The organism is Salegentibacter sp. UBA1130 (assembly GCF_002311535.1).
In the GTDB taxonomy this organism is placed as follows: Bacteria; Bacteroidota; Bacteroidia; order Flavobacteriales; family Flavobacteriaceae; genus Salegentibacter; species Salegentibacter agarivorans.
In genome coordinates this window covers 173,015-230,685 of sequence record NZ_DCAP01000038.1, presented here as the reverse complement: position 1 = coordinate 230,685, position 57,671 = coordinate 173,015, and the positions used below count along the sequence as shown (strand labels likewise).

The following is a 57,671-nucleotide window of genomic DNA, read 5'->3' as shown; positions in this document are numbered from 1 at the left end:
AAAATATGCGGTATAAAATCCGTAAGCAAAGGTTTTCACATTCCCCTCACTAGACCAGTAAGTCTCGTCTACAAGGACATCCTGTGGAGGAGTATCCAGAAAATCTTTTTCACAACTTGCAACACCTACCGCAAGAAAGAAAAGAATGAATATTTTATTTGTTATTTTCATTTCAACTAAGTTTTTAAAATTAAAGCGTTACCTGAACTCCAATAGAAAATGATCTTCTAAAAGGATATACACGGCCAAAAGTTGATGTATCATTTAAACCTGCTGTAGTATAATCTACTTCTGGATCTACAGGTATCTGAGCTCCTGTAAATTCAAACAGGTTTTCACCACTTACATAAAGTCTAAATCTTTCTACCTCAAATTTTTCGGTTAGAGAAGTTGGAATGGTATACCCAAGGGTAATGTTCTTCATTCTCAAATAAGACATATCCAACAAATATTTAGATTGTGGTAAAAAGTTCATAGCGTTATTAGACTGTCCCTGGTCATTAGGTCTTGGATAATATGCATTTGGATTTTCTGGTGTCCAATAGTCTAACTGATGCTCATACCAGGCTTCTCCATAACGATATCCCGGAATGAAAACTGGTCCATTAGCCCAGAAATCACGTTTTCCAACACCTTGCATAAACATATTAAAATCAAAACCTTTCCAGTTTGCTCCTAATTGTAATCCATATTGGTATCGAGGTGTAGAATTACCAATTCTTTTCATATCCCCGCTATCACCTACTGTTCTAGAACCAAAATCTACAACGCCATCACCATTTAAATCCTTGTATTTTATGTCACCGGGTCCATACTCAAACCAACCGTTTGTTTCAAAAATTTCCTGAGAAGGAATTCCATCAACTAAATTTCCATCTGAATCAAAATCGTCTTCGGTAAAAAATCTATCGGTTTCGTAACCCCAAATTTCTCCAAGCTCTTTACCTTCATAATAAGAATTAATTCCTTCGGTAGTATTGGCAAATTTGGTTACTTTTTCAGTGAAATCGGTTAAATTTCCTTTTGCATTAATGCTAAGTCCGTTATCAAAAGTATGATTAAAATCAACTTCCAATTCCCAACCGCGGGTTTGGATTTCACCAAAATTCCTTATTGGAGCCGAAGTTCCAAATGAACTTGGTAAAGTTACACCGGCACTATGCATATCACTTATGGTACGCTCATACCAGCTAAAACTTGCTCCTAATTTATCTTTAAAGAATCTGGCATCAAAACCAAGGTCTAAAGTAGTAACAGTTTCCCAAGTTAAATCTGCCGGTAATGCACCCGGTGTACCGGTAGCTAACTGGTTTTCACCATCTATTAACCATCCAGAATTATACGAAGACATTGTTCTGTAAATATTAGAAATTAATGCATTTTGATTACCTACAGAACCATAAGAACCTCTTATTTTAAAGAACGATAAAGTAGGCTTTAAAGAATCCATAAAGTCTTCCTGGGTTACAATCCAACCGGCAGACATTGATGGGAAAAAAGCCCATTTTTCATCTGCAGAAAGCCTGGAAGAACCATCATATCTACCATTAAGATTTAAAAGATATTTATCTTTATATGAATAGTTTATACGAGCAAAAGCACCTAAAGTGGTCCAGTGTTCTCTGTCTCCACCTACAAACTGATCACCTGTAGCTAAGTCTAACTCTCCCTGTTCAGGATTTAAAAGGTCTCTTCTTTGAGAAGTTTGAGCCCATAATTCAAATTCTTCAGCATCACCACCCACTGTAACTTCAAAATCGTGATCATCAGCTATATTAAGATCATATGTGGCAAAAGCTTTTGCCGTATTCCTTCTACTCCAGGAAGAATTATAAACTACCCTGTCATAAGCAGGACTGGTGTAAGGTTCATAAACCAAATTTGGACCAGTAGCCCAGAAGTTATAAGCCGAAACAGAGCCTCCAACCTGGTGTTCATGTCTATCTACACCATCATGAGTATAATCAAAATTAATTGCCAGATTTTCTATTGGATTAATAGTAGTTCCTAAATTAATTCTGGTTAGTGCCCTGTTATTCTCGTTCATATTAGCTTGGGTAACTTCATTAATATGGCTTCTAAAAGGATTACCTTCATATGTTCCATATGGATAGTATGCCGGCCATCTGGTAGTATAATACCAGGCATCATAAGTTGCAGAGCCAAAAGCAAAAGGCTCTGTAGTTCTGGTATTTGTGTAAAGGACCTTAGCCCTTACATCCATCCAGTCAGTAATAGAAGTGTTAACACTTAAGTTAAGGTTATATCTTTCAAATTCATCAGGGTTTGTTTTATAAACACCTCCCTGTTCTAAATAACCCAAACCTACGTAGTAATTTGTTTTTTCACTACCTCCGGAAACTGACACATCATGTTTTTGTTGTGGAGCCCATTCTTTAACAAACATTTCCTCCGGGTTCCATGGTCGATAGAAAAATAATCTACCATCCCTAATTTCAAAATCACGTCCTTCTACCATTTCTGGTCCAAGATCCTGACCTCCATAATTAGTTTCCCAATCCCTCATTCTTTCAATAGCGGTATCATCTAAAAACATATTAACCAGTCCAAATGCATCCAAGGAAGGGATTCTTCTTCTCACCGCAGCAAAAGCCATTTCAGCTCCCTCAGCCGCAGGTGCTACCGTGGGTGTATTAGTTGGTGTAGACCAGGAAATGTTATTTGAGTAATTTACAGTTGGTGCCTGGCTTCTTCTACCATTTTTAGTAGTAATCAAAATAACCCCCCAGGCAGCTCGCGCTCCATAAATAGAAGTGGATGCCGCATCCTTTAAGACAGAAATATCTTCTATATCCTGTGGGTTAATAGATTGAAGGCTCGAAACCTCTACGTTATCTACTAAAATTAGAGGTTGAGCTCCACCACCACCGGGACTTAAGGTTCCTACATTACCACGTAGTCTAATGGTTGGGTTCTGACCTATTTGACCCGTTGGAGCAGTAATTGTAACCCCGGGGCTTGCACCCTGCAATCCTCGTGCAACATCTGTAATTGGTCTTGAATCTAAAACCTCTGCATCTACAGTAGAGATTGCGCTTGTTACATTACTTCGTTTTTGACTACCATAACCAACTACTACAACCTCATCGAGGCCTTCGGTATCGGTTTGCATAGTAATGCTAAAGTTAGTTTGATCTTCTACGGTAATTTTTTGTTCTTGAAATCCCAAAGACGAAAAAACCAGTACTATACTGTTATCATCTGGAATACTCAAAGAAAATTGTCCGTCAAAATTTGTAACAGTTCCTGTTGAAGTGTTCTCTACAAATACATTTACCCCTGGAAGAGGTATCCCGTCTGTATCAAAAACTTCACCAGTAACTTCTCTCTCCTGTGCCCAAGCCTGAATTGAAAATAAGCAGACTAACACTAAAATAGATTTACGAAAACGTTTTCCCATCATAATACATTAACAATTAATTATGAAACAAACATATCATATAAATTTTTTAATAGCAACTAAAAATTGCAATAATCTACTTATTTTGCCGTTTTTTTTGCTCTAGTATCCTAATTTTTGCTATTTTTAATTGCACACACGGAATTTTAATAAAAAAATGGTTTTATTTTAAAAACTCTTAATTCAGAAATTTTAACATATTAATTTGATTCAAATTAATTTTGTTATATACTGTTCTTTAATCCAAAAACCAGTTTCAAAGATCTAATATGAAAAAAACAGAGCGCCATCGAATTATTCTTGACGAAGTACATTTACATAACAGGGTTCTACTAAGTGATCTAACCAGAACTCTTAATGTATCTATGGATACTGTACGAAGGGACCTTATGGAACTGGATAAATTAAAACAGCTTAAAAAAGTTCACGGAGGAGCGGTTTCAAATGGATTTAATATTCATTCCGATAATACTCGGGAGGTGTACGAATATGAAAATAAATCTATTATTGCAAAGAAAGGAGTCGAACTTCTAAACCATCGCGATGTGGTGCTTATTAGTGGGGGGTCTACTAATTTAGAACTTGCAAAATTGCTTCCTAAAAAGATGAATTTAACTTTCTTTACTCCAAGTCTCCCTATGGCTGTAGAACTGCTTAATAACACCTCCAAAAATGACGAAGTACATCTTATTGGAGGAAAATTATCCCGCGGCTCGCAACTTGCGGCAGGAGGAAGTGCAATTAACCTTTTATCGGAAATCACAGTCGATATCTGTTTTTTAGGCACAGGTTATATGGATATAAAAAAAGGTGTTACCGAACTGGATTGGGAGGTCGCCCAAATGAAAAAGGCAATGGTTAAATCTTCCAAAAAATTAGTTTCACTTACCATTTCTAAAAAGCTAAACACCTATAACCGTTTTAAAGTTTGTGATACGATTGCTGTAGATACACTAATTACAGAGTTAGAACCTAACTCACCAGAACTACAAAAATATAGAAGTATAGGCCTGGACTTATTATAGAGATATTAAAAACAATTAATACCTGAAATTAAGTAATTCCATTGTAGAAAAGTTACAACATTATATTTCGTAAAATATTAATTTTCATATTTTGCCAGTACATTTCGTACACTTTTGTATGTTTGAAGCAATCGTGCGGCTTCAGCTTCATCTACATTTAGTTCCTCCATGATCATCCTAGTTCCGCGACCTACCAATTTCTTATTGGAAAGTTGCATATCTACCATTTTATTGCCTTTTACCCTACCTAGTTTTATCATTACACTGGTTGAGATCATATTCAATACCAGCTTTTGCGCAGTACCTGCTTTCATTCTTGTACTGCCGGTTACAAACTCAGGGCCAGTAACCACCTCTATAGGGAATTCGCTTGCTTTGGCCAAGGGACTTCCGGAACTACAGGTTATACACCCGGTAACAATTCCTTTAGATCGCGCATCCTTAATTCCGCCAATAACGTATGGAGTAGTACCTGATGCAGCGATCCCTACCAACACATCTTTTTCTGAAACATCAAACTTCTGAAGATCTTTCCAGGCCTGATTGGTATCATCTTCAGCATTTTCTACAGCATTTCTTAACGCAATATCACCCCCAGCAATTAAGCCAATAACTAATTCATCTGAAACACCAAAAGTAGGAGGACATTCGGAAGCATCTAAAACACCCAGTCTACCACTTGTTCCAGCTCCAATATAAAGTAATCTCCCACCGGCCTCCATTTTAGGTACTATAGCATCAACTAATCTTTGAATTGCAGGAAGTTCTTTTTCAACACTTTCTGGAACGGTTTTATCTTCCTTGTTTATATTGTGAAGCAGAGTTGAAGTACTCATTTTCTCTAAATCATTATATTTAGAAGTTTTTTCAGTTTCGGGATTATTATTCTCCATTTTTTAGGTTTAATTATAATATACCTCGATCTATAATTCGAGGGTAAATTTTTTAAATAAAATATCTAAAATAATTTAAAATTTAGATTTAGGCATAAATTCTGAAAAAACACCTTTATTTCTATCGCTGTTCCATTCTACCTCTGGAGTTCGAAAGTAATGCACATCCATAAGGTCCAGTCGCAATCCATGTTCACTTAATCTTTTTATAAAGTTTTTATAATCTTTATTTTCTTCTTCACTCCAACCCACTTCTGCCATCGCAATTGTTCGCGGCCAAAACCTATCATCGGCAGCTTCATTAGAAAGTACCATCTCGGTCCAAACCGGAGCCTCTACCCCTATTGTATTTGGGTTTTTCACCTTAAAGGTATAAGCATCTTTTAAAGAAACTCCATCTTCCTTGCACCAGTTATTGGTCATTTCCTGTCCCGGCAAGTTGGCGTGATCATAATAAAAACTTGAACAAATAGATTCTATTATAGGCGTATTCACTACACTATTGGTTTTCCCATTCCAACGCTGACTAATCAATGTACTATCTACCTGTGCCTGGGTTACTTCTTCCCATCCAATGGTTGTTTTTCCTAAACCTCGAACAATAGAATCTGCTTTTATCACAAATTCTTTATAGCGTTCATCTTCAATTTCATCTCCTCCAATATGCAAATAATCTCCCGTAGTAATTTCGGCCATTTCGCTTAAAACCGTTGCAACAAAATCGTAGATCTCCGGTTTATCCAGGCATAATTTGCTCCAGCCCACTGTGTACTCGTGGAAAAGTTGTGGAGGAGTTGCCAACCTGGGTTCAATATTTGCAAATTCGTCGCAATTCAATTCAGGATACGCCATTAATGCAGAATAAATATGGCCGGGCATATCAATTTCAGGAACTATTACAATATTTCTCGCTGCGGCATATTCCTGGATTTCTTTATATTCTTCCTGGGTTAAATACCCGGAACGACCGCCTTTTACAGCGCCTTTACTTCCCAGTTCAGTTAGTTTGGGTTTTTGTTTTATTTCTATTCGCCAACCCTGGTCATCGGTTAGGTGCAAATGAAGTCGGTTTAATTTATAAAAAGCCATTCTGTCTAGATGCTTTTTAATATAATCTGGGCCAAAAAAACTACGGGCAATATCCAGCATGGAACCACGCCACTCGTATTTTGGACTATCTGAAATACTACCCTGCGGAAGTTTAATTTCTTCTGAAACTTTTTTATTTTCAATTTCAGCCGGGAACATTTGTCGTATGGTTTGAATTCCATAGAAAAGTCCTGCTTCCGAAGCTGCTTCTAAACTAACCACACTAGAAGATATATTCAAATTATAACCTTCTTTCCCCAGGGTTTCTTCAAGATTTGGATCAAGATTAAGGCTAAAACCGTTACAGTTTTCGCCTTTCATAGTATAACTTTGCGTATAAGTATTTTTCAACAATCGCTGCAGCCAGGCAGCCGATGCTTCTGCACCGGAATTAAAACAAACCACTGTTCTTTCCTGGAGTGTAAAGAAACCTTCTTTCCACTCAATTTCTGCCGGCTGCGGAATGATTGCCGGTTTTTCAGTTTGGGATTCTTGTGCGGATAAACCCCACTGAAATAACACTAAAAAAACTAAACTAACACTTAACTTTAAACTTTTCATTATAACAATATTTTACTCGATAATCGAAATTTATAAACTCCAGGACCAACCCAGAAATCAGAGATTATTTCTCCGAGGTAATTTACTTTATTTTATGCCCTTTTGCAGCAAAAAACCAGATATAAAGGTAACTTGGGATAACTATCCAGTAAGCCGATTGCGGATCAAAAGTATCTGCCAGGTAACCATAAATTAGCGGTAAAATAGCTCCACCGGCAAGGGCCATAATTAAAAATGAAGATCCCATTTTAGTAAATCTCCCCAGGCCGTGAAGTGCTAAAGGCCAGATAGCCGGAAATACCAAAGCATTTGCCAAACCTAAAAGGGAAATACAAAGCACTGAAATATACCCATCAGTAAAAATTGCAGCTAACCCGAGTATAATTCCAAGTATCCCCGAAATTTGCAAGGCTTTCTGCTGACTTATATATTTTGGAATAGTTACCGTACCAATTAAGTAACCTACAATCATTGCAATTAAAGTATAAGTGGTAAAATATTTAGCCACATCTGTTGCAATATCATGCCCATCACGTGCATAACTTATTACAGTATCTCCTGCAATTACCTCTACTCCCACATACAGGAACATCGCCAGAGTTCCTAATAATAAATTTGGAAACTGAAGCACACTGGTCTTGCTTTTATTAGCAGCAGCAAGGGTATCATCTTCTCCATCGGTTTCAATTTCAGGCAAAGCTGAATAATAAATAAGCACCGATAATCCTACCAAAATTACAGCCATAATTATATATGGTGTAATCACGAGTGAAGCGAGTTCATCTAATTCAGCAGCTTTTGCGGCGGCACCCATTCCTTCTAGCCTTGCTTCTACCGCATCCATATTTTTCAGCAAAATTGCACCGAAAATAATTGGAGCTAAGGCACCTGCAACTTTGTTACAAATTCCCATAATACTAATTCGCTTCGCTGCACTTTCAATTGGCCCCAGAATAGTGATATACGGGTTGGCAGCAGATTGTAGTAACGCCAATCCTGTTCCCTGAACAAATAATCCAAAAAGGAACATTGCGTAGGTTCTGGACATTGCAGCTGGAATAAAAATTAAAGCACCTATGGCCATAACTATAAGTCCCAGGGACATTCCGTTCTTAAAACCTATTTTCTTTAAAACCCAGGCTGAGGGGATTGCCATTACAAAGTAAGAAATGTAAGATGCAAAAGCTACGAGGTAAGATTCAAAATTGTTTAACTGGCTGGCTGTTTTTAAAAAAGGAATAAGCACAGAGTTTAGCCAGGTAACAAAGCCAAAGATGAAAAATAACACCCCAATTATAACAATAGATCTACTGGTGTTGTTCTGGTTGGTTGCGGTTTTAGCTGCCATAGGTATTTATCTTATATAAGTTGAGAATTTATTTTTGGGTTAAACTTAACGCCTTTTAGCAAAATTCTAACATAATTGTTTCTTACAAAAAAAAGAAACTTTTTTACAACCACTACACACTTAAGTAAGTTTTTTTATAATTAACTAAAAGATTAACCATTTTTTTATTTAAATGAATTATTCGAAAAGCGATAATTTCTAAAATCGGTTTTCCATATTCTTATTATCTATCTTTCTTTTTAGGACTATGAAATAAACTATATTTGTAAACTTAAATTTGTTGATTACCTTTTAAGGAATTCAATTATTAAAAATACCCGATGAAGCATATTAGAAACTTCTGTATAATCGCCCATATTGACCACGGAAAAAGTACCCTGGCAGACCGTTTACTGGACTTTACCGGTTCTGTAACCGATCGTGAAAAGCAGGAACAGCTCCTGGATAGTATGGATCTGGAACGTGAACGTGGCATTACTATTAAAAGTCACGCCATACAGATGGATTATGAATATGAAGGAGAAAAATATGTTTTGAATCTTATTGATACTCCGGGACACGTAGATTTTTCTTACGAAGTTTCCCGTTCTATCGCAGCTTGTGAAGGTGCTTTATTAGTGGTTGATGCTGCTCAAAGTATCCAGGCACAAACTATTTCTAACCTTTATTTAGCCCTGGAAAACGACCTTGAGATAATTCCCGTACTTAACAAAGTAGATTTACCAAGTGCAAACCCAGAAGTGGTAAGCGATGATATTGTAGATCTTCTGGGGTGTGAATATGAAGATATTATTCCTGCAAGTGCAAAAACAGGGCTGGGAATAGAGGAAATTCTGAAAGCGATTATAACCCGCGTTCCGGCCCCACGCGGGAAAGTAGATGCTCCTCTAAGAGCGCTTATTTTTGATTCGGTTTACAATCCATTTAGAGGTGTAGAAACCTATTTTAGAGTTATTAACGGATCGATTAAAAAAGGCCAGAATATTAAATTTGTAGCTACCCAGAAAAATTATTTCGCCGATGAAGTAGGAACTTTGCGTTTAAAGCAATTCCCGCGGCAGGAAATAAAAACGGGCGATGTAGGTTACCTTATCACAGGAATTAAAGATGCCCGCGAAGTAAAAGTTGGGGATACTATTACCGATGCTAAAAATCCTACTACCGAAGCTGTAGCAGGGTTTGAGGATGTAAAACCTATGGTTTTTGCCGGTATTTATCCAGTAGATACAGAAGATTATGAAGAACTAAGAAGTTCTATGGAGAAACTTCAGCTTAATGACGCTTCCCTGGTATTTTTACCGGAAAGTTCTGCTGCATTAGGTTTTGGTTTCCGTTGTGGATTTTTAGGAATGTTACACCTGGAAATTATTCAGGAACGGTTAGAACGTGAATTTGATATGACGGTAATTACTACCGTACCCAACGTATCTTACCACGCTTTTACAAATAAAAACCCAGATGAATTAATCCTGGTTAATAACCCATCTGATCTGCCGGAACCTTCGTCACTTAACCGTGTAGAAGAACCTTATATTAAAGCTACTATAATCACTAAAGCTGATTATGTAGGGAATGTAATGTCGCTTTGTATTGAAAAAAGGGGTGAAATTACTAACCAAACGTATCTTACTACAGAAAGGGTTGAACTTTCTTTTGATATGCCTTTAGCTGAAATTGTTTTCGACTTTTACGACAGGTTAAAAACCGTTTCCCGAGGTTACGCTTCCTTCGATTATTCGCCAATAGGAATGCGCCAGTCAAAACTGGTTAAAGTAGATGTTTTATTAAACGGAAATGTTGTAGATGCGCTCTCTGCACTACTCCACGTTGATAATGCTTACGATATTGGTAAAAAAATGTGTGAAAAACTGAAGGAGTTAATTCCAAGACAACAATTTGATATTCCAATCCAAGCTGCAATTGGTGCAAAAATTATTGCTCGTGAAACCGTAAAAGCGCTTAGAAAAGATGTTACCGCAAAATGTTACGGGGGTGATATTTCCCGTAAACGTAAACTTCTAGAAAAGCAGAAAAAAGGTAAAAAACGTATGCGCCAGGTAGGAAATGTGGAAATTCCTCAGGAAGCATTTATGGCAGTTTTGAAGCTAAATGATTAGAAAATTAATTATAAGCTAATTTTGTATCTTTAGTTTAAAATGAAGGACTATGGATCTTGTTACCAGAAAATATAACTTAATTCAAGAGCTCACTAAAGTCAAAGATGAGCATGTTATAGAAGTTATTGAAAAAATTCTATGTCCAGAAATTACAACTTCTCAAAAAGAAGAACTGGATAAGAGAATTAAAAGTTTTGAAAAAAATCCCGAAAATCTTTCAGATTGGGATAGTTTTAAAGAAACCTGGTAATGGCTTTTTCGGTTAAATTCTTACCTGAGGTTAAAACCGATCTGACGGAAGCCAAAAAAATACTACTTTAAAAAAGGAGGAAATCCACTTTCAGAAGATTTTAAAGCAGAAATAAATTCTGAAATCGAATATATCCGCAAATTCCCTGAACATTATCAGGTTCAATACCAAAATCTAAGGCGAGCTTTGGTTACAAAATTTCCTTATGCAATTTTCTATCAAATTTCAGAAAATACATTAATTATTTTCGCAGTTCTTCATACAAGTCAGGAGTATAAAAAAGTTCACAAAAGAAATGATTAATTTCAAATCTCCCTGAGAGCAGGGATGTTTTTCTGTTTTATACATTTTCTTAATTTTGTAAGTCTACCATCTAAAAACTAAAAAAATGGCCGGACATAGTAAATGGGCAAATATAAAGCACCGCAAAGGTGCACAGGATAAGAAACGTGCAAAGCAGTTTACCCGAGCAATTAAAGAGATTAGTGTGGCTGTAAAAGAAGGCGGCGGACCCGATCCTGAAGCTAATCCCGCGCTGCGTAATGCCATTTCTAATGCCCAGGGTGTGAATATGCCCAAAGACACTATAGAACGCGCTATAAAGAAAGCCAGCGGCGCTGATGCCGATAATTATGAACTCGTAACCTTTGAAGGTTACGGACCCAACGGAATCGCGTTCTTTATTGAATGTACTACCGATAATACCAATAGAACCGTGGCTTCAGTTCGATCTACTTTTTCTAAAAATGGTGGAAACTTAGGAACCAATGGTTCACTGGAATTCCTATTTGATAAAAAAGGAGTATTTACCATTGAACGGGAGAAAATAGAGATGAATCTCGAAGAATTTGAACTCGAACTTATTGAAGGTGGCGCTTCAAAAATTGAAAAGGAAGATGATTATATCACTATTTATACCGATTTTAATGATTTCGGCTTAATGGCTTCTAAATTAGAAGAATTGGAAATTGAAGTAAAATCTTCTGAAGTTCAAAGAATTCCTATGAATACTGTAGAATTACCTGTGGAAGACGCCAAAAAAATCCTGAACCTCGTTGAAAAATTTGAAGACGACGACGATGTTCAAAACGTTTATCACAACATGGAAATTACCGATAACTTAATGGAAGAAATGGAAAAAGAAGCTTAATTATTTTTCCTGCTCCTGTTCTTCTCTGTCACCCTCTAAAGCGTCAACCGTTTCCTCTTCATCTATGGTTTCGTTGTAATCTTCTTCTCCTTTTTCTTCACGCTGAATTTTCTTTCCTAGGTAAACTAACTGAAATCCTTCCTCAATCTCCACATCTGAGCTGTGCGAAGGTATAATAGTTAACCCTCCCTTGTTATTTTTTACAAATAGCGGAATAATATCAGGATCGGTCTTAGAAATTTCAATTAAGCCTTCATAATGTTCCTTACTGTTAAGTACTAATTCATGGATCTTAGGATAACTTCTGGAAACTTCGGTTAGCTTTATATAATCATCGGTATGAGAAAATAAACCTTCAGCCGGGTTCTTCTCGGGATTATTCATTTCATCGGCAGTAATAACCCTAAACGACCCGTTTTCTCCAAACTGCTTTTTAAATTTTGTTATCGCCGTTTTATTAATATCACTGTTTCCGGTCATGGCCATTAAATAACCAATATCATTCAGTTCAACATTATTCATTAGATCATCTGAATAAACGCTGCCTTCAATGGCATCAATCCCCAAATCCCGGGCTTTCTTTACATTATCAGAATTATTATCCAGGAGCACTACGTGCCGCTCATTATCGTGTAAATATTTTCCTATTAATCTTGCTATAGATGAAGCTCCAATAATTAAAATTCCCTGTGAATCTTTTATAAAAACTCCTACCAAACGTGCAAAAAGCCTTGCCGTGGCTGCATTTAATAAAACCGAACAAAGCACGATCATAAAAACTAAAGGAGTAATATATTCGGCGCCGGCAATACCTTCACGCGCCAATCGTAAGCCGAATAAAGAGGCAATACCGGCGGCTACAATACCGCGAGGTCCCACCCAGCTAACAAATGCAATTTCATTGACTTTTAAACCTGAACCCAGGGAACTTAAAATTACTCCCAGGGGCCTTATTAGTAAAACCACCACTCCAAAAAGAATAAGAGAATTCCAGTTAAAAACCAGCAACAGCTCTTCAATTTCAATATTTGCTGCTAATAAGATAAAGAGTATAGAAATTAATAAAACACTTAGTGACTCTTTAAAATACAGTAGTTCTTTTATATTGGGTAATTTTTGGTTTCCCATAACCATTCCCATAATAACCACAGCCAGAAGTCCGCTTTCGTGGGCAAATGTATCGGCTAATACAAAAACTCCCAGTACGGTTGCAAGGATAAAAACATTGAGTAAATAGTGCGGAATTATCTGCCTTTTTATTAAAAAAGCCAACAAATGGGCGAATGTGAACCCAAATGTAAATCCAAAAAGTAAAATCTTACCAAATTCAATTAATGCTGTTTGAGTAAAATCCTGTCCTCCTTCAACCCTAATAAATTCAAACATTAAGACCGAAATAAGCGCACCAATGGGGTCAATTAGAATTCCTTCCCATTTTAGAATCGAGGAAACATGTGATTTTAAAGGAATATTCCGAAGAATTGGGGAAATAACCGTAGGACCGGTTACAATAATTAAGGCTGAAAATAAAAAGGAAATTTGCCAGGAAAGATCAAATATAAAATGCGCGGCTAAACCTGCACCTAAAAAGGTGACCACTGACCCAACGCTGATAAGTTTTAAAATTACCGGACCAATATTACCAACTTCACTCCTTTTAAGGGTTAATCCTCCTTCAAAAAGAATAACTGAAATGGCTAGAGAAACGAAATAAAACAAACTTTCCCCAGGGAATAAGCCTTCAGAGCCGTTCCAAATAGGTTCTACCCATTTGGTACCATCTTCACTAATTAAAGTTGAAATGGGCCCAACTAAAAGGCCAATTAAAATAAGTGGTAAAATTGCCGGGGTTTTAATCTTCCAGGCTAACCACTGGGCCAGGATTCCCAATATTACCAAACTTGCAAGTTCTAACATGCGTTAATTATTTGAGCTATAAATTGCTATTTACAAAAATAGGTTGATTTAATGGCAACTCTCTAAGGATTTCAGGCTTTTTACTGAATAATTGAGTTTTAAATGTTTCACTTCCTTCCTCAATCTTTCAATATTTCTTGCTTCGAATCAGATTATTTTTCTTTGAATATCTCTTAGAGGTACTCCGTTTAGTTTAATTTCAGAATATCTAATAAATACGATTTATAGTCATTTAACATAAATAAATATCTGTAATTAGTGAAAATATTGATATTTTGTAGGTTCAACCACCAAAATATTCTTTATGGAAGAATTAAATATTCTTAGTCTCCTAATTATTTTATTCAGTGCATGGTTAGGAGGCTCTGCCGCAAAAAAATTAGGATATCCCGCAATTCTGGGAGAGCTGATTATAGGAATTTTACTTGGTCCCGCCCTATTGGGAATAATGGAAACTTCTGAAATGATTAACGTCCTGGCCGAAGTCGGTATCATCCTGCTTATGGTTTATATAGGGATGGAAATTAATTTTAGGGACCTTGGAAAAGCTTCCTGGCCCGGGCTTTTAGCCGCTATTGGTGGTTTTATCGTGCCTTTTGCACTTGGTTATTATTCCATAATTTATTTTGGAGGGACGCAAATGGCAGCAATTTTTGTGGCAATTGCGGTTGCCGTCACCTCGCTCGCAACTAAAAGTAGAATACTCGTAGATTTAAAACTTCTCAATACCCGAATTGCTTACGTTCTTATGGCCGGTGCCCTTATTTCTGATACGCTCGCTCTGGTGATTTTCGCAGGAATTGTAAGTTATGTAGACGCCGGGAGTATTGATACTCTTGGCTTGGTTTGGGTTGCGGGCAAAGCAATCTTATTCTTTGTTTTTACCGCACTTGCAGGAATTTATTTATTACCGCTATTAGGTAAATTTTTAATGAAGTCTAACTATACCAGTAGAACGCTACATTTTACCATAATTCTAATTATTGTACTGGGTTTTTCTGAATTAGCAGAAGTAGCTGGATTACATAGTATTCTTGGAGCTTTTATGGCCGGTTTGTTTATTCGTGACGGTGTTTTTAACAGGCAAATTTCAAAAGATATTAACCATATATTTCACGATATTTCTATAGGTTTTCTGGCGCCTATCTTTTTTGTTTCAGCAGGATTTAATGTCACCCTTGAGGTCTTTCAAACAGATTTACTTATGCTTATAGTTGTAACAGTGGTTGCTATGGTAGGTAAAATCCTTGGTACTGCACTTTTTTACCTTCCCAGCGGTTATGGTTGGCGAGAAGGTATTGCCGTAGGGACCGGAATGAATGGGCGTGGCGCCGTAGAAATTATAATTGCAGGAATTGGCTTACAAATGGGCATTATTACAAGCGAAATTTTCTCTATACTCGTTTTTATGGCCATTTTCACCACCCTTACAGTCCCACTTTTCTTAACCTGGACTACAACCTGGCTAAGAAATAGAAACGAATTAGTACATCAGGAATCAAGATCAGGTTACATAATTTTAGGTGCCAATCCGCTTGGTTTGTATATGGCGAAACAACTTCAGCAAAAAGATGATGATGTGATTATTATAGATGCCAACCGCGAAATGGTTGCCGAAGCTAAAAAACAGGGCTTTAATAGTATGTACGGTAACATTTTAAAAGAAGAAACCCTGGAAGATGCCAAAGCCATAGAAAAAGGCACTTTTATAGGACTTACCGGCAATAGCGAAATAAACTTCCTGGCCGCACAACTGGCAGACGATGCATTTTATATCCCAAATAAAATTGTATTGGTTTCCCCAAGTGAAAGCGGCACCGATGTAGATATGCTTGATAAAATTAATGCTACATCCCTTTTTGCCAATAAAACTGAATTAAAACCCTGGGCAGCAAAAATTAGCAATGGTAATTTTGAAGAGAAAACATACACGGTAGAAGAAGAAATTTCTACTCGTGAGTGGGTAAAACAGCATAAAGACGATAAAAACTCTATTCTTCCATTTTTTATTGTTAATACCGAAGGAATTAAAAGACCTTTCCATTATAACGATACTATAGATGAAGGAGAAAAAATAATTTACCTGGAATAGCATAAATTTTAACCTCTTAAATTTTTGAAACATGCCTGCTAATAGAAATTTAGCAGCGCATGTTTTTTGCTTTTAGTAATTTGCAGAACCTAAACTGAATATTATGAAATTATACCCTATAGAATCTGGTAATTTTAAATTAGATGGTGGTGCTATGTTTGGTGTAGTCCCAAAAAGCCTGTGGAGCAGAACAAATCCTGCTGATTCTAATAATATGATAGATATGGCAGCCCGTTGCCTGCTTATAGAAGACGGGGATAAATTAAGTCTTATAGACACCGGAATGGGCGATAAACAAAGCGATAAATTCTTTGGTTTTTATTATCCCTGGGGTGATCATTCTTTAGATAAGTCGCTTAAAAAGTACGGATTGCACCGTGATGATATTACCGATGTTTTCCTAACACACCTTCATTTTGACCACGTTGGAGGCGCCATAAAATGGAATAAAGACAAAACCGGGTATGAACCGGCTTTTAAAAATGCGAAATTCTGGAGTAATAAAGATCACTGGAAATGGGCAACAGAACCTAATGCCAGGGAAAAAGCTTCGTTTCTTCCTGAAAATATCCTCCCTATGGAAGAAAGCGGTCAGCTACATTTTTTAGATCGAACTGAGAACAAAAATTTCATACAATCTCAGGAATTTGATTTTGGCGTGCTGTTTGTTGATGGACATACCGATAAACAAATGATTCCGCATATTCAGTATAAAGATAAAACCCTTGTTTTCATGGCAGATTTATTGCCCACAGCCGGACATATTCCTTTACCATACGTTATGGGATTTGATACCCGGCCGTTACTAACTTTAACCGAAAAAGAGACAATTTTAAAACAAGCGGCAAATAAAGGTTATTATTTGTTCCTGGAGCACGATGCTCACAACGAAATTATCACTTTAAAAAACACCGAAAAAGGAGTTAGGTTAGACAAAACCTTTACTTTTAATGAACTTTTTAATTAAGTTGAATTCTGTATAAAATCAAATTAATTTTTCAGATAAATTAAATTCAATAGAATAAATGAAAATACCCTTTTTAAAACCAGCATTAATAATGGGAAGCGCCCTTATTTTAGCTTCCTGCGGAAGCGGCTCCCCAAAAATTGTTTCTACCCCAATTGCGAATATAGATTCTATTCCGCTTAAAATTACAGATCTTACTGATACTCAACTCCAGGGTTGGGGCGGGGCCGATCTTGTAAATGATACTATTCCGGGAATGAGCGTTGATAAAGCTTATTCAGAAATTATTAAAAATAACAAAGGACAAAAAACTATCGTTGCCGTTATAGACAGCGGCGTTGATATTGAGCACGAAGATCTTGATGGTGTAATCTGGACCAATACCGATGAAATTCCCGGTAATGGAAAAGACGACGATAATAATGGCTATATAGATGATATGCACGGCTGGAACTTTCTTGGTGATGCTGTAAAAGAAAATATGGAATACACCCGTATTTATAAGCGTTTAAAGCCAAAATATGAAGGTAAATCGGCTAGTTCTATAAGTACAGCAGATCGTGCCGAGTATATATACTACCAGGAAGCTAAAGAAGAATACGAGAAAGAATACGCTGAAACGGTACAGAGCAAAAACCAGTACGAGCAAATTAAAAAGCAATTGGTAGCAGCCCACCAGGCTGTTTCTTCGCAACTTGGTAAAGAAGATTATACTAAAAAAGAGCTTAATGAAATGGAAGCTACCGGGCAATTGGCACAGTATAAAGCCATGTTGCAGCAAATTCAAAATAATGTAAACGAAAATATTCCTGAAGCCTTAGATGAATTGGATGAAGGTATTGACTATTATGCCGGTCGTTTAGATACTCATTTTAACTTAGAATTAGATGGCCGCGCGCCGGTAGGTGACGATCCATATGATATTACCGATACAAACTATGGGAACGCCAATGTTATGGGACCTTCACAAGATAAAGAAGATCTTAAGCACGGCACCCACGTTGCGGGAATTATCGCTGCAGAAAGAAATAATAATATGGGTATTAACGGTGTAGCCAATAATGCTGAAATTATGGTTTTACGTGCCGTACCAGATGGTGATGAATACGATAAGGATATTGCCCTGGCAATTCGTTATGCCGTAGATAATGGCGCAAAAGTGATTAATACTAGTTTTGGAAAGTATTTTTCACCTAATCCAGAGTGGGTTACAGAAGCCATTCAATATGCTGCAGAAAACGATGTTTTAATAGTAAATGCCGGAGGAAATGAAGGTCTTAATTTAGACGAAAACACCGTTTATCCCAACGATCAAACCCCTGAAGCACCCCAGGAAATTTCCGATAATTTCTTAACGGTTGGTGCTCTTAATTTTGACTACGGTTCTCAACTGGTAGCCGATTTTTCTAACTACGGAAAAACAAATATTGATGTTTTTGCTCCGGGAACTAAGATCTGGTCTACAACGCCAAATAATGAATACGAATATTTACAGGGTACCTCTATGGCTTCACCAGCCGTGGCCGGGGTAGCTGCAATTATTCGTTCATTTTATCCAAAATTAAGCGCTGCGCAGGTTAAACAAATTATTATGGACAGTGGTTTAACCACTAATGCCAATGTAATTGTAGGTGGCGATAGAAGCAATACTAAGGATTTTAAAGAATTATCTACATCAGGTAAAATGGTAAATCTTTATAATGCCCTTATTTTAGCTTCACAAACAAAATAGAATTCAAGTAAACTACCTCTGTGCAAGCCAGAGGCATAAATAGGAAAAAATATTTTAATTTCGAGGCAAGCCTCGGAGCATTTAAATCTCGATTATCGAGTAATATTTTGATCATAAAAACCACAATTAAATGAAGAAATTATTATTAAGTCTGGCCTTTGTTGCAACCTCCCTGGCCAGCGCCCAAAACAACACCAGCTACTGGCAACAGCACGTAGATTATAAAATGGAGGTTAACATGAATGTTGAAAACTTTCAATATACCGGTACACAGGAATTGGAATACACCAATAACTCACCTGATACTTTAGATCGCGTTTTTTATCATTTATATTTCAATGCTTTTCAACCCGGAAGTGAAATGGATGTGCGCTCTACAAGCATACAAGATCCAGATAGAAGGGTAGGAGACCGTATTTCTAAATTAACCGAAGATCAACAGGGTTATTTAAGAGTTTCCAGCCTTAACCAGGATGGAAATGAGCTTTCCTATGAAGAAGTTGGAACTATTTTGGAAGTAGAACTGGACGAACCTATTTTACCGGGAGAAAAAGCTACTTTTAATATGGAATTTAAAGGCCAGGTGCCCGAGCAAATTCGCCGTTCCGGTAGAAATAGCTTAGAAGGTGTAGCGCTTTCTATGAGCCAGTGGTTTCCAAAAATGGCAGAATATGATTTTGAAGGCTGGCACGCAGCGCCTTACATTGGCCGTGAATTTCACGGAGTTTGGGGCGATTTTGACGTAAAACTTACGATTGATAAAGACTATACTGTAGCTGCTTCAGGATATCTTCAAAATCCAGATGAAATTGGTCACGGCTATTCAGATGAAGAAATAGAAGCAAAAGGTGACACGCATACCTGGCATTTTGTAGCACCAAAAGTGCACGATTTTACCTGGGCCGCAGATCCTGATTATATTCACGATAAAAGAACTGCTGAAGACGGAACTGTACTTCATTTTTTCTATAAAGACAATGATGAAATAAAGGAAAACTGGAAAAATCTTCAGGAGAAAACCGAAGATTTACTAATATTTTTCAATGAAAATATAGGCCCTTATCCGTGGGATCAATATACCGTAGCACAAGGTGGCGATGGGGGAATGGAATATGCCATGTTAACCTTAATTACAGGAGAACGTAACTTTGGAAGTCTGGTAGGTGTAACTGCTCACGAACTTGCACACGCCTGGTTTCAACATTTAATGGCTACAAATGAAAGCAAACACGAGTGGATGGACGAAGGTTTTACCAGCTATATTTCCAGCCGCGGAATGAACCAGGTTATGGAAACTTATGCTGAAAACCCACATACCGGTTCTTACCGCAGCTATATGGGATTAGCAAATTCCGGGATGGAGCAACCACAAACCACCCAGGCAGATCGTTATGCACTAAACGCCGCTTATGGAGCATCAGCTTATTCTAAAGGCGCTGTATTTTTAGCGCAATTAGGTTATGTTATTGGAGAGGATAACCTTGATAAAACCCTAAAACGTTACTATGACGAATGGAAATTTAAACATCCAACGCCAAACGATTTTATAAGAATTGCCGAGAAAGTTTCAGGAGCAGAGTTAGACTGGTATTTAAACGACTGGACGCGTACTACTAATACTATAGATTATGGAATTAAAGAAGTTACCGAAACAGATGAGAATTCGACTAAAGTAACTTTAGAAAGAAAAAAATTAATGCCTATGCCTATAGATCTTACCGTTCGTTATACCAATGGCGAAGAGGAAATGATCTATATCCCGTTGCAAATAATGCGTTGGGAAAAATATGCAGAACACGAAAACTGGACCGTAGCAAAAGATTGGGCCTGGGCCTATCCAACTTACGAATTGAACATAGATAAACCACTTAGTGAGATTGAAAGTATAGAAATAGACGAATCTCAACGAATGGCCGATGTAAACAGAGATAATAACCTTTATACTGCCGAAGAAACTTCAGAAGAAGAAGAACAGGAGTAGTTTTTCGAAATATTTAAATTAATATTTAGACCTCACAGGTATAAAACTGTGAGGTCTTTTTTTATATCAGTTTTCCAATCGTCCTTCTGTCCCGAGGCTTCGGGATTATTTCAGAATCTAAGCCTGTTAGAACTCCGAACAAATTTCGGAGCAGGCTCTGAAACAAGTTCAGGTTGACGTAGAAAATAACTATAACTAAATAGGCTCTGAATTCTATTTATTTCCGCTTAAATTCTTCATTTCATCATAGAGAACTTAAAACTATCCTTACTTTTGAATTATGGATGAAAGTTTTGGAAAAGACGAAAAATTAAAGAGCATAAAGCTCATAGATATATTATTTCAGGAAGGGAAATCGGTTAAAAAATATCCTTTAAAACTCATCTATCTTCCCATTACCAATCCTGAAATTAAACATTTTAAAACCGGGGTTTCAGTACCTAAAAAGCTGGTAAAAACTGCTGTTGGCCGCAACCGTATTAAACGTTTGATGCGGGAAGCTTTCAGAAAAAATAAGTATCTTGTAACCAGCAACTTCACACAACCTTATGCTTTGATGTTTATTTATATTTCCAGGGACGAAATTAGTCTGGAAGACCTAAATAAAGCAATGATAAAAGTAATGGAGAAGTTTAATGAATCGGAAAATAAAATAAGCTGAATTTCTATAAATCGGCTTAAATCACCTCAGGAAATTTAATCTCGATTATCGAGTAAAAAATATTGAAAAATGAAAAAGAAACTCGCCAAAAAAATTGCGGTAGTTACGATGGGTGCTACATTAATTTTCAGCAGTTTTGGTTTTAAATCTGATTTCTTTGAGATCGCCAAACAGATTGAAATTTTTACCACGCTTTTTAAGGAAATCAACATGAATTATGTTGAAGAAACCAATCCCGCTGCTTTAATGGATACCGCGATTAAAGCGATGCTGGCAGATTTGGATCCTTATACCAATTACTGGAACGAGCAGGATGTAGAAGCCGCAAGAATCAATAATTCTGGTGAATACAGCGGTATTGGAGCCACAGTACAGGTAATAGAAGATGCTTTATTGATTATGGAACCTTACAGAGGTTATCCCGCCGATGAAGCCGGTTTAAAAGCCGGGGACGAAATTATTGAAATTGAGGGAATAAAAGTAGCCGATTATACCGATGATGTTGGAGAATTACTCAATGGCTCTCCAGATTCGCAAATTAATATCAAATATCGTAGACAGGGAGAAATAAAGTCAACCGAGCTTACCCGGAGTGCCATTAACTTAAAAGCAGTGCCTTTTTATGAACTTTTGGACGAAAAAACCGGGTATATAGTACTTTCCCGCTTTAACGCCAAAGCTTCTTCAGAAACAATAAGGGCTTTAAAAGAACTAAAAAACCAGGGTGCAGAAGAAATTATCCTGGATCTTAGAGGAAATCCCGGAGGCTTATTAACTGAAGCTATAAACGTGAGTAATATTTTCCTACCAAAAGGTGAATTGATCACCACCACCAAATCGGTTATAGAAAAATATAACAAAGCTTACCAAACCCAAAAAGAACCTATAGATACGCAAATTCCGTTGGTGGTTTTAGTGAACGGACGTAGTGCTTCCGCTAGCGAAATTGTTGCTGGCGCTATTCAGGATCTGGATAGAGGAGTGGTTGTAGGTGCCAGAAGTTTTGGAAAAGGCCTGGTGCAGCGCCCTAAAGAACTCGCTTACGGTACCCAGCTTAAAATTACTATTTCCCGTTATTATACGCCTAGCGGAAGGTGTATACAGGCTTTAAATTATGCTGAAAGAGATGAAGAGGGGAAAGCGATAAAAAGAGCTGTAGAAGATTATAACGAGTTTAAAACCCGTAATGGACGCAGCGTTTTTGATGGCGGCGGAATTTCTCCCGATGTTAAACTGGAAACCTCAGAATACAGTAATATTACCAATGCACTGCTAGCACAGAATGCCATTTTTAATTTTGCTACCGAATATTATTATAAAAATGACTTGAAAGATCCTGAATCATTCGAGTTCACCGATGCAGATTTCAACAATTTTAAATCCTTCTTGAAAACCTCTAATTTCGACTATAAAACCGCTACAGAACAGGAACTTGAAGAACTACTTGCCATTGCTTCCAAAGAAGGTTATGAACAGGATATTTTAGGTCATTATAAAAGTATTTCTACTGAAATTGAAGCTCAGAAGAAGAAAGAATTAGACGAGAAGAAACACGAAATAGTAAGTATTTTAACCGATGAGATTATAAAGCGCTATTTCTATAAAGAAGGCTTGTATGAGTATTATGTAGATCACAATCCTGAGATCCTGGAAGCTAAATCTATTTTAAACAATAACCAGCGTTATTCAGAAATTTTGCAATAATTATTTTACCATCGCGATATGTGGAATTCCATCTTCAAGATAGCCTTCGCCTATTTGTATAAAACCATGGCTTTCGTAGAAATCGGTTAAATATTGTTGCGCAGAAAGTTTGATATTATCGGTTTTAAAACGCTCTTTAATAGCTTCTACAGAAGCTTTTAGAATAAGATGCCCATAAGCATTTCTACGTTCCGATTCTTTAACCAGAACCCGGCCGATAGCGGCTTCTTCAAAATAAAATCCTTTATCAAAACAGCGAGTATAGGCAATTACTTTTCCATTCTTAACTCCTAAAATGTGTAATGCATTTTGATCTTTACCATCTATATCCTGGTAAACACAGTCCTGTTCTACTACAAAAACTTCAGACCGAATTTGTAATATCTGGTAAAGCTCTTCAAGACTAAGTTCGTTGAAATTTTTAATAAGAATCTCCATATGTTTCTAATGAATATTTTATTCAGAAATAATAAAAGAAAAGACTGTTTAAACAGTTTTAAACAGTCTTTTCTATACATATAATAATATATCTATTTTTCAACCGGAATCTTATCCACTCGTTTTTGATGTCTTCCACCTTCAAAAGAAGTTTCCAAAAAGATTTGAACCATATCTACTGCCTGGTGTTCTGAAACAAAACGAGCGGGAATACTCAAGATATTAGCATTATTATGTTCTCTGGCCAGTTTAGTGATCTCACCCGTCCAGCACAAAGCAGAACGCACACCCTGGTGTTTATTAGCAGTCATATTTGCACCATTACCACTACCACAAATAATAATTCCAAAATCTACCTTATTGGTTTCAACATCATCGGCTACGGGATGTACAAAATCTGGATAATCTACACTATCATCACTGTTAGTACCATAGTTAATAACTTCTATACCCTTGTTTTTCAGGTAATCAACAACTCTTTTCTTGTATCCGGTACCGGCGTGATCGTTTCCTATTGCAATTTTCATAATTAAGTTTTTAGCTGTCACAAAGGTAAAAAAACCACTTAGTAACAAGGTTATTTTCAATTGTTAATTACTTTTTAAATATCCTTTAGTATCAAGGGTTTAGTATTGACATAGCATTGTGGATAAGCATTGATGAGAAACTGAGAAACTTATTTGCGGTATTCAAATTAAATTTCAATAGCAAAATATCTACGAGTAAATCAAATTATAAGTCTGTTATTTTTAGCAAAGTTATCAGCATATAAAAACAGGTTGTGAACACTAAATTCATTTCAATTTATCCCGATTAGATATTAAGATTTGGTTATCAACTTTTGTTAAGTAAATATTAAAATAGTAAGATTTCCAGTCTTTTAGAACTTTAGAAGTATGTTAATAAGTTGTTATCAAAATAAGCTAACTTAAAAACCAAATAAACCTCAAAAAAATTATTCTACAAGTTAACAGACTATAATAATCATTAGTTTTAATTTTTATAAAAAGAAGAAAAAAGAATAATAATATATAATGTTGATAACATTGAATGCTATCTGTAAAAATTGAAATTTGAGTTTGGAATTTTAAAGTTTAACCTTATAAAATATAAGCCTCTGGAAATGAGTTAAATTGGGAATTATAACTTTTAAAATAAAAAAGCTTAAAAAAATAAAAATCAGTTATTTAAATGTATTTTGTATAGGATATAGTTTCTACTGAAAAACTTATTTTTTCATCCGTATAGAGCTTGGCAGATTTAATATCTACCTGGCTTTTTTTATTTAAGGTGAGGTTTATAGAAGCTATAAAACCTATTAATCCAAGTAGGAAGATTAAAACGAAAAGGAGCGATATTTTATGGGCTTTTTTCATAGCAACTTGATTACCAAATGTTGCAAATATATCGAATATGTATTGCAGCAACTTTAAATTAAAATTAAGAAAAAATTAAGATTTGAGATATGTAATTTATTTGAAGTATCAAAAAACGGGGGATTTTACCCAGTACGAAATTTATGTTAAGGAAATGTAAAAATATTTTGTAATAGAATAATTTTCAGAGCGCTTAACAAAACTTTAATCGCAAATAGATGTCATGTAATGCAGAAGCCGTAATATTATACTTTAAATATTGAAATGAGTAAAAAGAATAAAAATAAATCCCAACACCAGGGTGACCTTGCCAAAAGTATAATAGATATCCTTAGAAAGGAACCTGGAAAAACCTTTAATCATAAGCAAATTGCCGCTAAACTTGGAGTGAATGATGCTACAAGTAGAAATAATATTATTAAAAAATTAGCCCAGTTAACTGCAAAAAAACAGATTGAAGAAGAGGAACGTGGAAAGTTTAAAATAAGTAAGAAAAGTAACGATTATTACAACGCCGTGATAGATATGACCACAAAGGGTTATGCCTATGCCCTGGTAGATGAGTTAGAAGATGATGTTTTTATCTCTCCCAAAGATCTTAATACGGCTTTTAACGGTGATGAAGTAGAAATATATATTTATAACAGAAAGCGAAATAAAAAATCTGAAGGAGAAGTAACCCAAATTTTAAAGCGTAAAAGAACCGAATTTGTTGGTGTGCTTGATATGCAAAAAGATTTTGGTTTTGTTGTTATTGGCGATCCAAAAATGTATACAGATGTTTTTGTGCAGAAAAACAAAGTGGGCGATGCTAAAAACGGCGATAAAGTAGTTGTGGAAATTGAAGAATGGCCAGAGAAAGCCGACTCTCCTTTTGGTAAAATTATTCAGGTTTTAGGTACTCCCGGTGAACATCATACCGAGATACATTCAATCCTGGCACAATACGGTTTGCCTCACGAATTTCCGAAAGAAATAGAAGATTTTGCCGATGAAATTGATACTTCAATTCAACCCGAAGAAATTAAAAAACGTCGCGATATGCGCGATGTTTTGACGTTTACCATAGATCCTGCAGATGCAAAAGATTTTGATGATGCCCTGAGTTTTAAAAAACTGGATAATGGAAATGTGGAAATAGGAATTCATATTGCCGATGTTTCGCATTACGTACAACCGGGAACCATTTTGGACGACGAAGCTTACGAACGTGCAACATCGGTGTATTTAGTAGATCGCGTGGTACCAATGCTGCCTGAAGTACTTTCAAACAACGCCTGTTCTTTAAGGCCAAACGAAGAAAAATATACTTTTTCGGCAGTTTTTGAAATCGATAAGAGTACAAAAGTGGTGAATGAGTGGTTCGGGAGAACCGTAACATATTCTGATGCACGGTTTGCTTACGAAGAAGCTCAACAGATCATAGAAACGGAAAAAGGAGAAATTTCTGAAGATATTTCTATCCAGGATAAAGCTTATACGGTGAAAGATGAAATTGTTGATGCTGTTTTAACTATGAATTCAATGGCTAAAAAGATGCGTTCCGCAAGAATGCGTCAGGGTGCAATTTCTTTTGATAAAGTGGAAGTTAAATTTCAATTAGACGAAGAAAATGAACCTGTAGGTGTTTATTTTAAAACAGCCAAAGATGCCAATAAACTTATTGAAGAATTTATGCTTTTAGCCAACCGAAAAGTGGCTGAATTCATTGGAAAACGAGAACAAAAGAAAACCTTTATTTATCGTTGTCACGACGAACCCGACGAAGAAAAACTTGTTTCTTTAAATAGCCTGGTTTCCAGGTTTGGTCACGGATTAAACCTTAAAAACAGGAAAACTGTTTCTTCTTCATTAAATCAATTGCTACAGGATGTTCAGGGTAAAAAGGAGCAAAACTTAGTAGATACACTGGCCATTAGAACAATGAGTAAAGCCTATTATGGCACCGAGAATATTGGTCATTATGGTTTAGCTTTCGATTATTACTCGCATTTTACTTCGCCAATTAGAAGATATCCAGATGTGATGGTGCATCGTTTATTGCAGCGTTATTTAGATGGGCAACCTTCAGCAAAAGAAGAAGAATATGATGAAAAATGTCATCACAGTAGTGAAATGGAGAACCTTTCTTCTAATGCCGAAAGGGATTCTATTAAATATATGCAGGTGAAATTTATGATAGATCATCAGGATAAAGAATTTGTGGGTGTAATTTCTGGAGTAACCGACTTCGGGATATTTGTGGAAATTATAGAAAATAAATGCGAAGGAATGATTCGTCTTCGCGATATAAAAGGCGATCATTATGATTTTGATGCCGATAATTACGCTATTGTAGGTAGAAAAACCAAAAAGTCTTACCAATTGGGAGATGAAGTAATAGTAAAAGTGAAAAATGCCGATTTAGTAAAAAGACACTTAGATTTTACACTTATCGGAAAAAATGAAGAGTAAATAAATTTCAGAAAAAATAGAACCTTATCCTGTCCCAAAGTTTCGGATTATTTTAGGATCTAAGTTGATGAACATCTTAGAATTTAAAAATAAATTCAGGATAAAGGAAAAGACCTTCGGGCAGACTTAACTATAAAATTTTTTAAAGATGAAAAAATATCTTTTTATACTGTTTTTAATGAGTGTTGGTATGCTAAGCGCCCAGGAACTCACCCAGGATTTAGAAGATTTTAATGAAATTAAAGTCTATAATGGTTTGGATGTGATTTTAAAAGAAGCAAACCAGAATAAAGCCACCATAACCGGTGAAAACCGCACCGATGTAAAATTCAAAATTGATAATGGCGTTTTAAAAGTGCGAATGAGTATTGATGAAATATTAGATAATGATAATACTCAGATCACAATTCAGTTTAAAAAACTTGATAAAATTGATGCCCGCCAAAATGCTTCCATAAAAGTTGATTCTAAATTAAAACAGGATCTTCTTCATTTAAATGCTTCAGAAGGGGCCGATATTTTTGCTGATGTAAAGCTTAATAAACTATATGTTGATTCAAATACTGGAGGTGAAATTGAGGTTGAAGGTAAAACCGAAGATCAGGAAATAGCTATTAATACCGGTGGAAAATTCTTCGCAAAAAATTTAAAGTCTGTAAATACCAAAATTAGTATCAAAGCCGGTGGTGTTGCAGATATTACTGCCAGCGGAAATGTAGAAGCAAAGGTAAGGGCGGGAGGTACCGTAAACGTATATGGTAATCCTAAAACTTTAGATCAAAATACCCTGTTTGGCGGCAAAATAATTAGAAAAAACTAAAAAGTCTACATTTGTAAAATAATACAATTGTATGTTTCAGGATGTATTAGCAGCCCTACCCTTAGGTCTTTTTTTGGCATTTTTACTTGGTCCGGTATTCTTTGTGTTACTGGAAACTGCTGCTATTAAAGGCTTTAGAGCCGCTTTTGCATTTGACTTAGGTGTTATTTTAGCCGATATTGTATTCCTTTTTGTCGCCTATTTAAGTACTACCAAACTACTCGCCAGCATAAAAGATGATCCTGCACTGTTTATCTTTGGTGGTATGATTCTAACCACTTACGGGGTAATGAGCTTTGTACAGACCAAAAAAGTACTTAGGCAAGAAGATGATACCCCAGAGATAAGAAAACTCAGTAAAAGCGATTATATGGGTTTAGCAGTAAAAGGATTTCTGTTGAATTTCATCAATATTGGTGTCCTGGGTTTTTGGTTAGGATTAATTATCGTTTTTGGGCCAAAACTGGATATGGAACAGGATCGTATAATGGTTTTCTTCGGAAGTGTTTTAGGAACTTATCTCGTTTTAGATGTTTTTAAAATTTTACTCGCCAAAAAGTTAAACCGAAAATTAACCCCAAACCGAATCTATCTTATGAAAAAGGGGATTAGTATAATGCTTATCGTTTTTGGCGGAATGCTTATTTTCCAGGGACTCTTTCCTAACCAGGTTAATGGAATTAAAGATCAAATTGAAACGATTACTCCAAACGATACCATTAAGAATTAAGTATAAACCTTGAATTTTGCGTATAAAAAAAGCCCCTTAGAAAAGGAGCTTTTTTTGAGGCATCGAGCGGATTCGAACCGCTGTACAAGGTTTTGCAGACCTCTGCCTAGCCACTCGGCCACGATGCCCTGTTTATTTAAGGGTTGGCAAATGTAATAAAAATTTATAGTTTAAAAAATAAAACTAATCAGTGCTATTCAGGAAGATTTAGTAAACTAAAATTAATAAAATTTAGTTCTTAAAATAATCTTTTCTAAATATTGAAAACCAAAAAATTAGCGTGATTTACTTCTAATTACACTAACCATTGCCACATTCCCACCAATAGGCGGATTTATTTTTGAAACTTCAACCTTTGCTTTTTGTACTAAAATTATTTCATCTAAAACTCTTTTTAAAATACGTTCGGCTACGTTTTCCAGAAGTTTAGACCTAATTGCCATTTCTTCTTTAACAATTTTGTTTAAATGTACATAGTCTATGGTATCTCCAAGAGAATCGGTCTTGGCAGAATGAGATAAATCGCCTTTCACCTTAAGATCTACCCGATAATCACTTCCTATTTTTCCTTCTTCATCAAGACAACCGTGATAGGCAAAAACCCTGATGTTTTTTAATTTTATACTTCCCAAAAGATTATTTTTTACTCAATTGTAGAGATTATCTTATTTAAATTATTCCTGAAATTCAGGGATCCTCAGCTTGCGCGATGGAGTTTACAAAGATAAGCGGGTAGGTGCTTTAATTCAATTTTATTGCCCTGGATTTTATTATTTTCCTCAAAGATTTGAATTTGAGTTCTACTTAATCAAAATATATTATTTCTTGTCTGGCAAAGCTTGGGTGCGGCGACCTATTTTTTGGTAACTTTGTGGCTTATACCATGTAGGGTTTAATATTTTGAACCCGGATCGAATCTAAAAATAAATGTCTGATTTTAACCTCTTTTACGAGGTTTTTGATTTTAATAAATTATGGCTGAAGAAAAAAGATCGCTCAATTTTATTGAGCAAATTATAGAAGAAGATCTTCAAAATACCCACAAAAAAGAAGAACTAAAATTCAGGTTTCCGCCTGAACCCAATGGTTATCTTCATATTGGGCACGCGTCTTCTATTTGCTTAAATTTTGGTTTAGGAGAAAAATACAATGCGCCCGTAAACCTTAGATTTGATGATACAAATCCTATTAAGGAAGAGCAGGAGTTTGTAGATGCTATAAAAGAAGATGTTTTGTGGCTTGGCTTTAAATGGGAAAAAGAATGTTATGCTTCAGATTATTTTCAGCAGTTGTATGATTGGGCTGTAGAAATGATAAAAAATGGAGATGCTTATGTAGATAGCCAGACATCAGAAGAAATTGCGCTTCAAAAAGGGACTCCAACCGATCCAGGGAAGGAAAGTCCATATAGAAATCGTTCTGTAGAAGAAAACCTGGACCTATTTGAGAAAATGAAAAACGGGGAAACTCCAGAGCGAGGTCACGTTTTACGTGCAAAAATAGATATGACTTCCCCAAATATGTTAATGCGCGATCCTGTAATGTATCGCTGTTTGCATAAAAATCATCATCGTACTAATGATACCTGGAAAATTTACCCAATGTACGATTGGGCACACGGCGAAAGTGATTTTATAGAAAATATTTCGCACTCTTTTTGTACGCTGGAATTTTTACCGCACCGCGAATTATATAACTGGTTTGTTGAAAAAGTAAGTAAGGAAGGCGAATTAAAACCGAAACAAAGAGAATTTGCTCGCAGAAACCTAAGCCATACAGTTGTTAGTAAACGTAAACTGATGCAATTGGTAGAGCAAGGCGTGGTTAACTCCTGGGACGATCCCAGAATGCCAACAATTTCGGGTTTAAGAAGACGAGGTTATACACCAAATTCAATCAGGAAGTTTGCCGATTCTATTGGGGTTGGAAAGCGTGAAAATATGATTGATGTTGCACATTTAGAATTTTGTGCGCGGGAAGACCTTAATAAAACAGCACCAAGAGTTATGGGTGTTTTAGATCCTGTAAAATTGGTGATTACCAATTATGAAGAAGGAAAAGAAGAATGGTTAGAAGCAGAAAACAACCCGGAAGATGAGTCGGCCGGAAGCAGGGAAATTCCATTTTCAAGAGAACTTTATATTGAAAAAGAAGATTTTAAAGAAAGCGCAAATCGAAAATTTTTCAGGTTAACCCTTGGGAAAGAGGTGCGATTAAAGAACGCTTATATTATTAAAGGTGAGGAAGTGGTAAAAGATTCCGAAGGAAATATTACCGAAATTCATTGTACTTACGATCCTAAAAGTAAAAGTGGTAGTGGCACCGAAGAATCTAAGCGAAAAGTAAAAGGAACCTTGCATTGGGTTTCTGCTAAGCACGCATTAGAAACTGAAATAAGGCTTTACGACCGCTTATTCAGCGTAGAAAATCCCGATGGCGATAAGGAAAAAGATTATATGGAATTTGTAAATCCAGATTCACTGGAAGTAATTAAAGGTTTTGTAGAACCTAGTTTAAAATCGGCAGGAATTCAGGATAAATTTCAATTTCAACGTATAGGATATTTTTGTGTAGATAAAGATTCAAAAGAAGGGGAACCAATATTTAATCGCACCGTTGGCCTAAGAGATTCGTGGGCAAAAATTAAATAAGCTGTAATCCATTTGGTTAAGTGGCTTTTTAAGAATATTTTAGTAAAGCATTTTAACATATTAACCGGTTATTAACAGCATAGCCTTAACCCATCTTGTATCTTTGGGTTTAGTATTAACTTAACTAAAAACTATTATGGCAAATACAGGAAGTACACTATTAGCATTAATTACCGGAGCTGCAATTGGAGCAGGAGTAGGTTTATTATATGCTCCAGATAGCGGTGAAAAAACCCGTAAAAAATTAAAAGACGAGTCTAAGAAAGCTCAGGATAGATTAAATAAAAAGTACACAGAGACTTCTTCTAATCTAACCGAAAAAGCTAAGCAGGCTCGTGTAGACTTTGAAGCAAGATTAGAAGAAACTCTTTCTTCGGCAAGTCATAAAGCAGATGATATTCTAACTGCAATGGAAACTAAATTAGAAGAGCTTAGAAAGCAAAACGCCAAATTACAGAAAGATGGTAAAGGAGGCGATTCTAAAGACAAACCAAATAAAGCAGTAGTATAGAAATAATTTTATGGCATTTGAAAAACTATCCAGAAGTATTGACGAGCTAAATTATAATTTGAAGGCATTTGCCCACAGCAATGCTGAATATTATAAACTTGAATTCTTTAAACAAGCCATGAAAGGGGCCATTGGTCTTGTTCAGGGGCTTTTGTTGGGTATTTTTTTCATCTTTGCCTTAATTTTACTCTCAGTAGCTGTCGCTATACTTATTAGTGAGGCTATTGGTACACCAAGTTCCGGTTACTTTATTGTAGGCGGATTCTATTTTCTATTATTCCTGGGAATATTATTCTTCGGAAGAAAACCAATTGAGAAGATTCTGTTAGTAAAAGTTTCAAGAAAATTTTTTAACGATTAAGCACTATGAAGGAATATAGTTCATTCAAAGAAATAGATCGGGATTTAAAAATTCTGAAACTTCAAACCAAAATAGACCAGGAGGAGATCAAATTGAATATAGAGCGTACTAAAAGTGCTATGTCTCCCTTATCTCTTATGGGAAGTATGGCAGGATCTATTTTGCAAAAAGCCTTTATCCTTAAAGCTGTAACAAAGCTTACAGGGCTAAAAAAGGTAACTGCTAAAGTAAAAGGTTAGAAAACTTCTTATAGATATTATAAGGGTTTGAAAGTTTGTTTATTATTCCCGTCAACCAGAACTTGTTTCAGGTTCTAAAATGTTAGATTCTGAAATAAATTTAGAATGACGTAGGATTCAAAAACAAACTTTCAAACCTTTTTTATTTAGGCAGGAAGAGGTTTTAATTATTACCTTCTCGAATCATCCTGATTCTTTTTCTCCTGTTCAATTTCTTCGTTTTTCTTACGCATAGCTTCCCCGATCTGGTTAGAAGCCGTAAAAGAAGCCACCATATTATTTAGCATATCGCTACCGGCCTGGGGCGAATTCGGTAATAAAATAAGGTTACTGTTGGTTTCTTCACCAATGGCTTGCAGTGTATCGTAATGCTGCGTCACCACAATTAAAGCCGAAGCTTCCTGGGAGTTTATCCCTACATTATTCAGCACATCCACGCTTTCTTCAAGTCCGCGGGCAATTTCCCTTCTTTGATCGGCAATTCCCTGTCCCTGTAAACGTTTACTTTCTGCTTCAGCGCGTGCTTTAGCAACAATTCGTATTCTTTCGGCCTCTCCTTCATATTCTGCAGCCACTTTCTCGCGTTCTGCCGAGTTTATTCTGTTCATAGCATGTTTTACCTGCTCATCTGGGTCAATGTCTGTTACAAGCGTTTTAATGATGTCGTAACCATAATCCTGCATAGATTCGTTGAGTTCTCTATTAACAGCGATGGCGATATCGTCTTTTCGTTCAAAAACATCATCTAAGATCATTTTAGGAACTTCAGCCCGCACCACATCAAAAACATAAGACGTGATCTGGTCTGACGGACTTTCAAGTTTATAGAAAGCGTCGTAAATATTAGTTCTAATTACCTGGAATTGCACCGATATTTTCAGCTTAACAAACACGTTATCCTTGGTTTTGGTTTCTACCAGAACATCCAGCTGTTGTACTTTTAAATTGATTCTACCGGCAATTTGATCTATTACAGGAATCTTTAAATGAAGACCGGAATTTTTAATGCTTTTAAATTTTCCAAATCGTTCAAGGATCGCAGCTTTTTGCTGGCGCACAGTGAAAATTCCGCTGAAAAGAATCACCAGAAATAAAACAATAATAATGGGGATGAAGACGTAGCTAAGCATAATTTTTAGGAGATATAAGTTGATTCTCCCAAGATAGTGAAAGTTTGCTTAGGTATACTGTAGAGGTGATAACAAAAAAGGCTGTTTAAAAAATATATTAAGACGTCATCCTGAACTTGTTTCAGGATCTAACATGTTATAATTTGAAACATATTAGAAGCTGAAACAAGTTCAGCTTGACGAAGTTTTATAACCCCTCAAACAGCCTACTTTTATAAGTATACCTAAATTATTTTAACCTAAAGTTTTTATCGCTTTTTCCAGACGGGAAATGGTTTCTTCTTTTCCAATCATTTCCGCGATTTCGTAAAGGTCTGGGCCTTGCATAGCCCCAACTAAGGCTAATCTAAAAGGTTGCATTACTTTTCCAAAACCAACTTCTTTTTGTTGGATCCAGGCTTTTACTTCGGCCTGAACGTTTTCAGCCTTAAAATCTTCCTGTTTTTGTAAAACCTGAATTAATTCCTGCATTAGATCGGCTGTATCATCCTTCCATGCTTTTTTTGCATTTTTAGGATCGTAAGAAGTAGGGGCGAGGAAGAAAAAATAACCCTGGTCCCAAATATCGTTTACGAAAACAGCGCGTTCTTTCATCAAACTAACTACCTTTAAAACGTAGTCTGAAGAAACTTTAATTTCTTTTTTCTCAATTATTTTTTCCAGCTTTTCAGCGACTACTTTTTCATCTGCCTCGTGCATATAATGTTGCTGAAACCACTTGGTTTTTTCAGGATCAAATTTAGCTCCGCCTTTATGCACACGGTCTATTTCAAAAGCTTCAACCAGTTCGTTCAGTTTAAAGAATTCCTGTTCTGTTCCCGGGTTCCAACCTAAAAAGGCCAGCATATTGGTAACGGCTTCGGGGAAATATCCATCTTCTCTATAACCTGCAGAAATTTCTCCGGAATTAGGATCTTTCCATTCCAGCGGAAATACTGGAAAACCTAATTTATCTCCATCTCTCTTGCTTAATTTTCCTTTTCCCTGCGGCTTCAAAATGAGCGGTAAATGCGCAAATTTAGGAGCGTCCCATCCAAAAGCTCTGTATAACATAAAGTGAAGCGCCAGCGAAGGCAACCACTCTTCCCCACGTATAACGTGGGAGATTTCCATTAAATGATCGTCAACAATATTGGCCAGGTGGTAAGTTGGCATTCCATCACTTTTAAATAAAACCTTATCATCTAAAGTGCTTGTGTCAATTTCCATTTCACCACGAATTTCATCTTTAATATGAAGATTTTCGTCTTCAGGAGATTTAAACCTGATCACGTAATTCTCATCGGCATCTAATTTTTCTCTAACCTCGTCTTCAGAAAGTGCAAGGGAATTTTGCAATTTCATTCTATTATGCCAGTTGTAGATAAAGGTTTTGCCTTTCTCTTCGTGGTCTTTTCTATGTGCGTCTAATTCTTCAGCGGTATCAAAAGCATAATAAGCCTGGTCTTTTTTCAGGAGTTCTTCGGCATATTTTCTATAAATATCTTTGCGTTCACTCTGGCGGTATGGGCCGTAATCACCTTCTTTTCCGGGACCTTCATCAAAAGGAATTCCGCACCAATTAAGAGATTCAACAATATAATCTTCGGCACCTTCAACGTATCGGTTTTGATCGGTATCTTCTATACGCAACACAAAATCTCCCTTGTGTTTTTTGGCAAATAAATAATTATATAAAGCTGTTCTTACCCCGCCAATATGCAAAGGGCCGGTTGGACTTGGCGCAAAACGCACGCGAACTTTAGCAGACATATCTAGTTTTGTTTTTAACCACAAAGATACAACCTTATTAAACGAAACCTAATGAGAGTCGCATCAATACTCCGGAAATCACTCCGCCAAAATTGTTGTATTTTTAAGCTTCAATTATGGAAAATTACAATCAAATAAAAAGAAAACTGGCGGCCTTTATCAGGAAGTTTTACCTGAATAAATTGCTGAAAGGAATTATCTTATTTCTGGCCATTGGCTTGCTTTATTTCCTAAGCGTCTTGGCGATAGAACATTTTCTATGGTTAGAACCTTCAGCAAGAATCTTTTTATTCTGGATTTTTGTTGGAGTTGAGGTAATGCTGTTGGGATATTTTATTATAATTCCGTTGACGAAACTTTTTAAATTTTCCAGCGGAATAAATGATGAAGATGCTTCAAGAATTATCGGCGCGCATTTTCCTGAAGTAAACGATAAATTGCTGAATATTCTTCAGCTTAAAAAATATTCGCAACAATCTGAATTATTATTAGCGGGGATTGAACAAAAGTCGGCCGAACTAAATAAAGTTCCATTTACCCGCGCTGTAGATTATAAGGAGAACCGGAAATACTTAAAATACGCCTTATTTCCAGTAATATTAATTTTAGGACTTTTAGTAACCGGAAATATTAAGTTGATTGCTTCGCCATTAGATAGGCTCGCAAAATATAATACCGAATTTGAAGCACCGGCGCCTTTCCGGTTTATAATTTTAAACGATTCTTTGAAAGCCAGGGAGAATTCAGAATATAAAATAATAGTAAAAACAGAAGGAAATATCACTCCCGATAAGCCTGAAATTTCTTATAACGGACAAACCTATTTTTTAAAGCAAGTTGCCCCGGGAAGTTTTGAATATACTTTTAAAAGACTTCAGAATAGTGTGAATTTTAGGTTGAGTGCCAACGGCATAAATTCTAAAGAATTTACCCTTGAAACCCTAAAAGTACCTAAACTTTTAGATTTTAAAATGAAGTTTGACTATCCTAATTACATAGGAAAGCTTAACGATAGTTTAAGTGGTTCAGGGAATGTAAATGTACCGGAAGGCACAAAAATCACCTGGAATTTTAATACAAGAAATACCGAAATTCTCAATTTTAAGACTGAAGATTCTTTAGTAAAACTTTCTACTGAAAACTCAGATTTCCAATATTCCCAGGCGGTTTATTCCCGCTTGGATTATAGTGTTAGCACTTCAAATAAGGCTATTAAAAACTTTGAGGGTTTAGATTATTCCATAAACGTGAACAAGGATGAATATCCGGTAATTGAAATTCAACAGAAACTGGATAGTATAGATAATAGTACACAATATTTCTATGGAAAACTTTCTGACGATTACGGTTTAAATAGGTTGAATTTGGTTTATTACATTGAAAATAAAGAAGATAGCCTTCGAAAAGATGAGGTTTCGATCTCCAAAGCCGCTTTTGATGATTTTCATTACACATTTCCCGGAAATTTGGATTTGGAACCCGGAGAAACCTACAATTTCTACTTTCAGCTTTGGGATAATGATGCGGTGAATGGAAGTAAAAATACAAAAACTTCAACCTTTAGTTTTAGAAAGAAAACAAGTGAAGAAATAGAAGAGGAGAAGTTAAGACAACAAGGTGAGTCTATAAATAATTTGAGTGAAAGTTTAAAAAACATTAAATCTTCAGAAGAAGAATTAAATGAACTAAACCGCTTGCAAAAGGAAAATGAAAACCTGGATTATAATCAGCGTAAAAAGCTTCAAAACTTTATTCAACGACAAAAGCAGCAATCTGAAATGATGCGTAATTATTCTGAAAAACTTAAAAATAGTTTTGAAGAAAATGAGCAGGAATTAAATTCAGATTCTCCTGAAAAAGATGAACTCAAAAAACGGTTGGATAGAAATGAAAAACGCCTTCAGGAGAATGAATCGCTATTGAAAGAGTTGCAAGAAATAGCCGATAAGATTAACCGGGAAGAGTTGGGAGAAAAACTGGAAGAACTTTCTAAAAGAAATCAAAGTGAAGAAAGAAGTTTAGAGCAGCTTTTAGAATTAACCAAACGCTATTATATAGAAGAAAAGCTTCAAAAATTGGCGAGAGATTTGGACAAACTTTCTGAAAAGCAAAACCAATTGTCAGAAAATTCTGATGCAGAATCTTTAGTAGAACAAAAGAAAATTTCTGAGGAATTTGAAAAATTTCAGCAAGAAATGGATCAACTGGAAGATGATAATAATGATCTACAAAAGCCGACAGTTTTACCGCGTGAGGAAGTTGATGAAGAAAGTATAGAAAAATATTTGAATGATGCCGAGGAAAATTTAGATAAAGGAGACAGGGAAAAGGCAAAAGAAAAACAGAAGAATGCTGCGCAGCAAATGAAGGAAATGAGCCAAAAAATGCAACAGCGTGCTATGCAGCAAAGTGGAGAAGAACTAAAGGCCGATATTGAAACCCTTCGACAAATATTAGATAATTTGGTAACATTTTCATTTCAGCAGGAGGAGCTTTTGGAGGATTTCAGTAAAATAGATATCAATAATCCGGGATATGCTGCCAGGCTTAGAAGACAAAACGATCTCAGGGAAAACTTTAGCCATATTGATGATAGTTTATATACCCTTGCGCTTAGCAATCCTATGATCACCGAAAAAATTACTAAAAGCTTAACCGATATTGAATTTGATATCGATAAATCTCTTGAGCGGCTTTCCGAGAATCAATTACCCCAGGGAACCGCGAGCCAGCAATATGTGGTAACCGGCGCAAATGATTTGGCTTATATGCTAAGTGAAATTCTGTCGATGATGCAACAACAGGCCAATCCGCAGTTAGGAAAAGGGCAGGGGGAGAATTCGGAATTTCAGCTTCAGGATATTATTAAGAAGCAGCAGGAAATTAATAAAGAATTTCAGGAACAGGGAAAACAGCAAAAAGGAAAGCAGAATGAAGGGAAGACACCCGGAGAAGGAATGGGAGAAGGGGATATGGAAGGCTTGTTTGAGATTTATAAGGCTCAGCAGGAACTGCGGGAAAGCTTACAAGAATTAAATGAGAAAGAAGGTTCGCAACAGGGAAAGCAAATTGAAGAGCAAATGAAAGATGCCGAGGAACAACTTTTGGACAAAGGTTTTGATCCTGAAAACCTTCAGAAATTGCAGCAATTGGAACACGAATTGATGGAATATGAAGACGCGCATTTGCAACAGCGAGAAAATAATAAGCGAGAGTCTGAAACCAATCTTCAGCAGTTTGATAACACGACTAAAGATCAAAGTATTAAGGCTAAAGAATATTTTAATTCTATAGAAATTTTAAATAGACAAAGCTTACCTTTGCGCGAAATTTATAAACAGAAAGTAAGAACCTATTTTGAGCGAACAGATAATTAATTTTTATTCGGAAAATGATTTCGAGTTTCAGGAGGAAAAATCTTTTGATACCTGGATTAGAAAAGTAATCTCATCAGAAGAGAAACAGCTTGGCGAGATAAACTATATTTTTTGTGACGATCATTATTTGTATAAGATTAATCTCAAATTTTTGGACCACGATACTTATACCGATATTATCTCTTTTGATAATTCTGAAGGAGATGAATTGAACGGTGATATTTTTATTAGTACAGATCGTGTTACTGAAAATGCAAAGGAGTATAATGTTGATTTTTCTGAAGAACTTAAAAGGGTTGTGATTCACGGGATTTTGCATCTCTGTGGTTATCCAGATAAAACTGAAAGTGAAGCCGCTTTAATGCGACAGAAGGAAGACGAAAAGATTGCATTGTTCCACGTGGAACAATAAATTTAGAAAGAAGAATTTTTATGTTCGAAAGTGAATATGATGTTATTGTAGTAGGTGCCGGTCACGCTGGAAGTGAAGCCGCGGCCGCAGCCGCCAATATGGGTTCTAAAACCTTGTTGGTGACGATGAACCTGCAGAATATTGCGCAAATGAGTTGTAATCCTGCGATGGGTGGGATTGCAAAAGGTCAAATTTTGCGTGAAATTGATGCTATGGGTGGTTACAGCGGATTGGTTAGTGACACCAGTGCCATTCAGTTTAAAATGCTTAACAAATCTAAAGGGCCTGCGATGTGGAGTCCAAGAGTGCAAAGCGACAGAATGATGTTTGCCGAGCATTGGAGACTTAGATTGGAACAAACACCTAATCTAGATTTTTATCAGGAAATGGTTGCTGGTCTGATTTTAGAAGGCAACGAACTTAAAGGTGTAAGAACTTCTTTAGGGTTGGAAATTCGTGCTAAATCTGTGGTGCTTACCAACGGTACCTTTTTAAATGGATTAATTCATATTGGAGATAAAAATTTTGGTGGTGGTAGAGCGGGAGAAAAAGCTGCTACTGGAATCACAAAAGATCTTGTGGATGCAGGTTTTGAATCTGGTAGAATGAAAACCGGAACACCTCCTAGAGTAGATGGCAGATCTTTAGATTATTCTAAAATGGTGGAACAGCCAGGGGATGATGTTCCTTCTAAATTTTCTTTTTTAGATGAAACCCAACCATTAAAAAAACAGCGTTCCTGTTATATGACTTACACCTCTCCAGAGGTACATGAAATTCTTAAAGATGGCTTTGAAAGATCGCCAATGTTTAATGGACGTATTCAAAGTATTGGACCTAGATATTGCCCAAGTATAGAAGATAAAATAAACAGATTTGCAGATAAGGACAGGCATCAACTTTTTGTGGAACCCGAAGGATGGAATACGGTAGAAGTTTATGTAAATGGCTTTTCTACTTCGCTTCCCGAAGATGTTCAATTTAAAGCTTTAAAATCTGTAGCCGGATTTGAAAATGTGAAATTTTTCAGACCTGGTTACGCTATAGAATACGATTATTTTCCACCAACACAGTTGAAACATACATTGGAAACCAAGTTGGTTGAGGGACTGTATTTCGCGGGTCAAATTAATGGAACTACAGGTTACGAAGAAGCCGCTTGCCAGGGATTAATGGCTGGAATAAATGCGGCTCTAAAAGTTCAAGAAAAGGAGGAATTTATCATTAAGAGAAATGAAGCATACATAGGTGTTCTTATAGATGATCTTATTACAAAAGGTACAGAAGAGCCTTATAGAATGTTTACTTCCCGTGCTGAATACAGAACTTTATTACGTCAGGATAACGCCGATTTTAGATTGACCGAACGCTCTTATAAATTAGGTTTGGCTTCTGAAGAACGTATGCGAAAAATGGAAGAGAAGAAAGAAAAGTCTTCTGATTTTGTGAATTTCCTTAAGAATAAAAGTGTTTCTCACGAGGATGCAAATCCTATTTTAGAAGAGAATAATTCCTCTCCAATGAAGCAGAGTGATAAGATCTTTAAAATATTTTCTCGTCCAAATATTACGATGGAGGATGTTCGAAATTTCCCCGGAGTAGAGGAATATATTCAGGAGAATAATTTGAATACCGAGATTTTGGAACAGACCGAAATTCAAGTAAAATATTCTGGATATATTGAAAAGGAAAAGAACAATGCCGATAAATTGAATAGGCTGGAAGATGTAAAAATCCCTAATAGTTTTGATTATTCTAAGATCAAATCTATGTCTTTTGAGGCACGGGAAAAACTAAATAAAATTCAACCAACATCAATTTCACAGGCATCAAGAATAAGCGGGGTAAGTCCTAATGATATTTCCGTTTTATTGGTTTATATGGGAAGATAATTTTAAAAGTTCCACGTGGAACAATTTTCTTTTTATCAATTAAATCGCTATCAGATTTTAAAATAATTCGAGAAAGCTTTTAATTTTTTTAGTAATTATACTTTGCCAAATTCCTTTTAATGAGCGATAAAAATTTTCATTTAACCTGTAAAGATCATTTAGTTTCTGGGGAAGAATTTCAATTACAAAAGAAAAGTGATTTTGAAATATTAGAAACGATTCCAAAACCCGAAAATCTTTCGGCTTACTACGAAAGTGAAAATTATATTTCTCATACAGATTCAAGTAAAAGTCTTACCGATAAAATTTACCAGGCGGTTAAGAATTTTATGCTGCTGCAAAAATTGAAATGGGTCAATAAAGTTGCTAAAGGAAATAACTTATTAGATATCGGTGCCGGAACCGGAGATTTTTTACAAACTGCCAAAAGAAAGAAATGGAATATTGAAGGCATTGAACCAAATGCACAGGCAAGAAAGTTAGCGGCTGAAAAAGGGATTGAGCTTCAGCAAGAATTATCTTTCTTTGATGAAAATTCTTTTGATATAATTTCTATGTGGCACGTTTTAGAGCACGTTCCAAATTTCGATTTTCAGGTAAAAGAATTGTATCGCTTATTAAAACCAAATGGGGTAGCGGTTATTGCGGTTCCGAATTTTAAAAGTTTTGATGCCGAATACTACAAAGAATTTTGGGCGGCTTACGATGTGCCCAGACATCTTTGGCATTTTTCTCAAACTGGAATTACCTGGTTGTTCGAAAAACATAATTTTGAAAAGATTAAAACCAAACCTCTTCTTTTTGATTCTTTCTATGTGAGTTTACTTTCAGAAAAAAACAAAACAGGAAAATCAAATATGCTAAAAGCTTTTAAAACTGGTTTGGAATCAAATTTAAGAGCACAACGCACTTCAGAGTATTCTTCTCTTGTTTATTTCTTCCAGAAAAGCTAAAAAACGCATTTTAAGCTCATTTAAGCCTGTTTCGGCTTCATTATCATATACAATCAGGTTTATTTTGAGAAACAAGTTTATTTCTAAGCTATTTAATTCATTTTTTATCTATTAAATTTATCATTATAATTTTATATATAAGAATTTCTTATACATACTTCATAAGTCAGTTTTGATTTAAATCGAAAATTTAACTTTCATACATTTGCGGCAAACAAATTCAATTAATGATGAAAAAACTTTTAATGATTTTGGTAGTTGCTGTTTTGCTTACTTCCTGTGACCAGGAAAAAACGGCTTATGTAGATACCACAAAACTTATCCAGGAGTACAAAGAAATGAAAGATGTTGAAGCTGACTTTACTTCTAAATCAGATTCGGTAAAAAAACAATTAGATTCTATTGCCAGAGGGTTTCAGCAGGAAGTTCAGGCTTATCAACAGGAAATGAATTCTATGTCCCAGGCGCAACGCCAGGAAAAAGAGCAGGAATTAATGCAGAAGCAGCAAAGAATCCAACAGCAACAGCAAATGCAAGGCAATCGTCTTAGAGAGCAGAGCGATGCTGTTATAGATTCTATTGTAGATAAAGTAAAGGAATATGTAGCAGATTACGGCGAAGAGAATGGCTACACCTACATTTTTGGTTCTAACGAGTCTGCCAACATTATGTATGCGAAAGATGGGAAAGATCTAACCCAGGAAATCCTTGATAATTTGAATGAGACTTATAACAAGAACTAGGCTTAAGTTCTGAGTTTTTAAAAAAGGTCTGAAAAGTAATTCTTTTCGTCAAGCTGAACTTGTTTCAGCTTCTAAGTTAATTTTAACCTAGATCCTGAAATAAATTTAGGATGACGAGTTTAGAAAACTTCTCAGACCTCTTTCTATTTTAAGACATTAAGTAAACTCCAAAGATCACTACGATAAAGTAGCCGGTTAAAGTAAAAGCACCAGCGTAATCTTTAGCAATTCTTTGTCCGAATAATAACATTAAAAGCGTGATAGCAGCCAGGACGCAAGAGTAAAGCGCTATTGTAGGATCATTATAAGCGATTAGCCAAATTATTCCCAGGATAGTGGCAAAACCTGTAATGATTTCAATTATCATAATTATTCCCACCATAAGCGGCACCTGCCCGGCAAGAAATGTTCCTGAAAAATGATCTTTTAACCAGCCGGTATTTCCTTTCCAGTCTGCAGCTTTATCTATCCCAGATTGCAAAAATGTAATTAGAATAAATAATAGAATAAGAATTTCGGTAATATTTGCGTAAAGGTTCTCCATAATTTTAAGCGGCTTTTTTATGTAAATATCGGGTTAGTCTTATAGAAAGATCGGTGAGTATAATTTTTGCATTTCCGTTTCTTTCAATATGATAAATGGCTTCTTCAAGAGCTTCTATAATATCTTTTATATTATTTCCGTGAACAAAAGGCGCAAATTTCTCCAGTTTAAATCCAGGCGTCGCCGGTTCAAGATATACCAGTTTTTCGGCTTTATAATTCAGCATTAGGGCCTGGCGGAAAAAGTCTATACAATACAATAAAAAGCTCTTTTGAGATTCCCTGCCCATTCCTGCAATTTCTTCGCTCCAGGCGATAAGTTCAAGAACTGTAGATCGATTTCCTTTAGCTTTAAATGCACTACGCACCCAATTGATAAACCAGGTTTCAAATTGCTGATCTCCGCTATCTTTTTGCAATAAATGCAAAGCGCGGGTATAACTACCGTTGGCCTGGTGGGCAATTTTTAAAGCCTCGGGCTTACTACAATTTTCATTTTTTTCTAAAAATGCGGCAATTTGATCTTCCGGTAAAGGAGGGAAGTGTAATTTCTGGCAACGAGACCTTATGGTTTGTATAATTTGCTCTTCATCTTCGGTAACTAAAAGAAACAGCGTATTGTTTGGTGGTTCTTCTATTAATTTCAGCAATTTATTGGCAGCCGCGGTATTCATCTTTTCGGCCATCCAAATAATCATAATTTTAAATCCGCCTTCATAAGCTTTTAAGGAAAGAGATTTAACTACTTCCTGGGCTTCATCTACACCAATTTGACCTTGTTTATTTTCTATTCCAAGTTTTTGGTACCATTCAAATAAACTTCCGTAGGGATTGGTTTTTACAAATTCCCGCCATTCTTCTAAAAAGTAGGAAGAAACAGGATGTTTTTTTATTTTTTGATTGGCAGCAACTGGAAATGCAAAATGAAGATCGGGATGCGCCAATTTTTTAAATCGTTCATTACAATTGCTGTTTCCAGAATTGTTTTCTCCTTCCTTATTTTTGCAAAGTATGTATTGCGCGTAAGCAATAGCCAGAGGTAAAGTACCACTACCACTTTTTCCTACAAACAACTGTGCGTGGGGAACCCGGCCATTATCTACCGTTGTGGTAAGATGTTTCTTTAAATGCTGTAAACCTATTATTTCTTCAAAAAGCATAAGCAAATATAAAATTTATATACACTTTAATGTCTTCGGAAAAATTTATATTTGTAAATAGCGTATGCTGAATAAAAGCCGATTGGGCTTAATCTTAATCAACCAAACCATATTTTTGGTTCTAAAAAATGAAATGAAAAATGAAGACTTTAAACGATTTTAATTTTAAAGACAAACAGGCATTAATAAGAGTAGATTTTAATGTTCCATTAAATAAAGATCAGGAAGTAACTGATGCTAATAGAATTGAAGCTGCAAAGCCTACTATTCTTAAAATTTTGGAAGATGGTGGGAGCGTTGTTTTAATGTCGCATCTTGGCAGGCCAGAAGGCAGAGAAGAAAAATATTCTTTAAAACATATTGTGAAAAAAGTCGCAGAGGTTATTGGGGTAGAACCCAAATTTGTGAACGATTGTGTTGGAGATGAAGTTAAAACTGCAGCCGATAATTTACATCCAGGTGAAATTTTATTACTGGAAAACCTTAGATTTCATAAGGAAGAAAAAGGTGGGGACGAAGATTTTGCAAAACAACTCTCGCAACTTGGAGATATTTATGTAAACGATGCCTTTGGTACCGCACACCGTGCTCACGCATCTACTACTATTGTTGCCAAATATTTTGACGATAAATGCTTTGGATATTTATTGGAAAAAGAAATTAAAAACCTTGATAAGGTACTTCACAGTAAAGAAAAGCCGGTAACTGCGGTTTTAGGTGGCGCTAAAGTTTCGTCTAAAATCACCGTAATTGAAAATATTCTTGATAAAGTAGATCATTTAATTATTGGTGGGGGAATGGCCTATACTTTTATCCTTGCCAAGGGAGGTAAAATAGGAAATTCTCTTGTAGAAGAAGATAAACAGGAATTAGCTCTGGAGATTCTTAAAAAAGCCGAAGCCAAGAATGTACAGGTTCATCTTCCCGTAGATTCTATAATTGCCGATAGTTTTTCTGAACAGGCTTCTACAGATACCGCTAAAATCAATGAAATTCCCGATGGTTGGATGGGACTTGATGCCGGGCCAGAAAGTATCCAAAATTTTGATGCAGTAATCCAGGAATCAAGAATTATTCTTTGGAATGGGCCGCTTGGTGTATTTGAAATGGATAAATTCTCAAAAGGAACTATTGCTTTAGGAAATTCTATTGCTGAAGCTACCCAAAATGGTGCTTTCTCTTTAGTAGGAGGTGGAGATTCTGTAGCCGCGGTTAAAAAATTCGGTTTTGAAGATAAAGTAAGCTATGTTTCTACAGGCGGTGGTGCTATGTTAGAAATGTTAGAAGGAAAATCATTGCCCGGTATTGAGGCAATAGGGAAATAAAACGTACTAAAATCTAAGATTTTACGTTCTTTTTTAAATATTGAATAATTATGGGCAGGTATATAATTTTATCTCTTGTATTCCTTTTTGGGATTAGCCTTCAGGCGCAGGAAGAGGAGAAGGGGAAGCAGGTAGAGAAAGCTAATTTTAGGGTGCAGATCTTCCAGAAGGTAGATAGCAATGAAATTATTCTTGCTCATCCCGACCCGGAGTTCAAAAATAAGTTACCAATTTCGGCTGTGATCAGGGATTCTTCTGCGGTTTCGTTAGAAGATCTTCCCCGCGCAGCCAAAATTGATTCTGTTTGGAAAGCACAGCTAACCAATTCAGATCTTTTTGATGAGATGTATAAAAGCATCAGGGAACAGGATTATGAAGATGAAGTAAACAAAGAGCTTCCCACCGATACTTTAAAAGCCAGGTTAGCGAAATTAAATGCCCGCACGCCGTTTAACGTAGAATACCATCCCGTACTGGAAAGTGTTATTAATTCCTATTTAAAACGCAATAAGAAGGCTATGGAGCGTCTTATGGCGTTAAGTGAATACTACTTCCCAATGTTTGAGCAACAGCTGGATCGTTATGATATTCCGCTGGAGATAAAGTACCTGGCCATTGTAGAATCGGCTTTAAACCCAAGAGCAAAATCCTGGGTGGGCGCTACGGGCCTTTGGCAATTTATGTACAGAACAGGAAAAGCTCACGGACTTGATGTAAGCAGCTATGTTGATGACCGTATGGATCCGCAAATGTCTACGGAAGCCGCTGCAAAATACCTGGCAAACCTATATAAATCTTTTGAAGACTGGGATTTGGTTTTGGCTTCTTATAATTCTGGTCCGGGAAATGTTTCAAAAGCAATTAGACGTAGTGGTGGCTCGAACAATTATTGGGAGTTAAGACGATTTTTACCACGAGAAACTGCAGGATACGTTCCTGCTTTCCTAGCCACACTTTACCTTTTTGAGTATGCCGATGAACACAACTTCCAGCCGCAAGGGCCGGACATTGCCTTCTTTGAAACCGACACAATAAAAGTAAAAAAGTTGATCACCTTCGATCAAATTTCTAAGGTTACCGGGGTAGAAAAAGAAATGCTTCAGTTTTTAAATCCTAGTTACAAACTGGATGTTATTCCATTTGTAGAAGATGAAAATTATATGCTAAGGCTTCCGGCCACCGTAAGCGGTGCTTTTGTAAGTAATGAAGCTGCTATTTATAATTTTGCCGAAGAAGATATTAAAAATAAAGCAGCAGCTTTTCCTGAGTTTGTAAAAGCAGATGAACAAATAAGGTATCGTGTAAAAAGCGGTGATTATTTAGGAAAAATTGCAGAACGTTACGGGGTTGGAGTAAGCAGTATTAAGCGATGGAATAATTTAAGAGGTAATAATTTAAGAATAGGGCAATATATTACTATTTATCCGCGAAAACCCGGTACAGAAGCTCAAAATACATCTACGGCAAGTAGCCAAAACAATAAAGAAAAAACCTATACCGTGAAGAAAGGAGATTCGCTTTGGAGTATTTCCCGTAAGTTTCCGGGAGTTACGGTACAGAATTTGAGGGCTTGGAATGATATGGGTAATAACAGCCTAAAACCCGGGATGGAACTTAAACTTTCCAAGGGTTAATCATTTCAAACCAAACTAATAAAAATGAAAAAAACATTATTCCTTCTATTCAGTTTAGTTTTTCTCGTTTCATGTAACGAAAACGGCGATAAAACAGAAGAACGTATCCTTTCAGACTCTTCCGGAAATATTAATCAAATCACCCTAATTATTGAGAACGAATTATGGGAAGGCCCGGTAGGCGAAGCCATTAGAGATAATTTTGCAGCTATGGTAGAAGGATTGCCCCAGGAAGAACCATTGTTTTCTTTAAGCCAGATACCGCCAGAAACCTTTAGCGGATTTGTTAGAAAAAATCGTTCTTTTATTTCCGTTCAGGAAGGGAAAGAGGCTGAAGCCAGAATTATTAAAGATCTTTATGCCCGGCCACAAACCGGTGCAATAATCTCTGGAGAAAGCGAAGAAGAACTAATTCATATAATTAATGAAAGTTCAGAGAAAATGGTTTCTGCCTTTAAAGAAACTGAAATGAAGGAGAAGCAACGCCGAATGAAAAAATCGCTTAAAAAAGATGGAAAGCTGGAAGAAAAATTCGGTTTATCCTTAGATTTTCCATCGGCTTATAGATACGCCTTAGAAGAAGAAGATTTTGTTTGGATTAGAAAGGAAATTCCAAAAGGAAATATGGAAATTCTTATTTATGAGGTACCCATCAGTCAAATTGAAGCCGACACCAATACTATTGGAAATATTATAAAAATGCGCGATTCTATTGGAAAAGCTCATATTCCGGGCCCTACTGAAGGAACTCATATGATTACCGAAGAAGCTTACGCTCCTTATCTTTTTGAGACAGAAATTGATGGTAAATTCGCGTATGAAACCCGTGGAACCTGGGAAGTAAAAGGCGCTTTTATGGCGGGACCGTTCTTAAATTATGCAATTAAAGATGAAGCCAATAATCGCTATTTGGTAGTAGAAGGTTTTGTTTTTTCTCCCTCAAGAGGCAAACGTGATAATATGTTTGAAATAGATGCTATCCTGCAGTCTGCAGATATTGAATAGCACAAATTAAAATACAAATAAAAAGCCCGAACTTTAAAATTCGGGCTTTTTTTATAAGGTAGTTATTGTCTATTTCTTTTCTTCTGAAAAGTTCTTATCATCAGAAGTAACTGGCTTTTCGCCGTTTTCGTCTTTAGAAGCGTCTTTAAATTCTTTAATTCCACTACCTAAACCTCTCATCAATTCAGGAATTTTTCGACCTCCAAATAGTAGCAATATTACCACAACAATTAAGATAATTTGCGGGGCACCAATAGCTAATGGTAAAATAAGTGCATTCATAACGTATAATTTTGATATTACAAACTTAACAAGAATTAAATAATTACAACGTTAATATGGCTTAAATTTAAGTTTTAGTTGTGGGGTATTATAAAACGGGAAGGCAATTTTATTGAAAATCTTATTTTTTCTCTCTAAAAGATCCAATTTGGACCTAAGTTTGAGAACTTCACTAAACAGGCGAAAATTTTAATTTAACTTTGTAAATGTAATATGGCAGAAAATAAAAAAGAGAGAAAAAAATTCACCAAAAAGTTACTTCATAAATACCGAATGGTAGTTTTGAATGAAGATACTTTTGAGGAAAAGCTTTCTTTTAAATTAACCCGCCTCAATGTTTTTGTAACGATCACGCTAAGTGCAATAATTTTAATTGCAGCCACTACTTTTATAATTGCTTTTACTCCGCTTAAAGAGTACATACCCGGCTATTCTTCGGCTCAGTTAAAAAGACAGGCTTCTGAGCTGGCTTATAAGTCAGATTCCCTTCAGCAGGTTTTAAAGCTGAATAATCAATATTTAAGTTCAATTAAAAATGTACTTACCGGGAAAGCAGATACCTCCAGTTTAAGTAGAGATTCTATGGTAGAAAACCCTATAATGGGCCAGGAAATTGAAGCTATAGAACCTTCCCGGGCAGACTCCCTGTTACGGGAAGAAGTAGCGCAGGAAGACAAATACAATGTTTTACCCTCGGCTACAGATAATATTGACTTTTCTCTATTTCCGCCGGTAAAAGGTTCAATTTCTGAAGCTTATGATGCTAAAGAAAAACATTACGCAGTAGATATTGTAGTTGCAAAAAACACTCCGGTTAAATCGGTGGCCGATGGGCGTGTAATTTTTGCAGAATGGACTACAGAAACCGGTTATGTAATAATTATTAAGCACGAATATGGCTTATTGTCGGTTTACAAACATAACGCATCTATAGCCAAAGAACAGGGGGAGAATGTAAGAAGGGGAGAGGTAATTGCCACTGCAGGATCTACCGGAGAATACACCACCGGCCCACATTTGCATTTTGAACTTTGGAACGAAGCCGTGCCTGTAGACCCTACAGATTATATTGATTTTGATTAATAAATCACGACCTTTGTAGCACCAAAGGTATTTCTGAAATTTAAAATACCAATTAATTCAATAAACCTATGTCTTTAAAGTCGTTTGGAGCAAAGATTTTTGCCAATTATATACGCAAAAAAATAGATAAATGGGCTTCCCAACCTGAAGCCACTCAGCACAAAGTATTCAGGGAGCTTATTGAAAAAGGCAAAGACACGCAGTTTGGCAAAGATCACGATTTTAAAAACATCAAAACTTATAAAGATTTCATCCAAAATGTACCAATTCGCGATTACGAAGAATTGCGCTTTTATATAGATAAAATGGTAGCTGGCGAAGAAGATATGTTATGGCCGGGTAAACCTTTATACTACGCAAAAACTTCTGGTACTACAAGTGGTGCCAAGTATATTCCACTTACAAAAGATTCTATGCCTTCGCACATTAACGCGGCCCGAAATGCGATTTTATGTTATATCGCTGAAACCGGAAATGCAAAATTTGTAGATGGAAAAATGATCTTCCTCCAGGGAAGTCCGGAGATGGAAGAGAAAAATGGAGTAAAATTAGGTCGCTTATCAGGGATCGTGGCGCATTACGTGCCTTCCTATCTTCAGAAAAATAGAATGCCCAGCTGGGAAACCAATTGTATTGAAGATTGGGAAACCAAGGTAGATGCCATTGTAGAAGAAACCCGAAACGAAAATATGAGCGTTATTAGCGGTATTCCATCCTGGGTGCAAATGTATTTTGAAAGACTTCAGCAAAAAACCGGGAAGAAGGTTGGTGAGCTTTTTCCTAATTTCGATTTGTTTATTTATGGCGGCGTAAATTATGAACCTTACCGTTCAAAATTTGAAAACCTAATTGGTAGAAAAGTAGATAGCATTGAACTTTACCCGGCTTCAGAAGGATTTTTCGCTTTTCAGGATAAACAAACCGAAAAAGGAATGTTACTGCAACTCGATTCCGGTATGTTTTATGAATTTGTAAAAGCCGATGAATTTTATGAAGAAAATGCGAAACGGCTTACTATTGGCGAGGTAGAAACCGGTGTAAATTATGTAATATTGGTTTCTTCAAATGCCGGTCTTTGGGCATATAATATTGGCGATACGGTGCAGTTTACAAGCACAAAGCCTTACCGGGTAATTGTTTCAGGCAGGATAAAACATTTTATTTCGGCCTTTGGAGAGCACGTTATTGCCAAGGAGGTAGAAGAAGCTATTCAGGAAGCCACTGCAGCTACAAATGCAAGAATTAGCGAGTTTACCGTGGCACCGCAAATTACCCCAGAAAATGAAGAATTACCTTACCACGAATGGTTTGTAGAATTTGAAAAAGAGCCTGAAGATTTATCTAAATTCAGTAAAATTCTGGATAAAAGTCTTCAGCAGCAAAATTCTTACTATTTTGATCTTATTAAAGGAAAAATTCTTCAGCCATTAAAAATATCAAAAGTTCCGGAAAATGGTTTTCAGCAGTATATGAAATCTATTGGAAAACTGGGCGGACAAAATAAGTTGCCGCGCCTGGCCAACGATCGTAAAATTGCTGAAGTCCTGGAAAAAATTATAAAAGCATAACAAAAAAATGATAAACCTAAAATTACTAGGCCGTACCCGCGCCCAAGAGAGTACCCACGCGATAGAGCGTATGTATATTACAATGCGCCACCTTTTTAATCGTGGTTTTTATAAACCTATGGGCGTTTCGGGAGAGACCTTAAGGGAAGCTTTACTTATACTTCGCCCCGAAATTTACGGCTCTATAGCCGATGATAAAGCTGAATTAAGCGGATTACTTTATGTTATAGACCGTTTACCAAAAGGAATTGAAGAATGCAGGTTTATAAATCTTACCAGTGATGAAGGCTATGGGAATTCGCATTTTAAGCCTATTGTTCCGCCAAAGCGCCGGCGAAACTGCTATAGGATAGACGATGAGCAAATGAATATTGAAATAACCCGTGGCCGTTCTGAAATCTATGATATTCTTACACACCTTACTTTTCTGTTCGTAGAATCTCATAAAATAATGCGTCGCGTAATTATAGATGAAGAAGGTAGCGTTACCAGAGATTGGCAGAAACTGGAAAAAGCTGTTTTGCAGGAAGAACCTTTAGACCAGGCACAACGCGAAATTGCTTTAACTCACACCGCCAATATTTTAGGCCGAACTTTCTTTGAAGTTCAGGATATTTATCCAAAATTCTCATTACCGGGAAATCCAGAACGTTTCTTAAATATAATCTACTGGTTAGGGAAACTCGCTATTGCAGAAACCATAAATAACGATAAAAGGATTATTACTTTTAGTCCCGTTTTAAGAGAACGCTTAGGGCACCATATTCACGGTGAAATTTGGGCCGATAACATTAAGCAACATCTCATAAAAGAGAATTTAATGCACCGCCCTTTACACATTATTAGTGCGAATATGCATAGTGTAATGAACACGCTTTATACTCCTTCAGCCTTAAAAACCGAACTTAAAAAGAAAAAACCACTGGAGATTTACGAATTGCTTAGTAATACTGCCAACGGCGATTTACGCAGCAAAGTAATGAAATCGGCTTTAGATAATGGGATGACGTTTTTAGATGATAAAAGCGGAACCAATATAGATGTGCAAATCTTTGATACAGCTAAACTAAACGGTAAATACGGAAGCTGGGATATTAAAACCGAAGAAGAAGCTCCGGTAATTATCGTGATGGATTATGCTTTTGGTGAGCAGGCTTATGAAACTATGGATGAACTGCTGAAACCATACAATTTTGAAGGAAATGAGATAAAAATGAATATAGAATCTATCTCCATTATGGGAAAAGCCGGTATCCTGGAAGGAGGAAAAGGAGATATTATGATTCCTTCTGCACATTTATTTGAAGGCACCGCAGATAATTATCCGTTTAAAAATGAACTTAGTCCGGCCGATCTTGAAGGTAGCGGAATTGATATTGTAGACGGTGCTATGATCACTGTTTTGGGAACTTCGCTTCAAAACCGGGATATTCTTAAATTTTTCCACGATTCTACCTGGAATGTTAGCGGGCTTGAGATGGAGGGCGCACATTACCAAAAAGCCATACAGGCGGCTTCCAAATTACGCGGAAGCATAGATAGCGAAGTTAAAGTTAGATATGCCTATTACGCCTCAGATAATCCGCTGGAAACCGGTAGCACCCTGGCATCAGGAGGACTTGGAACTACCGGGGTAAAACCCACTTATTTAATTACTGAAAAAATCCTGGAACAAATCTTTAAATCTTAGTTTATGAAAGTTGAAGAATCACCATTAAAAGACTGTTTTATTATAAAACCCGATATTTTTCGGGATAAAAGGGGCCTTTTTCTGGAGAGCTATCACAAGAAAAAATTTATAGAATTAACCGGGATAGAAAAGGAATTTGTTCAGGATAATCAATCTATTTCCAAAAAAGGGGTTTTACGTGGGTTGCATTATCAAACCGGGGAATTGGCACAAACCAAGTTGGTACGTGCTATTTATGGCAAAGTGCTGGATGTGGTGGTAGATTTACGGCCAGAATCGCCAACTTTTAAACAAAGTTTCAAAATAATTCTTGACGATGAGAATTTATATCAGCTCTATATTCCAAAAGGATTTGGGCACGGCTTTGTAACCCTGTCTGAAACTTCGGTTTTTGCTTATAAATGCGACGAATATTACTATCCGGGTTACGAAGCAGGTGTTATTTTTAACGACCCCGATTTGGCAATAGACTGGGGCTTTCCTGAAGAAGATATGATAATCTCAGATAAAGATTTAAAACAACCGCGATTAAAAGAGATTTTTAAATGAAAAATATTCTCGTTACCGGTGCCAATGGACAATTAGGAGCTTGTTTTAAAAAGATTTCGGGGAATTATCCTAATTTTCATTTCGTTTTTAAATCTTCTGCAGAAGCTGATATTACCAATAAATCGAAATTACAGAGACTTTTTGCTGAGGGGAATTTTGATTGGGTTATTAACTGCGCAGCTTACACGAATGTTGAAAAAGCCGAATCTGAAGAAGAGAAAGCCTTTAAAATTAATGCTGAAGCTGCCAAACATCTCGCTGAGCTTTGTAATGAAAATCAGGCGAAATTAGTTCATTTTTCCACCGATTATGTTTTCGACGGGAAAGCTGAAAAACCTTATATAGAAACCGATAAGACAAATCCTATTAACGTCTATGGCGCTTCAAAATTAAAGGGAGAACAGTTAATCGCTGAGGTTTTAAAAGAACATTTTATTTTAAGGACTTCGTGGCTGTATTCAGAATTTGGTCATAATTTTTATAAAACTATCCTTCGAAAAATAGACGAAAAAGCTGAATTAAATATCACCACTTCTCAAACCGGAACACCAACAAATGCTAATGATCTGGCTAAATTTGTTTTGGAAATAATCGCTTCAGAAAATAATGATTTTGGCTTGTATCATTTCAGCAATTTGGGCGAAGCTACCTGGTATGGTTTTGCAAAAGCAATTTTAGAATTTACGGGAAATTCAGAAGAAATTCGGTTAAACGAAAGCAACAATTTTAAAACTATTGCCGCAAGACCGGAATATAGCGTGTTAGATAAAAATAAAGTTCAGGAGAAATTTCATAAGAAAATTCCGGAATGGAAGGCAAGCCTTAAAGCACTCATCCTTTCGTAAATCTCATAAAATTTGAGTAATTTTCACACAAACTTCAGGAATGGCAAAAAGAATACTCATTACCGGGGCTGCCGGCTTTTTAGGCTCTCATTTATGTGATAGGTTTATTAAAGAAGGTTATGAAGTTATTGCAATGGATAACCTTATTACCGGAGATTTAAAGAATATCGAGCATCTTTTTAAACTGGATAATTTCGAGTTTTTTCATCACGATATCACCAAATTTATTCACGTTCCCGGTGAGTTAGATTATATTCTTCATTTTGCTTCTCCTGCAAGTCCCATAGATTATTTAAAAATTCCCATTCAAACCTTAAAAGTAGGTTCGGTGGGGACTTTACATTGCCTAGGTTTGGCAAAAGAAAAGAATGCCAGGATTTTGATCGCTTCTACCTCTGAAGTTTATGGGGATCCTCAGGTTCATCCACAAAATGAGGAATATTACGGAAATGTAAATACAATTGGACCACGCGGAGTTTATGATGAGGCCAAGCGATTTCAGGAATCTATAACAATGGCTTATCACAGATTTCACGGTTTAGAAACCAGGATTGCGCGTATTTTTAATACTTACGGTCCCAGGATGCGATTAAACGATGGTCGGGTAATTCCTGCGTTTATTGGTCAGGCCTTGCGGGGTGAAAACCTCACCATTTTTGGTAATGGCTTGCAAACGCGCTCGTTTTGTTATGTAGACGATCAAATTGAGGGAATTTATCGTTTATTATTAAGCGATTATCCAGATCCTGTGAATATTGGAAATCCAGATGAAATCACTATTAAAGATTTCGCCGAAGAAATTTTAAAAATTACCGGAACCGAGCAAAAAGTGGTTTATAAAGAACTTCCGGAAGACGATCCTTTAAAAAGACAGCCAGATATTAGTCGGGCAAAAGAGGTTTTAGGCTGGGAGCCTAATGTTTCCCGTAGTGAAGGAATGAAAATTACTTACAATTATTTCAAAAATCTAAGTCCCGAAGAATTAGAGAAAAGCGAGCACAAAGATTTTTCCAATCATATAAGGCGATAATCAAGTTATGGAGAATCTCCTGGTTTCAGTAATTATGCCCGCTTTTAATGCGGAAAATTTTATTGAAGCTGCGGTAAATTCTGTAATTGTTCAAACTTACTCCAACTGGGAATTGTTTATTATCGATGATGCCTCAACAGATACTACGCTTTCTAAAGCTGAAAAATTTGCAAAGCAAGATTTCCGAATTAAAATACTTCAAAATCAAAATAATTTCGGCACAGGAATAAGTCGAAATAAAGGAATTAAAGCCGCTCAGGGCGATTTTATAGCTTTTTTGGATGCAGATGACCAATGGAAACCGGGAAAGCTGGAAATTCAGCTTAAATTGATGCAGCAGCAGGATGTTGCGGTTTGTTTCTCCAGTTATTTACAAATAGATGAAAATGGAAATACCAGAAACGAAATTATAGAAGCACTGCCCGTTTTAACTTATCAAAAATTGCTTAAATCAAACTACCTCGGCAACCTCACGGGGATTTACAATACTAAAAGACTAGGAAAGATCTACGCCCCTGAATTAAGGAAAAGGCAGGATTGGGCACTTTGGCTGGAAGCCGTTGAAAAAGGTGGGCCGGCGATAGGAATTCAAAAGTGTTTAGCAAAATACCGGGTGAGAAAAGGCTCTATTTCAAGAAATAAAGTTGAGATGCTTAAATTTAATTTCAACATTTATCACAAGTTTTTAGGTTTTAGTTTCCCTAAAAGCCTTAGTTATATGCTGGTTTTTCTAAAGGAACATTTCTTTGTTAAGCCTAAACAGGTAAAAAAGATTTAGAATAATTTACGTCATCCTGAATTTATTTCAGGATTTATGTTTTGGCCAACCACCCTTTTCTTCAGCTTCGTTAAATTCATTCCCTCCTTTATAAGTAGGGGAGCTTTTTATAAATATATTCGTGAATTCGTGGCCGAAAAACCGGGGGAGTTTTTACCAGGAAATGCTACAAATCTGAAGTAAACTGCTTTAATTTCCCACTTTTACTACGGGTAAGTTTATCCTTTCTTTCAAAAATCACCTTTAGATTTTTACCCACGTAGGTTTCAATGGCCATTAAAATTTTTTGCTTTTGGTTTTCAGAAAAATCAATTTGACTCACATACTCAATTTTAAAAGAATCCTGGGTATTTTGATTAATCACAAACTCCTTGATACTGCCATTATCTTCAATAATGCTTTTGGTTACATAATAAAAAGTAAGTCCCGGCACCACTTTCCCATCGGGAAGGGTGGCGATATCATTTGTTCGCCCAATTAATTTCTCAAGAATTGGCTTTTTCAAGGTGCTTTTTTTTGAAAGTACGCCGGTATCTCCAATATCGTACCTAATCATTGAATGGGCTTTATTATACAATGAAGTAATTACAATTCGTCCTTCAGTGCCATTTGGTACAGGATTGTTATTCTTATCAAGAATTTCAACAAAAAGATCTTCTGAATTTACTATCCATTCATTTTCCTTATTTTCAAAGGCTATAAGGCCAACTTCACTGGCGCCATATTCGTTCACTACAGGAACTCCAAAAACTGCTTTCATCAGTTTTTTATCTTCTTCAAATAACCTTTCAGAAGTGACTATAGAAAGTTTTAAATTGGGGCAAACTTCTTTTAAAATTAGGTTTTTGTTTTTAAGAAATTTTGCGAAAAGCAAAACTGCGCTGGTGTACCCGTTTATATAGCTAAAGTTTGATTTTTGAAAACGCTTCAGAAATTTTTCCATTTTCTTCTCGCTCAGGTCAAAAATGGGGAATCTTCGTCGTAGACTAATTCGGTCTTTAATTCGTTCCTGGATATTTCCGTAGAAATCTAGTGGAATTCCATAAAACCTGGCCTGTAAAGATTTGTTGAGATCAATATCGTGCCATTGGTAACGATCCTGAAATCCTGCCCAGCTTAGTGCGTGGGCAAATTTATCTTTGGCGAAAATAAAGGGCGTACCGCTGCTGCCCGAAGTTTTTCCGATATAAGCAGTGGATTTAGAAAAACCTTTGCTCAGGCGGTTTTCAAGTTTTTGCTGTAGATCGGTTTTGGCCATTACCGGCACTTCGTTCCAATTAGAAAATGAACTCTTTCCGAAGAAATTTTTATAAAAATGATTATTATTTAAGTGATATTCAACAATTTCCCAGCGTTTTTCACTAAGGTAATATTCATAATTTTCTGCGGGAATTTTCTGTATTTCCTGTAGTACTTTTTGCGCCCGGTTTAT

The 57,671-nt window shown here is 36.2% G+C and carries 48 protein-coding genes and 1 tRNA gene (2 of these 49 running past the window's edge); 33 read left to right on the top strand and 16 right to left on the bottom strand.

Annotation, left to right across the window (positions count from 1 at the left end):
* Nucleotides 1-171, bottom strand: the 5' portion of a protein-coding gene (locus tag B4F31_RS16000) for a RagB/SusD family nutrient uptake outer membrane protein (protein WP_286761740.1). It extends 1,542 nt beyond the left edge of the window; 171 of the gene's 1,713 nt are visible here — the first part of the coding sequence; it begins with the start codon at nucleotides 169-171; its stop codon lies off the left edge, out of view.
* A gap of 19 nt (nucleotides 172-190) precedes the next feature.
* Nucleotides 191-3,391, bottom strand: coding sequence for a SusC/RagA family TonB-linked outer membrane protein (locus B4F31_RS15995; protein WP_286761739.1), 3,201 nt, complete (start codon nucleotides 3,389-3,391; stop codon nucleotides 191-193).
* Nucleotides 3,392-3,690: 299 nt separating this feature from the next.
* Between B4F31_RS15995 and B4F31_RS15990 the strand changes: the two genes are divergently transcribed.
* Nucleotides 3,691-4,446: a DeoR/GlpR family DNA-binding transcription regulator gene (locus B4F31_RS15990; protein ID WP_075325392.1), complete on the top strand. Its 756-nt coding sequence runs from the start codon at nucleotides 3,691-3,693 to the stop codon at nucleotides 4,444-4,446.
* A gap of 77 nt (nucleotides 4,447-4,523) precedes the next feature.
* Here the strand turns inward: B4F31_RS15990 and murQ are convergent, their stop codons facing one another.
* From murQ to B4F31_RS15975, 3 genes are all read right to left on the bottom strand, one after another.
* On the bottom strand, nucleotides 4,524-5,339 hold the full coding sequence (gene murQ, locus B4F31_RS15985; RefSeq protein ID WP_075325391.1) for an N-acetylmuramic acid 6-phosphate etherase: 816 nt from the start codon (nucleotides 5,337-5,339) through the stop codon (nucleotides 4,524-4,526).
* Between the two features lie 75 nt (nucleotides 5,340-5,414).
* Entirely contained in the window at nucleotides 5,415-6,989 is a 1,575-nt protein-coding gene (locus tag B4F31_RS15980) for a beta-N-acetylhexosaminidase (protein ID WP_286761738.1), read from the bottom strand.
* An 82-nt stretch (nucleotides 6,990-7,071) separates the two neighbouring features.
* Complete coding sequence (locus B4F31_RS15975) at nucleotides 7,072-8,337, bottom strand: sugar MFS transporter (protein ID WP_075325389.1); 1,266 nt, start codon at nucleotides 8,335-8,337, stop codon at nucleotides 7,072-7,074.
* Nucleotides 8,338-8,657: 320 nt separating this feature from the next.
* On the opposite strand from B4F31_RS15975, the gene lepA reads away from it, so the two are divergent.
* The 4 genes from lepA to B4F31_RS15955 all read left to right on the top strand — a co-directional run bounded on the left by lepA (nucleotide 8,658) and on the right by B4F31_RS15955 (nucleotide 11,854).
* A complete protein-coding gene (gene lepA, locus B4F31_RS15970) occupies nucleotides 8,658-10,454 on the top strand; it encodes a translation elongation factor 4 (protein WP_286761737.1) in 1,797 nt (598 codons plus the stop codon).
* Between the two features lie 49 nt (nucleotides 10,455-10,503).
* Nucleotides 10,504-10,704 carry an addiction module protein gene (locus tag B4F31_RS15965; RefSeq protein ID WP_075325387.1) on the top strand — a complete coding sequence of 67 codons (201 nt, stop codon included), beginning with the start codon at nucleotides 10,504-10,506 and terminating at the stop codon, nucleotides 10,702-10,704.
* Between the two features lie 111 nt (nucleotides 10,705-10,815).
* On the top strand, nucleotides 10,816-11,007 hold the full coding sequence (locus tag B4F31_RS15960) for a type II toxin-antitoxin system RelE/ParE family toxin (RefSeq protein WP_286761810.1): 192 nt from the start codon (nucleotides 10,816-10,818) through the stop codon (nucleotides 11,005-11,007).
* 85 nt (nucleotides 11,008-11,092) lie between these two features.
* The gene (locus tag B4F31_RS15955) at nucleotides 11,093-11,854 is read left to right on the top strand and encodes a YebC/PmpR family DNA-binding transcriptional regulator (RefSeq protein ID WP_286761736.1); all 762 of its coding nucleotides are present in this window, start codon (nucleotides 11,093-11,095) and stop codon (nucleotides 11,852-11,854) included.
* On the opposite strand, the gene B4F31_RS15950 is transcribed toward B4F31_RS15955, so the two are convergent.
* Complete coding sequence (locus B4F31_RS15950; RefSeq protein WP_075325384.1) at nucleotides 11,855-13,771, bottom strand: cation:proton antiporter; 1,917 nt, start codon at nucleotides 13,769-13,771, stop codon at nucleotides 11,855-11,857.
* 304 nt (nucleotides 13,772-14,075) lie between these two features.
* Here B4F31_RS15950 and B4F31_RS15945 point away from each other — a divergent pair, with 304 nt between their 5' ends.
* The 6 genes from B4F31_RS15945 (at nucleotide 14,076) to B4F31_RS15920 (ending at nucleotide 22,908) form a co-directional block, all read left to right on the top strand.
* Nucleotides 14,076-15,863, top strand: a complete 1,788-nt coding sequence (locus B4F31_RS15945) for a cation:proton antiporter (RefSeq protein WP_075325383.1) — start codon at nucleotides 14,076-14,078, stop codon at nucleotides 15,861-15,863.
* 103 nt (nucleotides 15,864-15,966) lie between these two features.
* Nucleotides 15,967-16,830, top strand: coding sequence for an MBL fold metallo-hydrolase (locus B4F31_RS15940; RefSeq protein WP_286761735.1), 864 nt, complete (start codon nucleotides 15,967-15,969; stop codon nucleotides 16,828-16,830).
* 58 nt (nucleotides 16,831-16,888) lie between these two features.
* On the top strand, nucleotides 16,889-18,562 hold the full coding sequence (locus B4F31_RS15935) for a S8 family peptidase (RefSeq protein WP_075325381.1): 1,674 nt from the start codon (nucleotides 16,889-16,891) through the stop codon (nucleotides 18,560-18,562).
* Nucleotides 18,563-18,692: 130 nt separating this feature from the next.
* Complete coding sequence (locus tag B4F31_RS15930) at nucleotides 18,693-20,543, top strand: M1 family metallopeptidase (RefSeq protein ID WP_286761734.1); 1,851 nt, start codon at nucleotides 18,693-18,695, stop codon at nucleotides 20,541-20,543.
* Between the two features lie 280 nt (nucleotides 20,544-20,823).
* Nucleotides 20,824-21,204 carry a ribonuclease P protein component gene (gene rnpA, locus B4F31_RS15925; protein WP_093304728.1) on the top strand — a complete coding sequence of 127 codons (381 nt, stop codon included), beginning with the start codon at nucleotides 20,824-20,826 and terminating at the stop codon, nucleotides 21,202-21,204.
* Between the two features lie 69 nt (nucleotides 21,205-21,273).
* The gene (locus B4F31_RS15920) at nucleotides 21,274-22,908 is read left to right on the top strand and encodes a S41 family peptidase (protein ID WP_286761733.1); all 1,635 of its coding nucleotides are present in this window, start codon (nucleotides 21,274-21,276) and stop codon (nucleotides 22,906-22,908) included.
* Here the strand turns inward: B4F31_RS15920 and B4F31_RS15915 are convergent, their stop codons facing one another.
* Both B4F31_RS15915 and rpiB read right to left on the bottom strand, forming a co-directional pair.
* Nucleotides 22,909-23,346 (bottom strand): GNAT family N-acetyltransferase, encoded by a 438-nt coding sequence (locus B4F31_RS15915; RefSeq protein WP_075325377.1) that lies wholly within the window; start codon nucleotides 23,344-23,346, stop codon nucleotides 22,909-22,911. It lies immediately after the preceding gene.
* A gap of 92 nt (nucleotides 23,347-23,438) precedes the next feature.
* On the bottom strand, nucleotides 23,439-23,873 hold the full coding sequence (gene rpiB / locus B4F31_RS15910) for a ribose 5-phosphate isomerase B (protein ID WP_075325376.1): 435 nt from the start codon (nucleotides 23,871-23,873) through the stop codon (nucleotides 23,439-23,441).
* Between the two features lie 1,113 nt (nucleotides 23,874-24,986).
* Here rpiB and rnr point away from each other — a divergent pair.
* From rnr to B4F31_RS15895, 3 genes are all read left to right on the top strand, one after another.
* Nucleotides 24,987-27,176 carry a ribonuclease R gene (gene rnr / locus B4F31_RS15905; RefSeq protein WP_075325374.1) on the top strand — a complete coding sequence of 730 codons (2,190 nt, stop codon included), beginning with the start codon at nucleotides 24,987-24,989 and terminating at the stop codon, nucleotides 27,174-27,176.
* Nucleotides 27,177-27,324: 148 nt separating this feature from the next.
* Nucleotides 27,325-27,996: a head GIN domain-containing protein gene (locus B4F31_RS15900; protein WP_075325373.1), complete on the top strand. Its 672-nt coding sequence runs from the start codon at nucleotides 27,325-27,327 to the stop codon at nucleotides 27,994-27,996.
* A gap of 31 nt (nucleotides 27,997-28,027) precedes the next feature.
* Complete coding sequence (locus tag B4F31_RS15895; RefSeq protein WP_286761732.1) at nucleotides 28,028-28,726, top strand: LysE family translocator; 699 nt, start codon at nucleotides 28,028-28,030, stop codon at nucleotides 28,724-28,726.
* Nucleotides 28,727-28,783: 57 nt separating this feature from the next.
* Here B4F31_RS15895 and B4F31_RS15890 read toward each other — a convergent pair.
* Both B4F31_RS15890 and folB read right to left on the bottom strand, forming a co-directional pair.
* A tRNA-Cys gene (locus tag B4F31_RS15890) sits at nucleotides 28,784-28,854 on the bottom strand.
* 147 nt (nucleotides 28,855-29,001) lie between these two features.
* A complete protein-coding gene (gene folB / locus B4F31_RS15885; protein WP_075325371.1) occupies nucleotides 29,002-29,358 on the bottom strand; it encodes a dihydroneopterin aldolase in 357 nt (118 codons plus the stop codon).
* A 342-nt stretch (nucleotides 29,359-29,700) separates the two neighbouring features.
* Between folB and B4F31_RS15880 the strand changes: the two genes are divergently transcribed.
* The 4 genes from B4F31_RS15880 (at nucleotide 29,701) to B4F31_RS15865 (ending at nucleotide 32,488) form a co-directional block, all read left to right on the top strand.
* Entirely contained in the window at nucleotides 29,701-31,377 is a 1,677-nt protein-coding gene (locus B4F31_RS15880; RefSeq protein WP_286761731.1) for a glutamine--tRNA ligase/YqeY domain fusion protein, read from the top strand.
* A 136-nt stretch (nucleotides 31,378-31,513) separates the two neighbouring features.
* Nucleotides 31,514-31,888, top strand: coding sequence for a YtxH domain-containing protein (locus B4F31_RS15875; RefSeq protein ID WP_075325369.1), 375 nt, complete (start codon nucleotides 31,514-31,516; stop codon nucleotides 31,886-31,888).
* 10 nt (nucleotides 31,889-31,898) lie between these two features.
* A complete protein-coding gene (locus B4F31_RS15870) occupies nucleotides 31,899-32,249 on the top strand; it encodes a phage holin family protein (RefSeq protein ID WP_075325368.1) in 351 nt (116 codons plus the stop codon).
* Nucleotides 32,250-32,254: 5 nt separating this feature from the next.
* Nucleotides 32,255-32,488 carry a DUF6327 family protein gene (locus tag B4F31_RS15865; RefSeq protein WP_075325367.1) on the top strand — a complete coding sequence of 78 codons (234 nt, stop codon included), beginning with the start codon at nucleotides 32,255-32,257 and terminating at the stop codon, nucleotides 32,486-32,488.
* A 170-nt stretch (nucleotides 32,489-32,658) separates the two neighbouring features.
* Here B4F31_RS15865 and B4F31_RS15860 read toward each other — a convergent pair whose 3' ends face one another.
* Together B4F31_RS15860 and gltX are read right to left on the bottom strand one after the other, a co-directional pair.
* The gene (locus B4F31_RS15860) at nucleotides 32,659-33,618 is read right to left on the bottom strand and encodes an SPFH domain-containing protein (protein WP_075325366.1); all 960 of its coding nucleotides are present in this window, start codon (nucleotides 33,616-33,618) and stop codon (nucleotides 32,659-32,661) included.
* A 234-nt stretch (nucleotides 33,619-33,852) separates the two neighbouring features.
* The gene (gene gltX / locus B4F31_RS15855) at nucleotides 33,853-35,370 is read right to left on the bottom strand and encodes a glutamate--tRNA ligase (RefSeq protein ID WP_286761730.1); all 1,518 of its coding nucleotides are present in this window, start codon (nucleotides 35,368-35,370) and stop codon (nucleotides 33,853-33,855) included.
* Nucleotides 35,371-35,486: 116 nt separating this feature from the next.
* On the opposite strand from gltX, the gene B4F31_RS15850 reads away from it, so the two are divergent.
* The 5 genes from B4F31_RS15850 (at nucleotide 35,487) to B4F31_RS15830 (ending at nucleotide 42,747) form a co-directional block, all read left to right on the top strand.
* On the top strand, nucleotides 35,487-38,747 hold the full coding sequence (locus tag B4F31_RS15850; RefSeq protein WP_286761729.1) for a DUF4175 family protein: 3,261 nt from the start codon (nucleotides 35,487-35,489) through the stop codon (nucleotides 38,745-38,747).
* A complete protein-coding gene (ybeY, locus tag B4F31_RS15845; RefSeq protein ID WP_075327876.1) occupies nucleotides 38,740-39,159 on the top strand; it encodes an rRNA maturation RNase YbeY in 420 nt (139 codons plus the stop codon). The genes B4F31_RS15850 and ybeY overlap by 8 nt, the downstream gene beginning before the upstream one ends.
* Before the next feature lie 20 nt (nucleotides 39,160-39,179).
* Complete coding sequence (mnmG, locus tag B4F31_RS15840) at nucleotides 39,180-41,051, top strand: tRNA uridine-5-carboxymethylaminomethyl(34) synthesis enzyme MnmG (RefSeq protein WP_093304742.1); 1,872 nt, start codon at nucleotides 39,180-39,182, stop codon at nucleotides 41,049-41,051.
* 119 nt (nucleotides 41,052-41,170) lie between these two features.
* Nucleotides 41,171-42,004 (top strand): class I SAM-dependent methyltransferase, encoded by an 834-nt coding sequence (locus B4F31_RS15835; protein ID WP_286761728.1) that lies wholly within the window; start codon nucleotides 41,171-41,173, stop codon nucleotides 42,002-42,004.
* Between the two features lie 227 nt (nucleotides 42,005-42,231).
* Nucleotides 42,232-42,747 carry an OmpH family outer membrane protein gene (locus B4F31_RS15830; protein ID WP_317040666.1) on the top strand — a complete coding sequence of 172 codons (516 nt, stop codon included), beginning with the start codon at nucleotides 42,232-42,234 and terminating at the stop codon, nucleotides 42,745-42,747.
* Nucleotides 42,748-42,895: 148 nt separating this feature from the next.
* On the opposite strand, the gene B4F31_RS15825 is transcribed toward B4F31_RS15830, so the two are convergent.
* Nucleotides 42,896-43,291, bottom strand: coding sequence for a DoxX family protein (locus tag B4F31_RS15825; RefSeq protein ID WP_093304744.1), 396 nt, complete (start codon nucleotides 43,289-43,291; stop codon nucleotides 42,896-42,898).
* 4 nt (nucleotides 43,292-43,295) lie between these two features.
* Nucleotides 43,296-44,450 carry an ATP-binding protein gene (locus B4F31_RS15820; protein WP_286761727.1) on the bottom strand — a complete coding sequence of 385 codons (1,155 nt, stop codon included), beginning with the start codon at nucleotides 44,448-44,450 and terminating at the stop codon, nucleotides 43,296-43,298.
* Between the two features lie 140 nt (nucleotides 44,451-44,590).
* On the opposite strand from B4F31_RS15820, the gene B4F31_RS15815 reads away from it, so the two are divergent.
* The 3 genes from B4F31_RS15815 to B4F31_RS15805 are packed head-to-tail and all read left to right on the top strand — an operon-like array spanning nucleotide 44,591 to nucleotide 48,414.
* Nucleotides 44,591-45,775 carry a phosphoglycerate kinase gene (locus B4F31_RS15815; protein WP_075325358.1) on the top strand — a complete coding sequence of 395 codons (1,185 nt, stop codon included), beginning with the start codon at nucleotides 44,591-44,593 and terminating at the stop codon, nucleotides 45,773-45,775.
* 50 nt (nucleotides 45,776-45,825) lie between these two features.
* On the top strand, nucleotides 45,826-47,409 hold the full coding sequence (locus tag B4F31_RS15810) for a lytic transglycosylase domain-containing protein (protein WP_286761726.1): 1,584 nt from the start codon (nucleotides 45,826-45,828) through the stop codon (nucleotides 47,407-47,409).
* 24 nt (nucleotides 47,410-47,433) lie between these two features.
* Entirely contained in the window at nucleotides 47,434-48,414 is a 981-nt protein-coding gene (locus B4F31_RS15805) for a DUF4837 family protein (protein WP_075325356.1), read from the top strand.
* A gap of 69 nt (nucleotides 48,415-48,483) precedes the next feature.
* Here B4F31_RS15805 and tatA read toward each other — a convergent pair whose 3' ends face one another.
* Nucleotides 48,484-48,696 carry a twin-arginine translocase TatA/TatE family subunit gene (tatA, locus tag B4F31_RS15800; RefSeq protein WP_075325355.1) on the bottom strand — a complete coding sequence of 71 codons (213 nt, stop codon included), beginning with the start codon at nucleotides 48,694-48,696 and terminating at the stop codon, nucleotides 48,484-48,486.
* A gap of 213 nt (nucleotides 48,697-48,909) precedes the next feature.
* On the opposite strand from tatA, the gene B4F31_RS15795 reads away from it, so the two are divergent.
* The 7 genes from B4F31_RS15795 (at nucleotide 48,910) to B4F31_RS15765 (ending at nucleotide 56,239) form a co-directional block, all read left to right on the top strand.
* Nucleotides 48,910-49,779 carry a M23 family metallopeptidase gene (locus B4F31_RS15795; RefSeq protein ID WP_075325354.1) on the top strand — a complete coding sequence of 290 codons (870 nt, stop codon included), beginning with the start codon at nucleotides 48,910-48,912 and terminating at the stop codon, nucleotides 49,777-49,779.
* A gap of 68 nt (nucleotides 49,780-49,847) precedes the next feature.
* Complete coding sequence (locus B4F31_RS15790) at nucleotides 49,848-51,347, top strand: GH3 auxin-responsive promoter family protein (protein ID WP_093304758.1); 1,500 nt, start codon at nucleotides 49,848-49,850, stop codon at nucleotides 51,345-51,347.
* A gap of 7 nt (nucleotides 51,348-51,354) precedes the next feature.
* The gene (locus B4F31_RS15785; RefSeq protein ID WP_286761725.1) at nucleotides 51,355-53,037 is read left to right on the top strand and encodes a DUF6909 family protein; all 1,683 of its coding nucleotides are present in this window, start codon (nucleotides 51,355-51,357) and stop codon (nucleotides 53,035-53,037) included.
* 3 nt (nucleotides 53,038-53,040) lie between these two features.
* Nucleotides 53,041-53,586, top strand: a complete 546-nt coding sequence (rfbC, locus tag B4F31_RS15780; RefSeq protein WP_075325351.1) for a dTDP-4-dehydrorhamnose 3,5-epimerase — start codon at nucleotides 53,041-53,043, stop codon at nucleotides 53,584-53,586.
* Nucleotides 53,583-54,431 (top strand): dTDP-4-dehydrorhamnose reductase, encoded by an 849-nt coding sequence (gene rfbD, locus B4F31_RS15775; RefSeq protein WP_075325350.1) that lies wholly within the window; start codon nucleotides 53,583-53,585, stop codon nucleotides 54,429-54,431. The genes rfbC and rfbD overlap by 4 nt, the downstream gene beginning before the upstream one ends.
* 40 nt (nucleotides 54,432-54,471) lie before the next feature.
* On the top strand, nucleotides 54,472-55,461 hold the full coding sequence (locus B4F31_RS15770; protein WP_286761724.1) for a UDP-glucuronic acid decarboxylase family protein: 990 nt from the start codon (nucleotides 54,472-54,474) through the stop codon (nucleotides 55,459-55,461).
* 7 nt (nucleotides 55,462-55,468) lie between these two features.
* Nucleotides 55,469-56,239 carry a glycosyltransferase family 2 protein gene (locus B4F31_RS15765; RefSeq protein WP_075325348.1) on the top strand — a complete coding sequence of 257 codons (771 nt, stop codon included), beginning with the start codon at nucleotides 55,469-55,471 and terminating at the stop codon, nucleotides 56,237-56,239.
* 166 nt (nucleotides 56,240-56,405) lie between these two features.
* On the opposite strand, the gene B4F31_RS15760 is transcribed toward B4F31_RS15765, so the two are convergent.
* Nucleotides 56,406-57,671: the 3' portion of a phenylacetate--CoA ligase family protein gene (locus B4F31_RS15760; RefSeq protein ID WP_075325347.1), read on the bottom strand. The gene runs 42 nt beyond the window's last position; 1,266 of the gene's 1,308 nt are visible here — the last part of the coding sequence; the start codon falls outside the window, past its right edge; it ends in the stop codon at nucleotides 56,406-56,408.

Coding starts and splice junctions, on each gene's coding strand:
- B4F31_RS15815 (WP_075325358.1), top strand. CDS start 44,591: ATGAAGACTTTAAACGATTTTAATTTTAAAGACAAACAGGCATTAATA.
- B4F31_RS15930 (WP_286761734.1), top strand. CDS start 18,693: ATGAAGAAATTATTATTAAGTCTGGCCTTTGTTGCAACCTCCCTGGCC.
- B4F31_RS15860 (WP_075325366.1), bottom strand. CDS start 33,618: ATGCTTAGCTACGTCTTCATCCCCATTATTATTGTTTTATTTCTGGTG.
- murQ (WP_075325391.1), bottom strand. CDS start 5,339: ATGGAGAATAATAATCCCGAAACTGAAAAAACTTCTAAATATAATGAT.
- B4F31_RS15835 (WP_286761728.1), top strand. CDS start 41,171: ATGAGCGATAAAAATTTTCATTTAACCTGTAAAGATCATTTAGTTTCT.
- gltX (WP_286761730.1), bottom strand. CDS start 35,370: ATGTCTGCTAAAGTTCGCGTGCGTTTTGCGCCAAGTCCAACCGGCCCT.
- B4F31_RS15875 (WP_075325369.1), top strand. CDS start 31,514: ATGGCAAATACAGGAAGTACACTATTAGCATTAATTACCGGAGCTGCA.
- B4F31_RS15795 (WP_075325354.1), top strand. CDS start 48,910: ATGGCAGAAAATAAAAAAGAGAGAAAAAAATTCACCAAAAAGTTACTT.
- B4F31_RS15965 (WP_075325387.1), top strand. CDS start 10,504: ATGGATCTTGTTACCAGAAAATATAACTTAATTCAAGAGCTCACTAAA.
- B4F31_RS15990 (WP_075325392.1), top strand. CDS start 3,691: ATGAAAAAAACAGAGCGCCATCGAATTATTCTTGACGAAGTACATTTA.
- B4F31_RS15820 (WP_286761727.1), bottom strand. CDS start 44,450: ATGCTTTTTGAAGAAATAATAGGTTTACAGCATTTAAAGAAACATCTT.
- B4F31_RS15865 (WP_075325367.1), top strand. CDS start 32,255: ATGAAGGAATATAGTTCATTCAAAGAAATAGATCGGGATTTAAAAATT.
- B4F31_RS15830 (WP_317040666.1), top strand. CDS start 42,232: ATGATGAAAAAACTTTTAATGATTTTGGTAGTTGCTGTTTTGCTTACT.
- B4F31_RS15975 (WP_075325389.1), bottom strand. CDS start 8,337: ATGGCAGCTAAAACCGCAACCAACCAGAACAACACCAGTAGATCTATT.
- B4F31_RS15870 (WP_075325368.1), top strand. CDS start 31,899: ATGGCATTTGAAAAACTATCCAGAAGTATTGACGAGCTAAATTATAAT.
- B4F31_RS15770 (WP_286761724.1), top strand. CDS start 54,472: ATGGCAAAAAGAATACTCATTACCGGGGCTGCCGGCTTTTTAGGCTCT.
- B4F31_RS15935 (WP_075325381.1), top strand. CDS start 16,889: ATGAAAATACCCTTTTTAAAACCAGCATTAATAATGGGAAGCGCCCTT.
- tatA (WP_075325355.1), bottom strand. CDS start 48,696: ATGAATGCACTTATTTTACCATTAGCTATTGGTGCCCCGCAAATTATC.
- rfbD (WP_075325350.1), top strand. CDS start 53,583: ATGAAAAATATTCTCGTTACCGGTGCCAATGGACAATTAGGAGCTTGT.
- rfbC (WP_075325351.1), top strand. CDS start 53,041: ATGAAAGTTGAAGAATCACCATTAAAAGACTGTTTTATTATAAAACCC.
- B4F31_RS15850 (WP_286761729.1), top strand. CDS start 35,487: ATGGAAAATTACAATCAAATAAAAAGAAAACTGGCGGCCTTTATCAGG.
- B4F31_RS15980 (WP_286761738.1), bottom strand. CDS start 6,989: ATGAAAAGTTTAAAGTTAAGTGTTAGTTTAGTTTTTTTAGTGTTATTT.
- B4F31_RS15895 (WP_286761732.1), top strand. CDS start 28,028: ATGTTTCAGGATGTATTAGCAGCCCTACCCTTAGGTCTTTTTTTGGCA.
- mnmG (WP_093304742.1), top strand. CDS start 39,180: ATGTTCGAAAGTGAATATGATGTTATTGTAGTAGGTGCCGGTCACGCT.
- B4F31_RS15940 (WP_286761735.1), top strand. CDS start 15,967: ATGAAATTATACCCTATAGAATCTGGTAATTTTAAATTAGATGGTGGT.
- B4F31_RS15765 (WP_075325348.1), top strand. CDS start 55,469: ATGGAGAATCTCCTGGTTTCAGTAATTATGCCCGCTTTTAATGCGGAA.
- rpiB (WP_075325376.1), bottom strand. CDS start 23,873: ATGAAAATTGCAATAGGAAACGATCACGCCGGTACCGGATACAAGAAA.
- B4F31_RS15880 (WP_286761731.1), top strand. CDS start 29,701: ATGGCTGAAGAAAAAAGATCGCTCAATTTTATTGAGCAAATTATAGAA.
- B4F31_RS15825 (WP_093304744.1), bottom strand. CDS start 43,291: ATGGAGAACCTTTACGCAAATATTACCGAAATTCTTATTCTATTATTT.
- B4F31_RS15915 (WP_075325377.1), bottom strand. CDS start 23,346: ATGGAGATTCTTATTAAAAATTTCAACGAACTTAGTCTTGAAGAGCTT.
- B4F31_RS15790 (WP_093304758.1), top strand. CDS start 49,848: ATGTCTTTAAAGTCGTTTGGAGCAAAGATTTTTGCCAATTATATACGC.
- B4F31_RS15920 (WP_286761733.1), top strand. CDS start 21,274: ATGAAAAAGAAACTCGCCAAAAAAATTGCGGTAGTTACGATGGGTGCT.
- B4F31_RS15950 (WP_075325384.1), bottom strand. CDS start 13,771: ATGTTAGAACTTGCAAGTTTGGTAATATTGGGAATCCTGGCCCAGTGG.
- B4F31_RS15805 (WP_075325356.1), top strand. CDS start 47,434: ATGAAAAAAACATTATTCCTTCTATTCAGTTTAGTTTTTCTCGTTTCA.
- rnpA (WP_093304728.1), top strand. CDS start 20,824: ATGGATGAAAGTTTTGGAAAAGACGAAAAATTAAAGAGCATAAAGCTC.
- rnr (WP_075325374.1), top strand. CDS start 24,987: ATGAGTAAAAAGAATAAAAATAAATCCCAACACCAGGGTGACCTTGCC.
- lepA (WP_286761737.1), top strand. CDS start 8,658: ATGAAGCATATTAGAAACTTCTGTATAATCGCCCATATTGACCACGGA.
- B4F31_RS15955 (WP_286761736.1), top strand. CDS start 11,093: ATGGCCGGACATAGTAAATGGGCAAATATAAAGCACCGCAAAGGTGCA.
- B4F31_RS15900 (WP_075325373.1), top strand. CDS start 27,325: ATGAAAAAATATCTTTTTATACTGTTTTTAATGAGTGTTGGTATGCTA.
- B4F31_RS15785 (WP_286761725.1), top strand. CDS start 51,355: ATGATAAACCTAAAATTACTAGGCCGTACCCGCGCCCAAGAGAGTACC.
- B4F31_RS15945 (WP_075325383.1), top strand. CDS start 14,076: ATGGAAGAATTAAATATTCTTAGTCTCCTAATTATTTTATTCAGTGCA.
- B4F31_RS15810 (WP_286761726.1), top strand. CDS start 45,826: ATGGGCAGGTATATAATTTTATCTCTTGTATTCCTTTTTGGGATTAGC.